We start from the raw sequence: 57,671 nt of genomic DNA on the forward strand, positions 1-57,671 counted from the left end.
AGAGTCTTATTCATATACAACAACCGAATTTATTTTACATAAAAATGGTTCTGTAAGTAATTTTAAAACTGAAACAATATTTCAAAACCCTGATAACAATAAGTATCGTGATTTATTCAATAAAAGAATAATCGATTTTGTAAAAAACACAAACTGGACTCCTGCAAAAAGTGCTGGTTTTGTGGTAAACAGTAAAATGTCTGTCTATATAAGTTATCAATAAAAATTAGATTTATAAAGAAATCTAAAAATGATATTTTTTTCATAAATCAAGATTCTGTTTTTGGTTTTATGAACTTAATAGAAATGATAGAGTTAAAAACGAATTATAAAATACACTAACATCATTTCTTATCAATTATTAAAGCTTGTTGTTTTATCCAATTAATCGAAATATCTATTGGTATTGTTTTATTTGTATTGTGTCCTAATGACGGAAACAAAACATACTCGAAAGGCTTTTTTTCTAATTTTAAAGCATTAAGATGTTCAATACACATTTTTACAGGAATTTGAATATCTTGTTCACCAAATAACCAAAGACCTGGGATTGAAAGATCTTTCAAAGCTTCTTTAGGGTCTGTAGCTTTAAATTGATATTTATCTGGATCATTCTTTACATGTTTACGAGCATCTTCCTCTGTATGATTTTTCCAAAAATCTGTTCTCCCATTAGTAAAAAACTGAAATCTTAGTTGCTCTAGAGTAGTTATTGTTGGTGAACTAAACAAAACCATAAAATCTACTAGTGAATTTTTATTTGCTACAATAGGAATTATCCAACCTGCTTGACTTGCACCAATAAGACCAAGAGGTAAATCATTTCTTTTTTTATGAAGTAAATTAATAGCAGTACTAGCATCTTTAGCTAATAAATTTAAATTTTCAACACTTATATTATTTGTACCAACTTCTGGACCTGCATAAACTCCACCAGACTCACCTACTCCACGTTTATCATAAGTCAATACCATAATATCGTTTTTTGCTAATAACATGGCAAGCTCGGTCATTCGAGGTACTCGGTCAGAGCCATGTACTATGACAACAGCAGAACGAGCTTGTTTGGGACTATAAATTGTACCTGCTAATTTAATTCCTTCACTGTCGAAAAATACATTTTCGCTATCAATAGAATTTACTAGTTCATTTTTTACTTGAATAGATAATCCATTCTCTTGTTTACTAGGTTTGTTACACCCAACTACAACTATAAATAAGAATAAAAATATATAGTGATTTATTAATTTAATTTTGATCACATTCATTATAATTTATTAGTAAAATGCCCCTTTAAAAAGTGTACTTGTACTAAAACTAATATTGCTAGAAAAACAAATGAATATATTGTAGTTGTTGATACCGATAAAGAAACATCACTTAAAAGACTTGGCATTTCTAAATTTGGCAGATAAGAATAACCTACTTTGTCTAAAATACTTTCACTTCTTTCAGATGATTTAAATGGAATAAACAATAATGCTACTAATGTTCCTAAAACAACAAACCATGCTTTTTTTGATATTAGTGGTGTCGCCTTGTATAATGCTGTATTTTCTGTTTTTAAAATACGTTGCATAATCGTATTTGTAAAATCTATTGAAGGAGTTTCTACTTCAACTTCTTTTATATACTTTTTTGCAAATGCATCTAACTCTTCAATATGTTTATTTTCTCCCATAATGATTAATTAATTCGGGTTCTACTTTTCGTTGCACTATAGTTAATAATCTTTTTCTAGCTCTGTGTAACTTTACTTTTACATTAGCTTCAGAAAAATCAGTGACATTAATAATTTCTTTTAAACTTAATTCATCAAAATAAAACATCCATAAAATAGTACGTTCGTCTTCTGGTAAATCTTGCATACATTGTTTTATTACTACTGCTCGTTCTTTCTTTTCAATCGATTCTAAAATTCCTTCAGTAGTTTTAATTTTATTAATCGTTACTTCATCTATAGTATCTGTATTATACTTATTTTTTCTCTTTTTTAAAGCATCTAAACAAGTTCGGTACGCTATTTTATACACCCAAGTAGAAAATTTAGATTCCCCTTTAAACTTGCTTAAATTTTTATACACTTTTATAAAAGTATCTTGACTTACTTCTTCTGCTTCCTCTTTATTCTGCACCATTTTAAAAGCCAAGGTATACACCATTACTTTATACTTATCTACCAAAGTAGCATAGGCATTTGTGTTTCCTTTTAATATCTTTTCTATGTAAAGTTGGTCGTTGATAATGGTTGATTTTACCTCTTAGACTTTACCGCATTAAAAAAGGTTACAACTTTTTACAAAAAAACTTTTTTTATTTTTTTTGTAACCTTTTTAAAAAGCATACTGTCTTACTTGCAAACACATAAAATTAATCAATAAAAAACAATTTATAATGGACGCAGAAATTTTAATACCAATTAGTCTCTTTGCAGCAATCTTCGGAATCGTATACTTATACTTCTCTACTAGAAACAAAGAGCGTTTAGCATTAATTGAAAAAGGTGCCGATGCATCAATCTTTATGATAGGTAAAAAAAGTAGTAGTTTCGGAAGGTTCTTTATTCTTAACCTATCGCTTTTATTAATGGGTATCGGATTAGGTGTTTTCTTAGCATTATTATTAGATACGTATACTGCAATGGATGAAGATGGAATTTACCCAGCTTGTATTTTCTTTATGGGTGGTTTAGGTTTATTTGCAGGATTTAACCTTACCAAAAAATTAGATACTGAATAAAAAGATTATTCAGCTGTATTATAAAAACCACTTCCATTCGAAGTGGTTTTCTTTTTATAAAGTATGTATATTTAAAGAAATTTTAAGCAATGGGAAACAATTTTAAAGACAGGAGTTTTAAACAGCTTTTAGATAAACTACAACAAGAAAGCTGGCAATTAGAATTAATTATTTCGGGTTTTGCAATTTTTGGTTTATTTACGGCTTTTCCCCAAATAAAAATTGCTTTAGAAATTGCTAAAAACGACAAACACATTTATGCTTTTGTTATATTACTTGTAGCTTTAATAGCTTGTTATATTTTAATTTTCAATCTACTTGTACATGTTATTTTACGAGGTTTATGGATTGGTGCTCTCGGACTTCGCTATGTTTCTGGTGATATTGAGTTTGATGAACTCAATTACCAAAACAAATTCACCAATTATTTAAAAAAGAAAATTGTTTCTTTTGACCGTTATGTAGCTACTTTAGAGAATTACTGTAGTGTATTATTTGCTGTTTCTTTTCTTTTAATTTTCTATGTCATATCCTTCACTATAATTATTATAATTTTAGTATTAATTGCCACATATATACTTTCTAACGATGATCTTTCAGAAAGTATTCGGTTCCCCATAGGTGTTACATTAGTATGTTTTATAGCTTTTGGTTCAATTTTTACTTTTATTGATTTTGCAACTCAAGGATATTTAAAAAAGAATAAATGGTTGGCAAAAATCTACTTCCCTTTTTATTGGGTTTTCAGCTTTTTAACCCTTTCCTTTTTATATAGACCATTAGTTTATAATTTCTTAGATAATAGATTCACAAAACGTCTCAGCTTCTTTTTAGTACCGATTTATATCGTAATTTCTGTATTTAACTCGGTTAAATATCAAAAATCAAATTACTTAGACAGTGCTAAATTAAATTCTAAATTATATTTAGACAATGCAGAATATGAAGATTCAAGAATCAAAGAAAATGACTTTGTAAGAACTGCAAGTATACAATCTAAAGCTATAACCGATTCTTATATTAAATTCTTTAAAGTTTTTAATGAAAATGTAGAAGATCGAATTTACAATTACAATCCAAGTCTAAAACCTAAAGAAGACAACAGAGGGTTTAAAACTGGGTTACAATTTAGCAGTGGAAATAAACGTATATCCCGTAAAAAAAGAGATAGTTTAGCCGTAAAATATATTGAAACTGTAAACAAAATGTACACTATAAAAATAGATACCATTAAATATAAACCTGAATTTTTAATCAGTCGTAATAAACAAAATCAAATAGGCTTTGAAACGTATATTCCTACGAACGATTTAAAAGAAGGAAAACACATGTTAAGATTATTTAGAAAACGAATTCGAAAAGGAGATACAGTTTCAGTTATAGATGTTACAATTCCGTTTTGGCATTTTAAAAAATAACTTGAAATGTTAATTAATTGATTACGTCTAAAAACACTAAACCTTACAACATGAAACTACTAACTACCAAACTACTTTTAATGCTATCTATTATTGGGATTCAAGCTCAGACCAATCCAAAAATCTATGAAATCATAAATCAAATTTCAGCAGATAGAATTAAGAAAGACATTACAACGTTAGCTAACTTCGGAACAAGACATACTTTAAGCGATACTATTTCTAATACTCGCGGAATTGGTGCTGCTCGAAGATGGATTAAATCTGAATTCGAAAACATCTCTAAAAACTGTAATAATTGCTTAGACGTTTTTTATCAAAAAGATTTGGTTAAAAAAGGAACAAACAAAAGAATTACAAAAGATATTTGGGTAGTTAATGTTGTCGCTATTCAAAAAGGAACTAAAAACCCGAATAACTATATTATTATGAGTGGTGATATAGATTCTCGAATCTCAGATCCTAATGATTTTACAAACGATGCACCAGGAGCTAACGACAACGCATCTGGAATGGCTGGAGCTATAGAAGCTGCTCGAATACTCAGTAAATATAAATTTGACAATAGTATCATTTACGTTGGTTTATCGGGTGAAGAACAAGGTCTTTTTGGAGGAAAAGGTTTAGCTGCTTATGCCAAAGAAAAAGATTGGAATATTTTAGGTGTTATGAATAACGACATGATTGGAAACATAAAAGGAGTAGATGGTGTTATCGACAATCGAACATTTAGAATTTTTAGTGAACCAACCCCACCAACCGAAACAGAGCATCAACGAAGAGCAAGACGTTTTTATGGTGGTGAAGTAGATGGCATTTCTCGTCAATTAGCGCGTTATATTTACAAAACTACCAAAACGTACATGCCAGAAATGAATCCGAAAATGGTATATCGTTTAGATCGATTTGGTCGTGGAGGTCATCATCGTCCTTTTAACGATGCTGGTTATCCAGGAATCCGAATTATGGAAGCTCACGAAAATTACACACAACAACATCAAGATATACGAAATGAAAATGGAATTGAATATGGAGATAAGCTAAAGTTTGTAAACTTTGATTATGCTAAAAAACTTACTGCTGTAAACGCTATTAATTTAGCTTCCATAGCAACAGCTCCTATTTCTCCAAAAAACGTTGCTATTGGTGGAATTGTAGAAGCTTCAGCAAAATTGAAATGGGATAGTGTTGAAGGTGCTAAAGGGTATAAAATCTATTGGAGAGATACAACCTCTCCTACTTGGGATCATAGCAGATATGTTGGCAATGTTAATGAATTTACTTTAGAAGGAATTGTAATTGACAATTATTTCTTTGGAGTTTCAGCAGTTGGAAAAGATGGTACAGAAAGTATTGTTTCTTTTCCTTCAAAAATTATTCGATAAATGAAAAACGAAATGCTACAACTCTATTTTAAAACTGATAAAGAGTGGTATAATTGGTTGTTAGAAAACCATGATAAAAGCAGTGGTGTTCAAATAATTCTATACAAAGTAGAAACCAGTATACCTAGCATGCGTTGGGAAGAAGCGGTAAAAGTTGCTTTATGCTTCGGTTGGATAGATTCTACGGTTAAAAGCTTGGGTGGTGGAAAACGTCAACAATATTTTTGTCCAAGGAAACCTAAAAGTGTTTGGAGCGCTGTAAACAAGAAATATATAGAAGGACTATCTTTTGATAAATTAATTCAACCTTCAGGATGGAAATCTATAGAAATTGCCAAAGAAAATGGTTCTTGGTTTGCTTTAGACAATGTTGAAAATTTGGTTGTTCCTGCCGATTTACAAACAGAGTTTGATAAAAACGAAAAAGCTTTTACAAATTATCAAAACTTCGCTCCTTCCTACAGAAAAGGATATTTATATTGGTTACATCAAGCAAAAAGAGACACTACTCGTAAAAAACGTATTTCAGAAATTATTAAATTGTGCTTTACTAATATAAAGAAGCGTGGTACATGGTAAAAGTATTAATTACAGGTGGTACAGGCTTAATTGGTAAAGAGCTTCAAAAAATCATTACCAATAAGGGTTATGAAGTAGTTATTCTTACTCGTTCTCCTAAACGTAATAATGAATTTCTTTGGAATATTTCTGAAAACCACATTGATGAGGAAGCTTTCAATGGAGTAACGCACATTATTCATTTAGCAGGTGCTGGAATTGCAGATAAACGTTGGACAACTGATAGAAAAAAAGAACTTATAAATAGTAGAGTGCAATCAGCAAATTTACTTTTTAAATATGTAAAAAATCTTCAAATTTCTTTAAAAGGTTTTATCTCTGCTTCTGGAATTGGTTATTACGGAGCAAAAACTTCTGATATAATTTTTACTGAAGATGATAAGCCAGAGAACGATTTTATTTCTAAGATTTGCCAACAGTGGGAAAAAGCAGCACTTCAATTTAAAAAATTAGATATTCCTGTTTCTATACTTCGTACAGGAGTTGTTTTAACAAAAACTGGAGGAGCTTTATCTAAAATGAATACACCTTTATTTTTATCTGCTTTAGGTAACGGGCAACAATTCATTCCTTGGATTCATATAAACGATTTATGCAACCTTTATGTAGAAGCTGTTGAAAACACAAACTTTGTAGGAATATTTAATGCTGTTGCACCTGAACATCAAACTAATGAGAGCTTTACAAAAATCTTAGGAAACACAATTTCTAAACCTGTTTTACCTTTAAATGCTCCATCTTTTATTTTAAAAACTGCATTAGGAGAAATGGCTTATATTTTATTAAACGGAAGTCGAGTTTCTGCCAATAAAACTTCAAAATTTTATACTTTTAATTTTCCTAATTTAACAGTAGCATTAAATCAAATTTACAATGAATAATAAACTTCAAAACCCTGTTTGGTTCTCTTTAGAAGAAACACATAAAAAGTTTGCTACTCAATATGATGAGGTACTATTTTATGATCCTAAAATTTGTCCATTTGGAGCGTTTACCAATTCCGAAAAAACAAAATATGCATTAAACGAATATGCTAAACTAACTGATTCTTTTTTTCTTGTTACAGAAAATGGAACTCCAACTTTTGATGAAAATTTTGTAATTCTAGATAAAAAAATTGAAGGAGTACAAATGGTCTTAAAAGACTTACAGGAAGTTGAAATTACCGAAAATATTATTCCTTTAACCGAAAAGCATATCGATGAAATTTATGATTTAATTTGGTTAGTAATGCCTGGGTATTATAAAAAAAGAACTTTCGATATGGGGAATTACTTCGGAATATTTAAAGACAATAAATTAGTGAGTATTACAGGACAACGTATGCAAACAGATGATTTTATTGAAGTAAGTGCTGTCGTAACGCATCCTGATTTTACAAAAAGAGGTTATGCTAAACAATTAACAACTTATGTAACCAAAGAAATTATTAAAGACGGAAAACATCCTATTTTACACACTACAAAAGGAAATCCTGCAATTAAATTATATGAAAAACTAGGTTATGAACTTACTAGAGATATGAATTGGTGGTATTTTCATAAAAAATAAAAGCTCAGTTTTAAATCTGAGCTTATATTTTAAATTACATTTTCCTAAAAATTCCTTCTACATTACTCTTAATCTTATTTCCCATCATATCCATCTCCATATTAATAACTGTTTTAGATGGTGCACCAGTAGCTCTATCTATCTCTAAACTACCAGTAATTTCAGCAGAAGGCATCATAGATAGCTTACCAGTTACATCTGCTATAATTTTATCTTTTGTTATTTTAATTACTTTATAGGTAGTTTCCATACTCATCCCTTGGTTTTCTTGAGTATTTTTCCATTCTGATCCTACACCAACTTTTTCTTTAGGGTAAACAACTGTTTTATTAGATTGGTTAACTAGTTTATCTATTCCTGGTGTATCTGGAGATATTTTTACAATTTTATTTTCACCTAATTTAGTAACTTCAGTAAAAATTAAAGTTTCTAACAATGGTTGCATTTGGGATTTAAACTTTTTAGCTTCAGCACTTAACTCTTCTTCTTTCATATTTGAGTTATAATTTACTTTTTCAGTAGCTCCTTGTAAAACAACCATAGATAAATAAGTGTACTTTGTTCTAGTTAAATATGTTTCATTGGCTTCTTCATCTACATCTATTTCCATATCCATTTTCATATCCATTAAAGCAGCTCCCATATCTTGCTTCATTTTCATAGACAATGCATATTTATCTCCTTTTTTATAATTTAGACGTAATAGTACTTTCTCCTGGGCATTTATTGAAGTTGCAATAACAACTAATAATACAGCTAATAATTTTTTCATCTTTTTAATATTAATTAGAAGTGCTAATATATAAACCTTTAATGTTAAAAATCAAATCGATAATTCATTTTAAAAGCTACACCCCAATTTTGACGAGAAATACGTTTATTGAAATTATCTGTAACCACTAAGTAAACATAACTTAATGGCTTATATTCCCATTGTAATCGGCTATTAATATTAAAATTATCTCGTTGTGTGTTATACTGTACATACGTTGTCCAATTTAAACGATTGCTAAAGAATACTTCTCCTGTAAAATTCAATAGATGAAAGGTTTCTTTTCCTAAGTTATTTAAGTCAATATAATTCTGTTTATATTCTATAGCTATATTAGCAAAAGGAAGCATTCTATAACCTGTCCAAACTTCGGCAGCATATCTTTTTCCTCCAAAATACTCTCCGTAAGTTCCTCTTAAACTATAATAGAAATTCGTATTTGAAGCAGAGTTATTATATCCAAAAAAAGTATAAAAATCGTTATAAATACCTGGTTGAATTGGATTGCCATTTCCTAAAATATCAAAACCATATTTTAAGTTGTTATAGCGGTTCGCTACATATAGATAAACGGCTGCTAAATTTTTCTTAAACCAAATAGTATTTCCTATAGATGTATTTGATTCTGTTAATGTACCATCACTACTAAAAAACATATCATTTTCTAAATATAAGTAACGGTAGTTATCAATAGTTTTGGAATTTTTAGGATAATGCCTTTTCTGAAAATTTATATACGAATCTAAATACGATTCTCTAATTGTTTGTTGATTAATCGCATCAAAATTGTATAATCGTGGAGTAAAACCAACATCGGCAATAAAGTTTTTATCTACAGATTTAAAAGCTCCTTTAAAATAGGTTTCTCTTGTATTATACTGTCCTTCAATATTGAAAAAATTGTTATCACTTTTCAAGCCATCACTATAACTTTTTCCGAAATTCGTTTGTCCAGACCATTTGTTATTTTTGGATTTATAATTAAAATTTAATCCTAAAACTCTATTGTAATCATTTTTAAAACTAAAACCATCAGTTTCTTGTCTATTTACCAAATAGGCTGTTGTTGTAAAAGCATCAGACAATTTTTGACGACCAACCAAAACAGCATAATTTTGAGCTGGATTGCTTTCTTCTTCTTCAGTTTGCGCATTTAAAACTCCTATACGAGTATTAGAACTTACATTTCCTGAAAGTTTTATACCAAATTGCATATTGGTAGTAGCTCCTATTCGACGTGAATAAAATGGATTAACGCCAAATGTTCCTAAAGTATTAAACAAATCACTGTTTTCTAAAAAGAAATTTCGTCTTTCTGGAAAATTAACAGCAAAACGAGTAATGTTAGTTACTTGTTGGTCTACATCTATTTGCGAAAAATCAGGATTTATACTTGCATCCAAACGTAAAGAAGAAGTTAGATTGTATTGTATATCTAAACTAGGTGTAAAAACAGATTGATGAGTATCATCTGTAACATTCTTCTGATAATTATAGGTTATTGATGGTGTAGCTGTAAAACGAGAAGCACTTTTTTGAGGAAGATTTTCGATCACAACATCTTTAGTAAAACGTAAATCATATTGAATATAGTTTCGTGCTAAATCGGTATATGTCATCCATAATGGAATTTTAAAATCCCTATAAAAAAATTGAATCCCCCATGTATTATTAGCAATATCGTAGTTTAAAGCCTTAAAAGGAATTGCCATTTCATATATCTTTTTGGTTCCTTCTACTTTTGTTTTCGATTCCCAAGTAGCATTCCAACTTTCGTTTTGAGAATAATCAGTTCCATCAAAATCAATAAGTGCTTCTAACTGTGCATTTCCTGCATTTATGGTAAAATAGTACCCGTTATTCTCTTTGTTAAAAGGATCTAATACTACTCCGAATGCATCACTATGAACTACCGAACCACCATGGTTATCACGTTTTAAAGTACTTATGTTATTTTTAGAAGTTGTATCAAAATAAATAGCGCTTATATATAACTTTTCTCCATCATGAAACATTTTTACAACTGTCTTATTTTTTGATTTTCCTTCATCATTAGGATAAAAATTATAAAATCCAGAAAACTCCTGTGCTTGATTCCATACAGCTTCATTTAAATTTCCATCGACTTTTATTTCTTCTTTAAAAAAAGGAATCGTAGGATTATTTTGCCCAAAACAAAAACAAGTTGTTACATAACAGTATAAAACAAATAACTTTCTCATAATCTATTATTTTTAGTCTATTAATTTGTAAGCCATTAACTTGTTTTGCAACATCGCTGGTACTAAAACCATTTTTTTAGACGGAATGTATGTAATATCAGCAGCATTAATTTTCTCTTTTCTTGTATCTAATAGCAATGTTTTTTTACCATCTTTGGTTACATAATGTATCATTCCTTCCCAGCTAGAAATTAAATAGTCCCCATTTCCTATTGGTACAATTCCATCAGGGTTAGAAATTCCATTTGTTAATAGTTTTTGGGTTTGATTTTTTAAATCGAAAAAACTAACCGTTTTATCTCCTAATCCAACTAATAATTTCCCGTTTTCAAAAAGAACTCCATTTGGCCAATTCAAATTATTGTTAAGAATTGTTGTTTTTCCGTTATTAATAGCAAAAAGTTTTCCTGTCTTTGTAGCAGTACCATAAATAGCTCCGTTATTTGATACTGTTAAATCGTTAATTCTTTCTGTACCTTTAATCAAACAGCTTTTTTCTATTTCTCCTGTAGAAATATTAATCTTTAATACTTTATCAAAATCAGCAACATACAATTTGTTATTATAAATAGCCGTACCTGTTGGTCCTTCAATATTATTAATCCACTTTAAATTGGTTATTTTGCCTTCTAAATTTACCTTACTAATAAATCCCTTACCGTTTTTCTTTAACCAGTGGCCATTAATATTGGTTGTATAAATGGTATTGCTTTTATCATCATAAATAGCAGATTCAATATCTGTTAAAAGAGAGTCTGTTTCCCATAAAAATTCCAATTTTGGGTTCTTAAAACTTATGTTACTAGCAACTTTTTTAGTAAACATTTTATGTATAATTGTCCATTTACCCTTGGTTTTTAATAACATGAAATAGTCTATGTAAGGTGATTTACTCTTTGGGTGAGAAATTTCTACTTTGGCTATTGCGGCATTGTTCTCAAAATCGATATTTAAAATTTTTCCCGATTCTCCTGTTGGTTTTCCTTCTTTGGTATCAAGAATATATAAAGCTCCTGACCAAGTTTTTAGCTCATCATTTTTAACATAATACAGTTTTAAATCTGGGTGAAAAGCTTTTTTTAATAATTGCGGCTTTCCATTTGTTGAACCTTCAATATAATTTTGAAGTGTTTGTGTTATCAATTCAATCTCTGTATTTTGAGCATTAACTGAAATACAACTAATAATAAAAATGAATGCAAGAATTACGTTTTTCATACTTTTTGGATTTTAATTTTGTTAAAAGTAGTATTGAATTAAACGCAACTTTTAAAAAGTAGACTAACCCAATGTTTTTGATATACTTTATACAAAATGGTTAATCGTAGACAAAAAATTGGGGTTTATAATTTAAAAAAGCATGTTTGGTAGACTAATCTTACCATAAAGAAGTATAAATAGTATTTTTACATCTTAAGATATGGATACAATTAAAAATTATTTAGAAAAACCTTTTGCAAAACATATACTGTTTTGGATTGTTGTTTTTTCCTCATTTGTTTTTTCTAGAACAATGAGCTACTATAAAGGATATTTTCATGTGTTTGAAGTATATTTTATTATTGTTAGTATACAAATTATAACAGCTTATACTTCTATTTATATACTTATACCTAAGTTTTTAAATAAGAAAAAGATATTTTTATTTGCATTCTATTTAATCGCTTTACTTATTGCTATGTTTTTACTCTATAATTTTTTTAGAGTATACTATATAGACCTTAAATACTTTGAGGTTTATGCTATACACATGAAAGAATATGCTAAAATTCCTTATTGGGAAAGGTTTTCTGATTTTCCTTTATTTTTAAGTAAATCTATTCTTTTTATAACTCCTGGTGGATTGTTATTAATGTTGGAGTTTTATAGAAATCAACAAGCTTTTTTAAAATTAAGTGAGCAAAAAAAAGTTGCTGAACTAACTGCTTTAAAAAATCAGTTAAATCCGCATTTTTTATTTAATACACTTAATAATATTTATACATTATCTTTAGAAAAATCAGATAAAACTCCCGAGGTTATTGAACGTTTGGCAGATATTTTAGATTATATGCTATACAGATGTGATGATACATTTGTTTCATTAAATAAAGAAATTACACTTATAGAAAATTATTTAGCTTTAGAAAAAATTAGATACGGAAAACGTGTAAACATTTCTTTTACAAAAGATGTAGAAAAGGATGTAAATATTGCTCCTTTAATTTTATTAACATTTATTGAAAACGCTTTTAAACATGGTGTAAGTCAAGAATTAAAAACTGCTGAAATTAATATTTCAATTACTTTACAAGGTGACAGTATTCTATTTTCTATTTACAACACAAAACCAAATAACTCATTAAAAACAACAGATCAAAAAAGTAAAATGTTAGGTTTAAAAAATGTAATAAAACAGTTAGATTTATTATACCTTAACAACTACGATTTAGAGATAAAAGATGAACAAAAAAGTTATACTACAACGCTAAAATTAATTCAAAAATGAAATATAAATGCTTAATTGTAGATGACGAAGAGTTAGCTAGAAGACTTATTAAAAATCACCTTTCTCAATTAGATGATTTTGAAATTGTAGCTTCTTGTGAAAGTGCTATAGAAGCTCACAAAATATTAAAAAAACAACATGTTGATTTGTTGTTTTTAGATATTGAAATGCCTGTATTAAAGGGTATAGATTTTTTTGAAAGTCTTGTACAAAAACCTAAGGTTGTTTTTACAACCGCTTACCGTGATTATGCTATTGAAGGTTTTGAATTAAACGCTGTAGATTATCTTTTAAAACCTATTACATTTAGTCGTTTTTTTAAAGCTATAGAGAAGTTTTTGGTCTTACAAAACACCATTTCTCAACCTATTACAAACACTGACAAAATTCCTAAAAAGAAAGCTATTTTTATCCGTAAAGACAGAAAAGAAATAAAAGTTTTTTTAGACGATATTCTCTACATAGAAAGTGTAAAAGACTACATTAAAATTCATTTAGAAAATACCAATCACCTTATAAAATACAGCTTAACTTCTTTTTTAAAAGAGTTGGATAATCGCTTTGTTAGGGTACATCGATCTTATGTAGTAAATAACAGTAAAATTACAGCCTATACTAAATACGATATCGAAATTAATGAAATTGAAATTCCTATTGGAGAAAGCTATAAAAAAGTAATTGGTGAAAAATTGAAATAAAAAACACCTAGAAGCTCAAAAGCTCTAGGTGTTTTTCTTTTTCTAAAATTTAACAGATTTAGTTATTCAATTCTTCCTATAGGGTAAAAATTTTCTATTACTTCTGATTTTGTTTTTTTTCCTTTTTCTTTAACAAGTAAATAAGAACCTCCCCAAATAATTGTTGGATAATTAAGTATGTGTTTTGTCATTTCTCCTACAGCAGTTACTATTTTTGCCTCTGGAAGTAACATTTTTTCAATAGCTTCATCTTTGGAAAACCATTGAACATCTAGTGCGCCTTTTGGGATTTTAATTTTCCCTCCTTTTAAATCACAGCTATAATGCTGTCGAAAAGAAGGTTTCTTATGATCACTATGAAAATACATAAAAACTCCTTGAAGTTGAGGGTTAGAAACCTTTAACCCAAAATTTGAAGCTAAATTAAATAACCCTTTTTTGGTTGACGTTTCTGTGTTATGTCTAAGCGCAGGCGTCATCCAACCATTAGCATGTTTTTGCAACAAAACTTCTCCTTTATTATTAAATATGATTAATCGCTGAATGGTATAAGAATCATTACCTGTTTCTTGTGCAAATAACTTTGCTACAAAAAATAATGCTATAAAAATTAATATTTTTTTCATTTTACTTTTTGTTTGATTCTATTAATTCAATAACTTTTAAAGAAACTGGTTTTGAAGATTGATAGTTTTGTCCCGTAACTAAGCGCCCGTCTATTTCTACAATAAATTTTCCTCTTTTTGTAAACTTAAAGTCTCCTCCTCTTTCTTGAATTGTTTTCTTAATTAAAAAAGGAAATGTTTTAAAATAAGGTTTTGTAGGGTTTTCATAATCGTCAGGGTAACCACTAACTCGTTTTCCATCTACCAAATATTTCCCATCACTAGTTTTTAAGTTTACAATACCTGCTGTACCATGACACACAGAAGAGATAATTCCGTTATGCTTTTCATAAACATCCATAACTATTTTTTGAATTTCTTTGTTCTCTGGTACACCAAACATTGCTGCACCACCACCAATATACTGGACCGCTTTATATTTTGAAGGATCAATTTCTGAAGGAGATTTAGTATTTTTAATTGCGTTCATAAAATGAATATTATATAAATATTTTTTACTCATTTCATCAGAAGTATTGATATATGCCAATGGAATTGCACCTCCTTTTGGGCTTACAAAATCTACTGTATAACCTGCATTTATAAAAGTATCATATGCATTTACAATTTCAGAGAAACTATTTCCTGTCTTGAGTTTGGTATTTCCGTAGAAATGTGCATTGGATACAATAAATAAAATTGATTTTTCATTAGTATCATTCACTTTTGTAGCAGTTTTACTAATGATTTTCCATTCATTTTGAATCTTTTTTAGTAAAAACAAATCCATATAAACCCAGCTTCGTTTCGGACCCGAAATTTCTACTTTAGCAGTTGCGATATCTTCATGAATTTCGATATCTAAGATTCTTCCATGCCTACCATTGAATTTTCCAATTTCACCATTTTTAAAAAAATTGGCATATTCTTTAGGAGTATATTGTTTAAAATTACCTTCTCTATTGGTAAGATATAAAGTAGCATCGTTAGCAAATGCATTTTTTATTTGCTCTATGTTGTTGTATGAGCTCCCATTGATATAATCTTGTAAGGTTTTTTCTATTGAAGAATATTCTTTTGGATTATGATTATTAGATTTTTTATTGCCCAATGGATGAAAACTTTCTATCATTTTAGAATCCAATTTTCCTTTGTCATTTCTAGTTACATAAAAAGCCCCTCCCCAAAGTTGATCAGGATAGTCTAATATTTGTTGAGTCATTTGTCCTAGAGAAGGAATCGTTTTTTTTAACTTTTCTATAGCTTCTTCTTTAGAAACCCAACGAAATTCTGTGTCATTAAAATGTGGTAATTTATTATCTGCCGATCTTACTAAATAAAACTGTCGAATACTTGAAGCGTTATTAAAACCAAATCTATAGGTAAAAACACCTTTAAGACTAGGTTTTTCTATGGAAGCATTATACTTCTTTGTAAGACTATCGATAGCTTCATTTATAGTCTGTCTTTTTCTAAAAAAAGCATCTATTGTAATCCAACCAATTGTCGAGTTTTTTATTAAAACTTCTCCTTTCTTATTTAAAACTATTAATCGGATAACAGTTGAATTTTCAGATTTCTTCTGACTAAAAACAGAGCAATAAACAAAAGTAAGCACAAAGGCTATTAAGATTTTTTTCATTCTATAAGACTTAAAATTTTATTCAAATCTCTAAAAATGGTATCTAAATAGAATAAGTAACTATAATTCAGTCCTCCAGAATTATAATACAGGACAGGTAATTAACTCTAAAACTGACTTTTATATTCTGAAGGTGTTTTACCTACAACTTTCTTAAATGTAGCGTAAAAATTAGATTTTGATGAGAATCCAGCTTCATAACCAATTGCTTCTAAAGTTAACTTATCTGATTCTTTCAATAGTTTTTTTGCTTCTTCAACTCGATAATCGTTAATGAAGACACTGAAACTTTTTCCTAAGTTATCGTTAAGCAATTGCGATAATTTATGACTTGTTAATTGAAGTTCTTTCGCTACTTTTTGAAGTTTAATATCTGAATTTTTATACAGCTCATCTTTTTCTATTAAGATTCTTAGCTTATCTATCAATTCAGTTGCTTCTGTATCTTCTATTTTTTTAGCAGCATATTTTTGTGGTATATCTCTAAAAATTGTTTCTCTATTATTTTTTGATAAAAAGAAAAATAACAATCCATAAAAAACAAGAGAAAATGTAATTGTACCTATAAAATACAAATAGTAATATCCTATTATATAAGCTATATAAATTAGAATATTTCCTATTAAAACTGCCAACAACCAGTACTCAGCAGTAGTACACTTTTCAACTTTTGAAAATAGTTTGTAAAAAATATCTTTAAGTATAAAAGCTGATGCTATTAAATAAAGTCCCCAAGTACTATAAATTACCCAAATAAAAGTTCCCCAAAATTCATAATTACTTTTATAAGGTTTTACAATTCCTACAGTAATTATGATTAGAAACAACATTAAAAAGTGAAGCTTCCAAGATTTAGGAATTTGTTGTTTGTTTTCTATTGACGATTTTAAGTAATAAAAAAGTGATATTCCAATTAAGAAACAAGCAGATAAGCCTATTTGCATAATTGTAATATCAATCATTTCTTTAGGCATAAAAATTCGATATACCGATTTTCCAATTCTTATACTTAAGAATAAAACCAATAAGCCAAATAGAAAGTTTGGTATTCGTTTTTGTTTGTTAAATAGTAGAAAATAAATAGCTACTAAAAAGCCATTAAACACACCTAATGAACAAATAAAAAACAATATCGGATTTTCAAAATTCACGTTTACTTTTACTTTTGAGATAAAAATAAAAAAAGCGAGGAACTTCATCCTCGCTTTTAACTAATTTTTATGTTATAGTCAACAAATTAAAAATCTTGATTTACATCCCAAGCTTCTAATGTTTCTTTTAAAGTCTTTATAAACTTACCTCCAGCAGCTCCGTTTACAACTCTATGATCGTAAGAATGAGATACCATCATAATATGACGGATTCCTATAAAGTCTCCTTCTGGAGTTTCAATTACTGCAGGTTTCTTAACAATAGCTCCTAAAGCTAAAATTGCAACTTGTGGTTGGTTTATAATTGGAGTTCCTGTAATACTTCCAAAGCTACCAACATTTGTTACTGTGTAAGTTCCTCCAGAAATTTCGTCTGGTTTTAAGTTATTTGCTCTAGCTCTTTTAGCTAAATCATTTACTTGCTTCGTCATTCCAACTAAATTCAATTGATCAGCATTTTTAATTACTGGAACAATTAAATTCTCATCTGGTAATGCTGCTGCCATACCTAAGTTAATATCTTTCTTCTTGATGATATAGTCACCATCAACAGAAATATTTAACATTGGATATTTCTTTAATGTAGCAGCAATAGTTTGCATAAATATTGGAGTAAATGTTAACTTCTCTCCTTCTCTCTTTAAGAAAGCATCTTTAACTTTATTTCTCCAGTTTACGATATTCGTTACATCAATTTCAATAAACGATTGAACGTGAGCCGATGTTTGTACAGAATCAACCATATGTTTGGCAATTAATTTACCCATACGGCTCATTTCTACTACTTCATCTGCTCCATTTGAAACTGGTGTTGCTTTAGTTACTGATTTGCTGTCAGCTGCTTTTGGTGCAGCAGGAGTAGTTACAGTTTTAGATGCAACTTTTCCTCTATTTTCTATATATGAAAGAATATCAGTTTTTGTTACTCTACCGTCTTTACCTGTACCAGCTACAGTTTCTAACTCCTCTAAAGAAATTCCTTCTGTTTGTGCAATACTTTTTACTAATGGAGAGTAAAAACGATCGCTATCTGAAGTATTCATTGGAGAAGCAACTGTTTCTTTAGCTACTTCAACAGTTTTTTCAATAGCAGCAACTTCTTTAGGTTGTTCTTGCTTAGCTACTGGAGTAGCTTCTTGAACAACATCACCTCCTTCAGTTTCAATAATCGCTATTGTTTGCCCTACTTGAACAACATCGTCTTTATCAAATAAAATCTCAACTAGAGTTCCTTCTACTTCACTTGGTACTTCGCTATCTACTTTATCGGTAGCAACTTCTACCACAGTATCATCCAATTCAATAGTATCTCCTACCTCCTTTAACCATGAAGTAATTGTTGCCTCTGCAACACTTTCACCCATTTTAGGTAATTTAAGTTCAAATCTAGCCATTGCGTGTTTTTTATTTGATTGCGAAAATACTAAAATTATAGCACTTTTTAGAATTTTTATTATTGAATTATTAAAATACCACTCATTTTATTTTGAATAATATGCAAAAAAAAGACTGAAAACCTGATTATTAATTTTTAATCATTGATTTTCAGCCTTAAAATTATATTTTCTGTAATTTAAGCTTATACCCAGTTTTTAGGTTTTTGAAGTATTGAAACTAATCTTGCTTCTTCACTTCCTTCTTCTGGATTATGATTATATTTCCATTGAACCACTGGTGGTAAACTCATTAAAATACTTTCTATGCGTCCGTTGGTTTTCAATCCAAATAAGGTACCTCTATCGTGAACTAAATTGAATTCTACATAACGTCCTCTTCGTACTTCTTGCCAATCTTTATTTACTTGAGTATACTCTGTATCTCTTCTTCTTTCAACAATTGGCACATAAGAATTCAAAAAGCTATTCCCTACTTCAGTTACAAAATCATAACGATCTTGCATTGTAAATTCATCTGTTTTCTTTAAATAATCAAAGAACAAACCTCCTACTCCACGAGCTTCATTTCTGTGAGCATTCCAAAAATAATTATCGCAAGTTTCTTTAAACTTCGGGTAAAATTCTGAATTGTGCTTATCGCAAGCCTCTTTACAAACTGTATGGAAGTGAATTGCATCTTCATCAAATAAATAATATGGGGTTAAATCTTGACCTCCACCAAACCATTGGGTTACAATATTTCCTTCTCCATCATACATTTCAAAATAACGCCAGTTGGCATGTACTGTTGGTACAAACGGATTTTTTGGATGAATAACCAAACTTAATCCACAAGCAAAAAAATCGCCGCTCTCAACTCCAAATTGTTTTCTTAAAACTTCTGGTAATTCACCATGAACCGCTGAAATATTTACTCCTCCTTTTTCAAAAATATTTCCGTTTTCAATTACACGAGTTCTACCGCCTCCACCTTCTTTACGTTTCCATAAATCTTCTTGAAATTTGGCTTTCCCATCAACCTCTTCTAACTTAGAAGTAATCGTATCTTGTAATTGTTGAATATATGCGTAAAATTGATCTTTCATTATCTTTATTCTTGAAGTGCAAAAATACTTATTCTGTTAATTTTTTATGTTGAATTCGTTGAATAGTTTCTGTAGTTGCTGCTGTAACCGATAATGGCAATACTAAAATAACTCCAATTACTGGAATTAATAAAAACAGCATGAATACGATTCCGTTTCCAATAGCTAAACCTTTATTCTGTTTTACAAACTGTATGCTTTCTTTATACTTATAATGACGTTCTAAAGTATAATCCATATTACCAAAACCAGCATAATAGGCTTGTGTTAGAAATAATAATATGGTTGAAAAAATTCCGATTACAGGAATAAATCCTAATAATACAATCGGAATCGTTAGCAATAATTCTCTAACTAAATTTCTAACGTTAATACGAATACCTCTAATTAATTGTTCTTGAAAAGTAGTTTCTCTATGATGATGATCTTCTCCTCTATAATAATCTTCTATTTTTTCAGAAACAGGACTCATAAACGGAGCAGACAATGCCATAACAATATGTTTATATAACACTAACCCTATTACTATGATTATTAAAGCACTTAAAAAAGTACTAATAACTTCAAAAGTTTCTTTACCCCATTCCCATTTCCAGAAGTTTGCTATATAATGTCCTATATTATCAGATAATCCGTAAGCAGAAACTCCAACTAAAACAGCTGTTAAAACACTAATCAACATTGGAATTGTAAAGTATTTCCAAAGTTTTAGTTTTGAAATTAATTGAAAAGCTCCGAAATAAGCTTGAATTCCTTTGAATATATTCTTAATCATAATTTTCTTTTACTAAACAAAAAACCTCTTTCTTTCGAAAGAGGTTCAAATATATACTTTGTAATTCTTAGTTTAAAATTGGAGCTAAAAAAGCTTCGAAACTTTTCTCATTAGTTTCATTAACCTTATCCCAACCCATTTCTTTGCTCGGGGTAGCTGCTCCTCTTTTTACATTAAGAAATTGCTTGTTTTTACTAATTAAATAAGCAGTAGGATAATCTAATTTGTGAACAAAACCACTAATATCTAAATATCCTTTTTGAACTTTGTCTCCTTCTCTTGCAGGAATTATAGCTACTCTAGCATCTAATTTATCTGCCATTCGTTTAGCTTTCTTTTCCTTGTCCCACATAATCATAACAAACTTTACTTTTCCGTCGTATTTCTCAACCATTTTATTAATAGTTGGAACATCTCCCCAACAAGGAGCCGACCAAGAAGCACCTGCAATTAATACAATAGGTTTCTTAATTTTACTTGTACTTAAAGCTTCACCTTTTAAGGTTGTGAAGTCATAATCTAACAAATAAGAACCTTTAATGCAGTTATTAATTAAGTTTTCTGTACTCTCATCTGCACAATTATTTACGGCAAAATTGTAGTACTTTTTGTCTTGAGCATACGTTAGAACTGTAAGAAACAGAGTTAAAGTCAATGCTATTTTCTTCATAATTAATTATTTAGGGGTAAAATTAATTAAACTTTATATTCCTTTACTGCATCGATAAATGCCTTAGCATTATCGAGCGGAATATTAGGTAAAATTCCGTGCCCCAAGTTAACAATATATTTGTCTTTACCAAACTCATTTATCATTTGGTGTACCATTTTCTTAATTTCAGCGGGTGGCGACAACAATCTTGATGGATCAAAATTACCTTGTAAAGTAATATTTCCTCCTGTTAAATAACGAGCATTTCTTGCTGAACATGTCCAATCTACACCTAGTGCTGATGCGTTTGACTTAGCCATTTCTCCTAAAGCAAACCAACATCCTTTACCAAATGCTATAACTGGAGCGTCATCTTTTAATGCTTCAATTATTTGATTAATGTACTGCCATGAAAACTCTTGATAATCTACTGGAGATAACATTCCTCCCCAAGAATCAAAAACTTGTACAGCATTTACACCTGCCTCAACCTTAGCTTTTAAATAAGCAATTGTGGTATCTGTAATCTTCTGAAGCAATTCGTGTGCCAAAATTGGTTGAGCAAAACAAAATTCTTTTGCCTTATCGAAATTTTTAGAGCCTTGTCCTTGCACCATATAACATAAAATAGTCCATGGAGATCCCGCAAAACCTATCAAAGGAATTTCATCATTCAATTTTTCTTTGGTTGCTTTAATAGCATCCATTACATATCCTAATTCTTCGTGAATATCTGGAATAATTACATTATCTAAGCTTTTTCTATCACGAATTGGGTTGGGTAAATAAGGACCAAAATTTGGTTTCATTTCTACTTCGACATTCATTGCTTGAGGTACAACTAAAATGTCAGAAAACAAAATTGCGGCATCCATTCCGTATCTACGAATAGGTTGTACTGTAATTTCTGATGCTAATTCTGGAGTACGACAACGTGTAAAGAAATCATACTTTTTTCTGATTTCCATAAATTCTGGTAAATAACGTCCTGCTTGACGCATCATCCACACAGGAGGCCTATCTACAGTTTCTCCTTTTAAGGCTCTTAAGAATAAATCGTTTTTTATCATATTTATCTTTCAACAAAGATAATCTCTTTGTTTGTTTTTTTAATTTTTACAATACTTATAGGTTGTGTTATAGCCATAGTGACCATATCAGTTGGTTTTGGTCCTGTATGCTGTACAACTACACTTAATTTCTCCTTTTCATCTTTTAATTCAGTAATTTTAATTCCAAAACCTCCAGAATTTCTTACTTTATCTACTGCTACTAAAACAATCGTATTATTGAAATCTATTACTGATTCGAACCTTGAAGAAACTTTATTTGTTCCATCTAATTTATTTAAAAAGTCTTTCCATTCTTTTTCTGAAGAAATAATAAAATTCTCTTTTTGAAAACCCTCTTCTCCAGCCCCAAATAGACTTCCTTCAAATAATGAAACTATTTTATTAGGTTCTTGACCGTTATTCATGTTTTTATTTGGACATGAAGTTAATAAAATACTAAACAGAAGAGTTATAATAATTTTCATAATGATTTTTTTTTATTATTACATTTTTGAAACAGCCTCCATCGACTTATCAATTGCTTTAGCTATCTTTTGAATATCTTTCTCAGATAAGGCTGATGATAAGAACCAAGCTTCAAATTGACTTGGCGGTAAAAACACACCATTATGCATCATTGCCCAAAAGAAGGTTGCAAACTTTTTAGTATCTGATGTTTGAGCGTCTTCAAAGTTGGTTACTGTCTTATTAGTAAAAAAAGGATTAATCATAGAACCAAATCTATTTACCGTAATCTCAACATCATATTTCTTAGCAGATTCTAATAAGAACACTTCTATAATCTGAGCAATCTCATTAAACTTCTCGTATGGATTTTGCTTCTTTAATTCCGTTAGCGTAGCAATACCTCCCGCCATTGCAATTGGGTTACCAGACAAAGTTCCTGCTTGGTACATTCCTCCTAACGGAGCGACCATTTCCATAATTTCGTTACGAGCTCCATAAGCTCCTACAGGAAAACCTCCTCCAATTACTTTTCCTAAACAAGTAATATCCGCTTCTACATCAAATAACTCTTGAGCTCCTCCAAATTTAGAACGGAAACCAGTCATTACTTCATCAACAATTAACAAAGCTCCTTTAGATTCTAAATATTTTTTTAATTCTTTTAAGAAATCATTTTGCGGAGTAACTACTCCCATATTACCAGCTACTGGCTCTAAAATAACTCCTGCAATATCATCATGTGCTTCGAAATGTGCCTTTACACTTTCTAAATCATTATAGTTTGCAATCAACGTATTTTTTACAGCTCCTTCAGGTACTCCTTTAGATCCAGGTAAACTTAAGGTTGCTAAGCCTGAACCAGCTGCTACCAATAATGCATCTTGATGTCCGTGGTAACAACCAGAGAATTTTATAATTTTATCTTTTCCAGTAAATGCACGCGCTAAACGAATTCCGCTTAATACAGCTTCGGTACCAGAATTTACAAAACGAACTTTATCCATTCCTGGAAAAGCATCACAAACAATCTTTGCTAATTTGATTTCATTTTTGGTAGAAGCTCCAAAAGAATATCCATTCTTTAAAGCTTTGGTAATTGCCTTTTGCACTTTTTTATGACGGTGTCCTAAAATCATTGGTCCGTATGACAGTACTAAGTCTACATAAGAATTACCATCAACATCGGTAATTTTACTTCCTTTAGCTTTTTTTATAAATAAAGGATTTCCTCCTACAGAAGCAAATGCACGTACTGGTGAATTTACTCCTCCTACTAAGTTTACCAATCCTTTGTTATATAATTCTTGTGATTTTTTAAATTCCATTCTTAGTTGTTTTGTAAAATTTTAGCTGCTTCTTTAGCAAAATAGGTAATAATGATATCTGCTCCTGCCCTTTTCATAGACAGTAAACTTTCCAGCATTACACGCTCTCCATCAATCCAACCTTTTTCTGCTGCTGCTTTTACCATCGCATATTCACCACTTACATTATAACATGCAATTGGTCTATCAAAGTTTTCTTTTAAATCTCTAATAATATCTAAATATGATAAGGCTGGCTTTACCATTAAAATATCTGCTCCTTCTTCATCATCAAAAGTAGCTTCACGCAAACCTTCATCTCTATTTGCTGGATCCATTTGATAGGTTCTTCTATCTCCAAAACTTGGTGTAGAATCTGCCGCATCTCTAAACGGACCATAAAATGCAGAAGCATATTTTACAGAGTATCCCATAATTGGTAAATTTGGATAGCCTGCTTGATCTAAGCTTTCACGAATCATGGCAATTGTTCCATCCATCATTCCTGAAGGAGCTACCATATCTACTCCTGCTTTTGCATGAGAAATTACTTGTTTTGCTAAGTTTACTAACGTAGCATCATTATCAACATCATTATCACACAACACTCCACAATGCCCATGAGAGGTATATTCACAAAAACATACATCTGTTATTACATACAAACTCGGATAGTTCTTTTTAATATAACGAACCGCTTGTTGCATAATTCCGTTATCATTCCATGTCTCCGTTCCTACTTCATCTTTTTCTGTTGGAATACCGAATAAAATAACTGCGGGTATGTTTAAAGCAACTACTTCATCTAATTCTTTAGAAATGGTGTCTAAAGACCAACGTTTGATTCCTGGCATAGAAACGATTTCTTTTTCTATACCTTCTCCTTCTTCAATAAATAACGGATATATAAAGTCGTTCACCGATAATTGGTTTTCTCTTACCAATCTTCGGATTCCTTCTGTTTTTCTAAGTCTACGTGTTCTGAACATATTCTTGAGTCGAAAGTTTTAAAGTTGAAAGTCAAAAGTTAGTACAAAAACTTTAGATTTTTCTCTTTGGGCTTTCTTTCTATATTATTTTTTTACGAAGTGTAAATTTACCATTTCTATCACACTTTCTACAGTAGGTACATTTGCTACCTGTACATTTTCAAAATGTTTACGCGCTTCTTTTGCTGTACTCTCTCCTATACAAAAAGCAACTTTATCTGCTGAGTTTTGCTGCATGTAACTTTCTACTGTTGAAGGACTGTAAAATAACACTCCATTTACTTTTGCATCAACATCAGCAGGACTGTACATCGTTTTATATGCTTCTACTTCATTGACAGTAATTCCATTTTCTGATAATACTTTTGGTAAAGTATCTAAACGTAAATCACTACAGAAATAAGTTACTTCTTGTCCTTTAATTTCTTTTGAGAGGTATTCTGCCAATTTCTGAGCGTTTCTCTCTGACTTTACTACCTTTCCTATCTTTTGTTCAATTAATTTCTTGGTTCTTCTTCCAACGCAATAAATATTCTTGAACTGTAATTCTTCCGCAGGATAATTATGTAATACTGCTTCTACTCCATTTTTACTGGTAATGATTACGTTTTCTATTTCTTCTTTTACCACTTTTGGTGCTATTCTATTAAATCGAATCTTAATAAAATCGCTATCCTCTACTTTCATAGACGTTGGTAATAGCTTTTTTTGAGCTTCTGATAATTTCTTTGTTGAATAAATAGAAAATTCTTTTTCAATTCCTTCATCTTCCATCATAATTAACTTTCCACCTCTTTCAATTACGAAATTAGCGGCATCTTTTGCGATATATTTATGTGGACCGATTTTAGATGTTTTTTGAACTTCTATTTTCTTACTTCCATCTCTGCTTAATAAAATCCCTTTAAAGTGGACTTTTTTCTCTACTTCATCAATTCTTGCAAACGCTCCGATTGGTGCTGTACACCCTCCTTCTAAACGGTTTAAAAATTCACGTTCTATATCTGTACAAAGTGCAGTATCTCTATCATTAATTTGCTCACACGCATCTATAGAATAAGAGTCTTCTTCTAAAGCCGTAATCATAATTGCTCCTTGGGCTGGAGCTGGAATCATCCAAGAAAGGTTAATAGCTCCTTTTGGTCTTTTACCAATACGCTCCAATCCAGCTGCAGCAAAAACAGCACCATTCCAATCGTTATTATCTAACTTCTCTAAACGCGTGTTTACATTTCCTCTTAAATCAACAACATTATGAGATGGATAACGGTTTAACCATTGTGCTTTTCTACGTAAACTACCAGTAGCAATTACTCCGTTAGGCTGCGCCATAAACTCTTCGTTATCCTTTAATACTAAGATATCATTATGGTTTGCTCGCTTTAAAACTGCAACTTGTACAATTCCTTTTGGTAATACAGTAGGAACATCTTTCATAGAATGTACTGCAATATCAATATCACCATTTAGCATAGCGATGTCTAAATTCTTCGTGAAAATCCCAGTAATTCCTAATTCGTATAATGGCTTGTCTAAAACAATATCTCCAGTAGATTTAATAGGCACTATTTGAGTTTCGTAACCTAATTCTTCTAATTGTTTTTTTACTTTATTGGCTTGCCATAAAGCTAACTCGCTGTCACGAGTTCCTATTCTAATAATCTTCTGCATTGATGGATTCTAATGTAGTTCCGAACACTTTAGACATTACTTCGATACTTTGATTTACTGAAGTTTTTTCGTCTTTTAAATGTTTTACAAACTGTGTAGTTATTTTTTGAATAATTCTTGATGTAATTGCTTCTGCTTGTGCTTCATCAAAATTATTTATTTTCTTCTTTTGAAAGTTAATTTCGTCTTGTTGAATGGTTTGTAACGATTGTTTTAATGCATTAATTGCTGGTACAAATCGTCTATGGTTTAACCATTCATTAAACTCTGCTTTATGTTCTTCAATAATTGCTTCTGCCACAGGAATTTCTTGTTCACGAACAGCTAAAGTTTCATCAGTTATTTTTGAAAGTTCATCAACATTTACCAACTGTACATTTTCTAATTCTTCTACTTCAGAAGAAACATTTGCTGGCATAGACAAATCTAAAATCAGTAATTTCTTACTAGTAAGTATATGCTCTTTTCTAATAGTAGGTAAACTAGCTCCAGTAGAAACTATTAAAACATCTGTATTTGCAATTTCTTTATTTAAGTTTTCGTACTTAGCTTTTCTTATAATTGGATTCTCATCAACAAATTCATTGACTTTATCTTCGGTTCTATTAATTAAAGAAACCGTTTTGTTTTGAGTGTATTCTGCTAAGTTTAAACAGGTATGTTTACCCATTTTACCTAAACCGAATACTAAAATATTCTTAGAATTGTATTCTGGTAAATTATCTATTAAATATTGAACTGCTGCATAAGACACCGAAGTTGTACCAGAACTTAGCTTAGTTTCGTTTTTAACTCGTTTACTTGCTTTCATTACACTATTAAGTAAACGTTCTAAATACCCGTTTGTAGTGCCTACTTCTTTTGCTAGTTTAAAAGCTTGCCTTAATTGCCCAACAATTTCATAGTCTCCTAAAATTTGGCTATCTAAACCAGTTCCCATTCTAAAAAGATGTTGAATGGCATCTTGGGTTTTATTTACGTAAGATACTTTTGCAAATTCTTCAACTGTTCCGTTAGAATGTTTACACAACAAACCTATTAACTGAAATGGATGTTCTGCAAAACCAGTAATTTCTGTTCTGTTACAAGTAGATAAAACAAATAACTCTCCTAAACCAATAGATTTGGCTTCTTCTAATAATGCTATTTGATTCTCTTTAGACAGTGAAAACTTACCTCTTGTTTGGGCATCGGCTTTCACGTAACTTACGCCTATGTTATAAAATTTTGTAGGTCTATTTTCTGTATACATTCAATCTTCTTCCTAAAAAACGGTCAAAAATATAAAGTTAGTTCCAAAAAAAGTATCGCTAAAAGTACTTTTAATATCGAAATATGTTTTTTAGACCTTACTTATATATAAAACTTACAAAAATGTGTAGATTTGCAGTAAAATAGCCTATTTGAAGCTGTTTTATTTAAAACAATTCTAAATAACAAGGATTTAAATACGATTTTGATTTATGTCAAAAAACAACGCTAAAAGTACTTTCGAAGAAGTTGACCTAGAAAACGGGTTTCAATTACTTCATTTTCAAAACGAAAGCGAAGAAATACAGCGATTTGAACGTGATATTGACAACACTTTTATTCAACTTCACTTTTGTTTGAAAGGTAAATCAAAGTTTATTTTTAACAATGGTAATTACGCTTTTGATGTATTAGATAAACATTCAATACTATTATATAATCCGCAACAAAAGCTGCCTATTAATTTAGAAATTCAACCTAAAACTACCTTAATATCGTTAGTTGTCTCTATTAAAAAATTTCATTCTTTATTTTCTAATGAGGCACAATACATTCCTTTTTTAAGCGATGATAATAAAAATAGAAAATATTATGATGATAGCGTTATAAAACCTACAGTACAAATCGTGCTACATCAAATTATAAACGCAAACATCAACAGCTCTATTAAGAATCTGTACTTAAAAGGAAAGATTTACGAACTTTTAAGTTTGCACTTTCAAGTAGATGAAGTTTCTGATGGTGAATACTGCCCATTTTTAGTTGACGATAGAGAAGTTCTAAAAATTAGAAAAGCTAAAGATATAATCATTTCTCGAATGGCAGAACCTCCTTCGCTAAATGAATTAGCCAATGAAGTTGGTTTAAACTTAAAAAAACTAAAAGAAGGATTTAAACAAATTTATGGAGACACCGTTTATAGCTTTTTATTTGATTATAAAATGGAACACGCTCGTAAACTTTTAGAGGGACAACAACTAAATGTAAACGAAGTTGGTATTCAAGTAGGTTATAGTACTGCTAGCCATTTCATTTCTGCATTTAAAAAGAAATTCGGAACTACTCCAAAACAGTACGTTTTATCTTTAAATGGTAATTCATAATTATGAAACAACTAACACATTACGAAATAGATAATTCGCAAAAAAAATTCCCCATAACTATTGTTTGCGATACTATTCGAACCCCAGAAAATATCGGTATGGCTTTTAGAGTTGCCGAGAGCTTTGGAGTTTCAAAAATTTACTTACACGAAAGTTCTCCTTCCACAGAAAATAGAACTGTAAAAAGGACAGCTAGAAATACTATTAATCAAATTGAGTTTGAAAATTATTCTGATTTCAACAGTCTTATTTCTGAATTAAAAAAAGAAGGAAATACAATTATTGGAATTGAAGTTACCGATAAAAGTACCCATATTCAAAACTATGATTTTTCTAAAAACGAAAAACTAGTTTTATTACTCGGCAGTGAAAGAAACGGAATAGAACATATCAATTTGGTAGACGATACAGTTGAAATTCCAATGTACGGAAGAAACTCAAGCATGAATGTTATCCACAGCTTGTCTATTACATTGTACGAAGTAACAAATCAATTAAACATTAAAAACACGATTGCAAACGAAGTTAAATAACTTTATTTACAACCACATATATAAAATATGAAAGGAGTTTTATTAGTAAACTTAGGATCACCAGACAGTACTGACCCAAAAGATGTAAAAAAATATTTAGATCAGTTTTTAATGGACGAACGTGTCATTGACGTTCCATACTGGTTAAGAGCATTTATTGTACGTGGTATTATTTTAAATACTCGACCTAAAAAATCGGCAGAGGCTTATCAAAAAATTTGGTGGAAAGAAGGATCTCCACTAATTGTTCTTTCTGAAAGATTACAAGAAAAAGTACAAGCAAAAACTGAATTACCTGTTGCTTTGGCAATGCGTTATGGAAATCCATCTTTAAAATCTGGCTTACAAGAATTACACGATAAAGGTATTACAGAAGTAATGTTAGTTCCGTTATACCCACAGTTTGCAATGGCAACCACAGAAACTATTGTGGTGTTGTCTGAAGAGCTTAGAAAAGAGTTTTTTCCTAACATGAAAATTACCGATGTTCCTGCATTTTATAACAAACCAGAATATATTAAAGCCTTATCTAATTCTATTAAAGATTATTTAGCCGATAAAGATTACGATCATATTTTATTTTCTTATCATGGAGTTCCTGAGCGTCATATAAGAAAATCTGATGTTACAAAATCTCATTGTAATCCTGAAGCAGGAAATTTAGCTTGCTGCAACACACCATCGAAAGCACATGAGTTTTGTTATCGCCACCAATGTTATCAAACTACCAAAAATGTAATTAAAGAATTAGGTTTAGATGAAAATAAAGTATCAACCTCTTTTCAATCACGTTTAGGTGTTGATCCTTGGCTACAACCTTACACAGACAGAACTATAGTTAACAAAGCCGAAAAAGATGGAATTAAAAAGCTAGCATTAGTAACTCCAGCTTTTGTTTCTGACTGTTTAGAAACTTTAGAAGAAATTGCCATGGAAGGAAAGCATGAGTTTTTAGAAGCTGGCGGTAAAGAATTCTACACAGTTCCTTGTATTAATGACAATGATGAATGGGTAGATGTTTTAGCAAAATGGATTAATGAATTTAACGCTAATTAATATGGATTTTTATTACGTAAAAGCTTTACATATAATCTTTGTTGTTACTTGGTTTGCAGGTTTATTTTACATTGGCAGATTATTTATTTACCATGTAGAAGCTGAGAAAAAAGAAGAACCTGCGAAAACTATATTACAAACTCAATACAAACTCATGTCTAAACGTTTGTGGTATATTATCACTTGGCCTTCATTATTTTTAGCAAGTTTTTTTGCTTTTTGGATGCTTTGGAAAAATCCTATTTATTTAGAAATGCCTTGGATGCATGTAAAACTAGCTTTTGTTTTAGCTTTATATTTTTATCACGGATTTTGTCATAAAATCTACAAAGAACTACAACGTGACGTAATAAAATATTCAGCTACTAAACTGAGAATTTTTAACGAAGCACCAACTGTAATTTTATTCGCAGTAGTATTTTTAGTAGTCTTAAAAAACAGTATAAATTGGATTTGGGGAGTTGTTGGAATTATCCTTTTTGGAGTTTTATTAATGATTGGAATTCGATTTTACAAAAAGACAAGAGCTAAAAAATCTTGGGATAAATATGAAAACGAACTTATAGAAGATGATAAAAAAATGAGAGATTAAAAAACTGTTCTCTTTTTTTGAAAAAAATTATACTTTCGTCTGCAATTATAAACTTATTAAAATATTATTTTTTACTATGAAAAAACTATTAGTTTTATTGATTGCTATGCTTAGCTTATTTTCTTGTTCATCTGATGATGAAAATTTAGATCCTTTTGTTGGTACTTGGAAGTTATTTTCAAATCGACAAGGGGAAGTTAATGAATGTGAGAAAAAAACGACAATCATAATTAATGAATCCGGAACATATTCCTCTTCTTATTATTATGAAGAAAACAACGCTTGTACCAATGGTAATGCAACCGGCGTGTGGGAAAATGCAGGAAATGGAATCTACGAAATAAAAGAAAGTGGAAGTAACCAGGTAGAGTTAGCGAATATTACATTTAAAGACAATAACAAGACTTTTGTAATTACAGAAACGGACAATGATAACGGTGTTACAAAAACTTATACTATAGTATACAAGAGAAAATAATTCTCTCTCAAAAAAAGCGAAGTTTAAAACTTCGCTTTTTTTATTCATATCCTTCCATTTCTTTATCGTAAAAAGAACCTGCTTCTTCAACCAAACGTTCCATTTCGTTTGCTAATTCTTGCTCATTCTCTCCCGATAAATCTTCGAACCATTCAATTTCATCATCTTTTAAATTGATAATAAATCTTGGATATTCTGTATGCAACACAAAAATATCTTCTGGTTGCTGACTATTATCTGCCAATAAAAACTTTGGTAATTTCATATCTCTTATTAAATCTTAATATCTTTTATTCTCCATTTGTTGCAATCAACTTCTTGGTCATATAATTAAATCGGATAAACAATAACACAGAAGCTGACGTTAATCCTGCTAAAAGTCCCAACCAAATTCCGAAACTTCCATACATTTCTTCTTTTCCGAAGTAAAAACTTACAGGAAAACCAATTAACCAATACGACACAAAGGTAATTATTGTTGGAATTTTCACGTCTTGCAATCCTCTTAAAGCCCCTAAAACCATTACCTGAATACTATCACTTATTTGAAAAAATGCTGCTGCAATTAACAAACTCGACGCAATCTTAAGCACTTCAATATTATCTGCATAATTCGTGGCATCACTTAAATCTACATACAAATTAGGTAATTGTTTATGAAATATAAAAAAGATAATTGCGAAACCAACCGCCAATATAATTCCTAAAAAGAAAATTGAAAATGCTATCCTTCTTAACTCTAAATAATTCTGTAATCCTTTTTGATTTCCTACTCTTATCATAGCCGCTACACTAAGCCCCATAGCCACCATAAAAGTCATCGATGATAAATTTAGTGCTACTTGATTTGCTGCTTGCGGGTTCTTTCCCAACAATCCACTCAACCAAATTGCTGCAGTAAATATCGCTACCTCAAAAAACATTTGCATAGCACTCGGCATTCCTAAATTTACTATTTTTTTTAGCATTAACTTATCAAGAACAAACAATGTAATGTTTGTCACCAATCGTTTAGAACGTTCTTTTTTAGTAAGCAACCACCATAAATATAATACCATGATAAATCGTGATATCAAGGTACCATAAGCTGCACCTACAATTCCCATTTCAGGAAATCCGAACTTTCCGAAAATCAATAAATAATTCAATAAAACATTTACAACATTTGCTATTATCGTAGCATACATTGGGTATTTAGTCATAGACATTCCGTCACTAAACTGCTTAAATGCTTGAAAAACGATTAACGGAATTAAAGAAAAGGCTACCAAATCTAAATAAGGAATCGCCAACTCAACCACTTCTATCGGTTGTTTCATAAAGTACAATAATGGCTTTGAAAAGAAAACCATTAAAAACATTAAAATTCCTAATGTGGTACACAAAAACAACCCATGTTTAAATGTAGATTTTGCTGCATCAAAGTTATTAGAAGAATCGGCTTCGGCAATTAAAGGGGTAATCGCTGTAGAAAAACCAATTCCTAAAGACATAGCAATGAACATAAAACTGTTACCCAATGAAACAGCAGCCAATTCTGCTGTTCCTAACTGCCCTACCATAATGTTATCTATAAAACTAACAAAGGTATGCCCTAACATACCTAACATTACTGGTGAAGCAAGTTTCCAATTATACTTAAACTCAGATGTATACCTAGCTAAATTCACAGTTTAAACAATACTTTTTTTTGAGTATGCGAAGATACATCATTTTAAACTCGCTTTTATTTTATTTATCTGATTTTAAAAATTATTTATTTACCTTTGAAGACTCTATATAAAACAACTAAAAATGGCTTCAATTACATTACAAGGAAACAACATAAATACTATAGGAAATTTACCAAAAGCTGGAGAAAAAGCTCCTCAATTCACATTAGTAGCAACCGATTTATCTCGTAAAACTAATGAAGATTTTAAAGGTAAGAAACTTGTTTTAAACATTTTTCCGAGTGTAGATACGGGTACTTGTGCAACTTCTGTAAGAACTTTTAATAAAGAAGCTAGTAATTTAGATAATACTGTAGTTTTATGTATTTCTAAAGATTTACCTTTTGCTCAAAATCGTTTTTGTGGTGCTGAAGGAATTGAAAACGTTGTAATGTTATCTGATTATGTTAACGGAAGTTTTGGAAAAGATTACCAGTTAGAAATTGCTGAAGGACCAATAGCAGGATTACACTCACGTTGCATAGTTGTTATTAACGAAGAAGGAAACGTAGTATATACTGAGCAAGTTTCTGAAACTACTGAAGAACCAAATTACGAAGCAGCTTTAAAAGCATTATAATTTTATGAAAAACCCAAATGATGGTTTTATAAAAGGTAGATTACGTAGTATAAAATTTGCCTTAAAAGGAATGTGGCTTTTATTAACTACAGAAGACAGTATTAAAGTTCAGTTTTCTACAGCCATTTTAGTTACATTACTTGGATTTTATTTTGAAATTTCATCAGTAGAATGGATGATACAATTTTTAGCTATCGGACTTGTCTTAGTTGCCGAGGCTTTAAATACTGCCGTAGAAAAAGTGGCAGATTTCATTCATCCAGATTATCACGAAAAAATAGGTTTTATAAAAGATATAGCTGCTGGCGCACCTGCATTTGCTGCGCTTATTTCTTTAATAATTTGTGGTATTATTTACCTTCCTAAAATTATAGTTATATTGTAACGTTGTAATTTTTATCAACAATTAATTTATGGCAAAAAAAAAGACTACTGCAAAAAAAAAGCAACCTAAAAGTAATACTCAAAATAAAATTACTTCTTTTCTTAATAACAGACAGAACCAAAGTGTAATTGGTGTGTTTTTAATGCTTTTTTCAGTTGCATTAGCAGTTGCTTTTATTTCATTTTTCTTTAGTTGGCAAGAAGATCAAAGCGTCTTAAATCAATTTCCAAATAAAGCTTTAAAAACTAAAAATTTACTAGGTCAAATTGGTGCTTCTTTAAGTAACTTTTTCATTTATAAAGGTTTTGGTATTGGTGCTTTTATGTTAGTATTTTTAACATTTATTACTGGAGCACGTATATTTTTTCAGAGTAATTTAAAACGTATTATCACTTCTTGGAACTGGGGATTATTAGGTATGCTTTGGCTTGCTATTTCTCTTGGTTTTGTAAACAAAAAACTAATCGTTTTATCGGGTACAATAGGTTCTGAACTTAATGAATACCTACAAGCTTTTTTAGGAAAAACTGGGCTCATCATACTTCTATTATTCTTCTTTGTTGCTTATTTAATTTTACGATTTAAACTAACCGCTGATGATTTGAATAAAAAATCAGATAGGGAAGATATTCAAAAAGAACCTCAAGAATCAACAAATGTTAAATCTTCAGAAGATATAATTACTGATACAACTTCAAAAGTAGAGGATACAACAGAGAAATCTACTTTTGAAAGTTCTTTAGAAAACTTACAACCAACTATTAGTAATCATTCAGATGTTAACACTTCTAAGACTGTTTCTGATACAGATAACGAAAGTATTTCTTTAGATATAGAAACCACAACGGTTAAAGAACCTACAATTTCAGAAGAAACTAAAAAAGAGGTCGAAGTTGCTATTGAAAAAATAGCCGAAGAAAAAAGTGTTACTGAAAACTTATCAGATCGATTAGTAAAAGATTTTGGGGAGTTTGATCCTACTTTAGAATTAGCAAACTATAAATTTCCAACGTTTAACCTTTTAAAAGAGTATAGCGATACAATCTCTATAGATCCACATGAATTAGAAGCAAACAAAAACCAAATTGTAGAAACACTTAAAAACTACAAAATTGGTATTGCTCAAATTAAAGCTACAGTTGGTCCAACAATTACTTTATATGAAATTGTACCAGAAGCGGGAGTTAGGATTTCAAAAATTAAAAACTTAGAAGACGATATTGCTCTATCACTTTCAGCATTAGGTATTCGTATTATTGCACCAATTCCAGGTAAAGGAACTATTGGTATCGAAGTACCTAATAAAAAAGCAACTATTGTTTCTATGCACTCAGTAATTTCATCTAAGAAATTCCAAGAATCTCCAATGGAATTACCACTAGCATTAGGTAAAACTATTTCTAACGAAACTTTTGTTGTTGATTTAGCGAAAATGCCTCACTTACTAATGGCAGGTGCTACTGGTCAAGGTAAATCGGTTGGATTAAATGCCATATTAACATCATTATTATACAGAAAACATCCTGCTGAAGTTAAATTTGTATTAGTAGATCCTAAAAAAGTAGAACTTACTTTATTCAATAAAATTGAACGCCATTATTTAGCAAAACTTCCTGATGAAGAAGAAGCTATTATTACAGATACCACCAAAGTAGTGAATACGTTAAATTCACTTTGTATTGAAATGGATGCTCGTTACGACCTACTTAAAAATGCTATGGTTCGTAATATTAAAGAGTACAATGCTAAGTTTAAAGCACGAAAGTTAAATCCTGAAAACGGACATAAATTCTTACCATATATTGTTTTAGTAATTGATGAATTTGCTGATTTAATTATGACCGCTGGTAAAGAAGTAGAAACTCCTATTGCTCGTTTAGCGCAGTTAGCCCGTGCTATTGGAATCCATTTAATTGTAGCTACTCAGCGTCCGTCGGTAAATGTAATTACTGGTATTATTAAAGCAAATTTCCCTGCTCGAATAGCTTTTAGAGTAACTTCTAAAATTGATAGTAGAACTATTTTAGATGCTCCAGGAGCTGATCAATTAATTGGTCGTGGAGATATGCTATATTCTGGAGGGAACGATTTAACTCGTATTCAATGTGCTTTTGTTGACACTCCTGAAGTAGAAAAAATAACCGATTTTATTGGATCTCAAAGAGCTTACCCTGAAGCACATTTACTTCCTGAATATATTGGCGAAGAAGGTGGCACAAATCTTGATATTGATATAAAAGACAGAGATAAATTGTTTAAAGAAGCTGCTGAAGTTATTGTGACAGCACAACAAGGTTCGGCATCGTTATTGCAACGTAAATTAAAGTTAGGATATAACAGAGCTGGTAGATTGATTGACCAATTAGAAGCAGCAGGAATTGTAGGTCCTTTCGAAGGTAGTAAAGCAAGACAAGTTTTGGTACCCGATTTAATTGCTCTTGAACAATTATTAGAAAACGAAAAGAATACGTAAAACAAGAATAGAAATTGAATTATAGAACGATGAAAAGATTAGGATTATTTATAGCAAGCATTTTTTTAAGTGTTACTTTATTTGCGCAAGGAAATTCATCTGCACAAGCTAAAAAACTATTAGACGAAGTATCTGATAAAATGGGAGCATACAAAAATATGTCTATTGGTTTTAACTCTACTTTAGTAAATAAAGAAGCTGGTATCACTAACGATCCACCAATTTTAGGAAAAATAACGTTATCTGGTGATAAGTATAATTTAGAGTATTTAGGAAACATCTTCCTTTTTGACGGAAAACAATTAGTTGTCATCAATCAAGAAGAAAAAGAGATTTCTATTTCTTCGGGAGATATGGAAGAAGAAGATGGTTTTATTTATCCTTCTAAATTATTAACCTTCTATAAAGAAGGATACAACTATGCTATGGGTAATTTAAAAAATTACAAAGGACGTAAGGTTCAGTATGTAGACTTAAGTCCTATTGATAGCAATTCTGATATTGTAAAAGTTCAACTAGGAATTGATGCTAAAACAAAACACATTTTTAAATTAGTACAAATTGGTAGTAACGGTGCAGAAACTACGTTTACCATTACTAAATTTAAAAGTAATCAATCATTATCTCCAAGTTTGTTCAGCTTCAATAAAAATAAGTACATCAAACAAGGATATATCATAGATTAATCTTCAAAAGTTTTGTTAGTGATTAAACAATCATTAACAAAACTTTTTAGAAATATATCATTCTAACCAACTACCTTTGCGTCTGTGAAAATTTTAGACAGATACATACTAAAAAGCTTTTTAGTCCCTTTCTTTGCTACCTTTTTAATCATACTTTTTGTATTGGTTATGCAAATGTTATGGTTAGCTTTCGACAATTTTGCTGGTAAAGGGTTAAGCTTAACCATTATTTTAAAATTTTTGTGGTATTCTACCTTAATGGCAGCTCCACAAGCCTTACCTATTGGAGTCTTATTATCTTCAATAATGTCATTAGGAGCCTTATCTGAAAATTATGAATTTGCTGCTGCAAAATCTGCTGGAGTTTCACTACAAAGAATTGTACGTCCATTAGTTTTCTTAGCCTTTTTAATGAGTGCCATAAACTTTGTTTTTCTTAACAACGTTTATCCTTATGCTGTTTTACGACAACTAAACATGAAGGTTAACATTAAGAAAAAACAACCTGCCTTAGCTTTAGTTCCTGGAAGTTTTAATACTGAAATTCCAAACTATCAAATTAAATTTGAGGAAAAGTATGGAGAGAAAGAAAACTTGTTAAAAAAAGTTCTTATTTACGATTTATCCTCACGAAAAGGGAATAATAAAATTATTACTGCTGAAAAAGGTGAAATCATTTCTGAAGAAGGAAGCAGATATATGACATTAGTTTTAAAAAACGGACACTTCTTTCAAAATCACAATGCTTATGGCACATCTTATCAAAAGCAAAAAAAGATGCCAGCATCTCATGCAAAATTTGATGAATATACTATAAATATTGATGTATCTTCTTTCTCTGACGACAATGTTGAAGATTTAAATTACACTCAAAACTACAATATGCTAAGTTTAGGGCAGTTAAAAGATACTCTTCCTACTTTAAAAATTAAATACGATGAGTTTTTAAAAAGTAGAGCAGAAAACTTGTTTGCTAGTATTGAGATTGATAAGCTATACAAACACCCAGATTCTTTGATAGACAAAGAAGTATCGTTAGACATTTTAAGTAACTTTAAAGAGAAAGATAAAAATAGTATTTTAAACACAGCTTTATCAAAAGTAAATAGGACATTAAGTAATAACGATTCTTATAAAACAAGTTTTAAGAACAAACGTAAATATCTTAATTTATACGACATTGAATACTATAATAGAATAGCCTTTTCATTATCCTGTTTACTACTGTTTTTCATAGGAGCGCCTTTAGGTTCTATCATAAGAAAAGGAGGAATGGGACTCCCTATGATTTTAGCAATAGCCATTTATGTTACTTATTTCTTTACAAATACTTTTGGTAGAAATTTAGCTGAAGAAAGCTCTTTAACTGCTATTACAGGTTCTTGGCTTGCAATGTTAATAATGACTCCTGTAGCTATATTTTTAACTGTTAGGGCTACTCAAGATAAAGGTTTATTTAACTTTAGTAGTATATTTACACCTATTACAACGCTATTTAAAAAACTTTTCTCAAAAAAAGAGAAAACACAATAACACAACATGACAACACAAACTAAAATTCAATTAAATACAATTGAAGAAGCGATTGAAGATATTAAAAACGGTAAAGTAATTATCGTTGTTGATGATGAAGATCGTGAAAACGAAGGTGATTTTGTAGCAGCAGCTGAAAAAGCTACTCCCGATATGATCAACTTTATGGCCACTCATGGTAGAGGATTAATTTGTACACCACTTACTGAAAATCGCTGTAAAGAGCTTGAACTAAATATGATGGTTAATAACAACACCGATCCTATGGAAACTGCTTTTACAGTTTCAGTAGATTTAAGAGGAAAAGGTGTTACTACAGGAATTTCAGCATCAGACAGAGCAAAAACTATTCAAGCTTTAATTGATGAAGATACGAAACCATTCGATTTAGCAAGACCTGGGCATATTTTTCCTTTAAAAGCTAAAAATGGTGGAGTCTTAAGAAGAACTGGTCATACAGAAGCTGCGATTGACTTTGCTCGTTTAGCAGGCTTACAACCAGCAGGGGTAATCGTTGAGATTATGAATGAAAATGGTACTATGGCTCGCTTACCACAATTGGTAGATGTCGCTAAAAAATTCGATTTAAAAATTGTTTCTATAGAAGACTTAGTTGCTTATAGAATGGAACACGATTCTTTAATTGAAAAGAAAGAAGATTTTAACATTGAAACTCGTTTTGGAGAATTCCGTTTACGCGCTTATAAACAAACTACCAATAATCAAATTCACATTGCTTTAACTAAAGGTAGCTGGACTAAAGAAGAACCTATTTTAACAAGAGTAAATTCAACTTTAGTAAATAATGATATCTTAGGAACACTTACCAATAATGCTGATAAGAAGTTAGATCAAATGTTTAAAGTGATTAACGATGAAGGTAAGGGTGCCATTATCTTTATTAATCAACAATCACAAGCTTTAAATTTATTGAGTAGATTACGTTTGTTAAAAGAAAATCAAGCTAATGGAATAATGAAAGCTCCAAACATAACTATGGACAACAAAGATTTTGGTATTGGAGCTCAAATTTTACACGACTTACATATACATAAACTTAGATTAGTTTCTAATACCAAACAAACCAAACGTGTTGGTATGATTGGTTACGGATTAGAAATTGTAGATTATGTAAACTATTAATATCGAATAAAAAAGGAGCTTTTAGATAAAGCTCCTTTTTTATTTATAAAGATGATTTAACTAAATCATATTCTTTTATAATATCTTCTAGTACTTCTTTAGCAGATTTAATTTCGTGAATAATTCCTGCTACTTGACCAATTTCTAATTCTCCTTCTTCTAAATCTCCTTCAAACATACCACGTTTAGCACGAGCTCTCCCTAGTAGTTTTCTAATATCTTCCAATGAAGGGTTATTCAAATATAATTCTTGAACATCATTAAAAAACTTATTCTTTACCAAACGAACTGGTGCTAATTCTTTTAACGTTAAATGTGTATCTCCGTCTTTTACTTTGACAATTACATCTTTAAATTTATCATGAGCAGAAGACTCTATAGTAGCGGCAAAACGACTTCCTATTTGTACGCCATCAGCTCCTAAAACTGTAGCTGCTAACATCCCTCTACCCGATCCTATACCACCTGCTGCAATTACAGGAATTTTCACCTGTTCCTTAACCATAGGGATCAACGTAAATGTTGTTGTTTCTTCTCTTCCATTATGACCTCCAGCTTCAAAACCTTCACAAACCACCGCATCTACTCCGGCAGCTTCTGCTTTTAATGCAAACTTTACCGAACTTACTACATGCACCACAGTAATTCCTTTTTCTTTTAAAAAATTGGTCCATGTTTTTGGATTTCCAGCAGAAGTAAAAACAATTTTCACTCCTTCTTCAACAATAATATCCATAATCTTTTCGATATCTGGATACAACATTGGCACATTAACTCCGAAAGGTTTGTCAGTTGCTTTTTTACATTTTTGAATATGTTCTCTAAGCACATCAGGGTACATTGATCCTGCCCCAATAAGTCCTAATCCACCTGCATTTGAAACTGCAGAAGCCAATTTCCATCCAGAAACCCAAATCATTCCTCCTTGAATAATTGGATATTGTATATTAAAAAGTTGTGTAATTTTATTTTGCATAGGGTAAATGTACAATCATTAAATAGTAAGCACAAAAAAACCTCGAATAAATCGAGGTTAATTTTATATGCATATTTATTTTAAGAAATTACTCCAGAACCTAATAGTTCTTCATTTTTGTACCAAGCAACAAACTGTCCTTCTTGAATCGCAGATTGAGCGTTTTCAAACTCAACAAACAATCCGTTTTCTACACTGTGTAACGTAGCTTTTTCTAACTTTTGACGATAACGGATTCTTGCCTCAACTTCCATAGTTTTTCCGTCTTTTAATCTTAAATCTTCACGAACCCAGTGCAATTCTTCATTTGATACAAATAATACGTTTCTGTATAACCCAGAATGATTTTTACCTTCACCTGTGTAAATAATATTTGTATCTACATCAGTTTCAATCACAAATAATGGTTCTTTAGTACCTCCAACTGCTAATCCTTTACGTTGACCTTTCGTAAAATAATGAGCTCCTTGATGCTTACCAACTACTTTTCCGTCTTCTTTATCATAAACAAACTTTGTAGATCGGTACTTTAATTCATCTTCTTTAGTTGAGAACTTAGGTGTTGATTTTGTATACTCAGAAAAATCAGATGGAATTTGAACTATCTCCCCCTCTTTAGGTTGTAGTTTTTGCTGTAAGAAATCTGGTAATCGAACTTTACCAATAAAACATAATCCTTGAGAGTCTTTTTTATCAGCAGTAATTAAGTCAGCTTCTTTTGCAATTTCTCTTACTTCTGGCTTCGTTAACTCTCCAATTGGGAATAATGCTTTTGACAATTGTTCTTGTGATAACTGACATAAAAAGTACGACTGATCTTTATTAACGTCTTTACCAGCTAAAAGTTTATAAACCGGTTTTCCATCAATAATTCCTTCTGCTTTTCTACAATAATGTCCTGTAGCTACATAATCAGCTCCTAAGCTTAATGCAATGTCCATAAACACATCAAACTTAATTTCTCGATTACATAAAACATCAGGGTTTGGAGTTCTTCCTTTTTCATATTCATCAAACATATAATCTACAATACGCTCTTTGTACTGCTCACTTAAATCTACAGTTTGAAAAGGAATTCCTAATTTATCGGCTACAATCATAGCATCATTACTATCTTCTAACCAAGGACATTCATCAGAAATAGTTACAGAATCATCGTGCCAGTTTTTCATAAACAAACCGATAACTTCATAACCTTGTTCTTTAAGTAAATGCGCAGTTACACTACTATCTACTCCTCCTGAAAGTCCTACAACTACTCGTTTCATTTTTTAAATTTTGAGGATGCAAATTTACGAAATTATCTAAGATTGTTTTCTTAACAAGATGTGAAACCTATTTTTAGTTTCTTTTTATTGAATATGTTTTTTGTTTGGGTCTTTCTGAAGTTGGTTCACCATCTACATAAAACTCCCATTCTCCATGACGTTCTCCATCTTTATAAGCTCCCGATTCTTTAATTTGTCCTTTTAAATCGTAGTATTTTGCAGGACCATTTAAAACATTGTCTTTAAAAGTAAGTTCTTCTAACAACGTACCATCATCAGTATATACTTTTGATAATCCGTTCTTTTTTCCATTTTCATAATGAGTTTCTTCGGTTACCTTTCCATTTGGATAGTAATTCTTTAAAAGACCTTGTAACTTTCCTTCTGCATAATTTTCAATTGAAAATATTTTTCCATTAGAAAAGTAATATTTCCATTCTCCTACTCTATTCTTACCTAACATATATCCTTCGCTTTTTACTTTTCCTTTAGGTGTATAAAATTTCACAAAAGCACTATCTGAAGCCTTAGAAAAATCTTTAGTTATCGAAGGAAAATAAGGAGAACCAACAGCATAGAACTTAAATACTCCAACTTCTTTCCCGTTTTTAAACTGTCCCTGATAACGCAGTTTATTATTTTTATAAAACTTTTTCCACACTCCAGTTCTTTTACCGTTAGCATCGAACTGATTTATTTTTTGAGCTTGACTATGTATAACAAAAAAAAGTACTGTTAAAACAGTTATTGAATATTTCCTTTTTATATTTAGCATGCGAATTATTTTTACGTGTTTAATTTCAAAAATACACAAACCATACCAATATGACTGCCGATTTTTTGATTTCTGTTTTAAATGATGTAGACAACGCTGCTAGAGTAAACCGAGAAAAAGCTTCGAATATTGTGTTGGAAAACCCAAAACTGGTAAAAAACTTAGTCGATCTTACTTTTGATGTTGACAATAAACTATCGATAAAAGCTGCTTGGGTTTTAGAATGGATTTGTACTCATCATGACATCAACCATATTTTACCATATATACATACTTTTATCGAAAACATTTCAAAAGTACATTTTGATAGCGCTATAAGACCTTGCGCAAAAATTTGCGAGCATTTAGCTAAAGCTTACACCAATAAAAAAGAAAACAACACTAAACTAGCCTTAAAAGAGCAACATATAGATTTGATTATTGAAACTGGTTTTGATTGGTTAATCACTGATCAAAAAATCGCAGTTAGAGCATATACAATGACCACATTGTATTTGTTTGGATTGAAAAAAGATTGGGTTCATCCAGAACTTCAACACTTAATTACTACCAAGATCATACATGAAAGTAAAGGTTGTAAAGCTCGTGGAAAACATATTTTAGAAATGATTGAAAAAACAAAAAAACAATAGCTATGAAATTATATATTAAATTATTAGTATTCTTTATTTTCTCTTCTTCTTTTTTAAATGCTCAGTTTGAAAAACAAGCTACTAAACTTACTGAAACCTTTATGAAAGAACAAAACATCCCTGGTCTTTCTATTACAGTATCTAAAAAAGGAAAAGTTATTTGGTCTGAAGGTTTTGGATATGCCGATCTTGAGAAGAAGGAAAAAGTATCTCCTAAAAATACTCAATTTAGAATTGCAAGTATTTCTAAAACACTTACTGCACTTGCATTAGCAAAACTTGTCGACGATAATAAACTAAATTTTAACGAAAGTATTTATAAGTATGTTCCTGATTTCCCTAAAAAGAAATATGATTTTACAATCCGACAAGTAGCTGGTCATACAGCAGGTATAAGACATTATAAAGGAAGAGAATTTTTAATTAATGAAAAAATGTCTATCGTACAAGGACTTGATATATTTAAAGATTCGGACTTACTTTTTAAACCAGGAGCTAAATTTAAATACAGTACCTATGGTTGGAACTTATTAAGTGTTGTTATTCAAAATGCTGCGAACAAAGATTTCTTTGAATTTATGGATAGTGAAGTTTTTCTTCCTTTAAAAATGAGTCAAACCACAGTTGATGACTCTAGTAAAGATTTTCCTAATAGAACACAGTTTTATGTAAAAAGAAAAGGAAAAATAGTTATTGGCCCTAAAGTAAGTAATGAGTATAAAGCTGCAGGTGGTGGATTCTTATCAACTTCTGAAGATTTAGTTTTATTTGGAAATGAATTTATTAAACCTAAAGTCACTACTACTAATTCTATAAAAGAACTTACTACTTCTAACATTCTTACTTTTGGTAATGAAACAGATTACGGAATAGGGATTGGCATTTCTACAACAAAAAACAACTCTCCTAAATTTAGTCATTCAGGAGGAGGTGTTGGAGTTTCTTCTATGTTGTTAATTTATCCAGAAGAAGAAATTGTTATTTCTATTCTAACGAATTTATCTGGAGTAAAAATGTATGATTATATAAGAGAATTAGAAAATATTTTCCTTTATCAAAAAAATTAACTCAACTCTTCTAAATTAGTTGGTTTTCGATACCCTTGAAAAGGTTGTTTTAATAACTCCTTTAAACTCGAGTTCTTTTCTTCATCTGGAAAAGTATCTACTCCATATACAATCTTCTCTCTATCCAACTCCATATACGTACCTAATAAGCGATCCCAAATAGAAAAGATATTTCCGTAATTAGAATCGGTATATGGTAATAGATTATGATGATGCACTTTGTGCATATCAGGAGAGCAGATGATATAACTTAATGCTTTATCTAGTTTTCTTGGCAGCTTGATATTAGCATGATTAAATTGGGTTAATACAACCGACATCGATTGATACAACATTATTATGGCAATTGGAGCACCTACTAAAAAAACGCCTAATAATGTAAATACAAATCGAATAATGCTCTCCAAAGGGTGATGTCTATTTGCTGTGGTTGTATCTACTTTGTGATCTGAATGATGCACTAAATGTACCATCCATAATGGTTTTACTTTATGCTCAGTGTAATGCGCTAAATATGCTCCAAAAAAATCTAAGAATAAAACTCCTAATAATACATATAACCATAATGGCATTTCAGGCAACCAATTAATGATTCCGAAATTATTAGCAACAACCCAATCAGATGTTTTTAATAATAAAAATGCCAATAAAAAATTAATGAGTATGGTTGTTCCTGTAAAAAATAAATTAGGCAATGCATGCTTCCACTTATTATATTTAAAGTTAAACAAAGGCAATGCTCCTTCTATTAACCAAAAAAAAGTAATTCCTCCTGCTAAAATTAATGCTCTATGTGAAGAAGGAATTGTTTCGAAATAATTTACTAGGGTTTCCAATATGATATATTTTTTCTAAAAATAGGAAAAGTTCTTGAGATAACTTTAACTAAAAAATACTAGTAATCATTCATTTGAAATTCTTTAGTAAACAAATACTTCTTTGAGCTAGTTATTGAATGTAGTTCTAAAACTTTATTTTTCTCTCCTTTAAACAAAGAATCTCCCTTATTAACATCTTCTCCTTTTCTTATATTAAAAAAAGTAAGATCATATTCTTTAGATTTAATTCTTACTATAATTTGGCTTTGTTTTCCATAGTAAATAGAATCAATCTTTCCTTTGATTTCTTGCTTGTAATAAGTTTCATAATTCTCCTTATAACTCTTACGAAGATTATAGAAGATATATATTCCTCCAATAATCAGCATTACAGTCCAAACACTTTTAACCTTTTTCAAACTTTTATTCATTTGAACATTACCTTTTCTTACTTCCAGACATTGGTAACCTCTTTTTTAACTCTTCTACAATTCTATAAGTTGCAGGACACACTTCTGTATTCTTTATAGTTAAATTAGCTAGTTGAATAAATTTCCTTCTATTGGTATGTGGATATTCGGCACATGCTTTAGGACGTACATCATAGATAAAACAAGAATTATCATTTAAATCTAAAAACGGACATGGAGCAGTTTTTAACACATGAAAATCATCTGAATCAATTTCTAAATATTGGTCTTTGAAATCGGCCACTTTCATTTTCAAGTGCTTTGCTATACGTTCGATATCTTTATAGGTAAACATCGGACTTGTAGTTTTACAGCAGTTTCCACAGTCTAAACAGTCGGTACGTTCAAATTCTTCTTCATGAATTTCTTGAACTATTAAATCCAATCGTTTAGGTGTTCTTTTTTTTAAACGTTGAAAGTATTTTTTATTCTCTTGTTCTGCCTCTTTAGCTAGTTTTTGTAGATTCTCTAGGTCTTTATCCATAGCACAAAAATACCTATATAAATTGTTAGAATGAGTTTAAATATCATCCAAATAAATTATGTAATTTTGCACTTCAATTTTAATTAACTAATGAGTATTCAAACATTACTAGAAACTAAAGTAAAAGAAGGATTTTTAGCCTTGTATGATGTAGAAATTCCAAGTGTAGAATTTCAAGCAACCCGTAAAGATTTTGATGGAGATATCACTGTAGTGGTTTTCCCTTTATTACGGTACAAAAAAGGAAATCCAGTTCAAATCGGTGAAGATTTAGGATCGTACTTAGTTGAAAATGTTGAAGATATTACTAGTTACAACGTAGTAAAAGGTTTTTTAAACTTAGTTGTTGCGGATAGTTTTTATACGAACTTTTTTAATCAAATTTCTACAGATGAACGCTATGGATTTGCTAAAGCAGATTCAGTAGATAGTCGTATGGTAGAATATTCTTCTCCTAATACTAACAAGCCGTTACACTTAGGGCATGTTCGTAATGTGTTATTAGGGTATTCTGTTGCAGAAATTTTAAAAGCAGCTGGACATAAGGTTTATAAAACTCAAATTATCAACGACCGTGGTATTCACATTTGTAAGTCGATGTTGGCTTGGAAGCGTTTTGGAAACGGTGAAACTCCTGAGTCTACTGGATTAAAAGGAGATAAATTAGTTGGTAATTACTATGTAAAATTCGATAAAGAATATAAAAAAGAAATCAACGATTTAGTTGCTTCTGGTGTTTCTGAAGAGGATGCTAAGAAACAAGCTCCTTTATTCTTAGAAGCACAAGAAATGTTGCGTAAATGGGAATCTGGAGATACTGAAACTGTTTCTTTATGGGAAATGATGAACGGTTGGGTATATGACGGATTTGATGTTACCTACAAAAACATTGGAGTTGATTTTGATAAATTATACTATGAAAGTAACACCTACCTTTTAGGAAAAGATATTATTGAAGAAGGTTTAAAAAATGGTGTTTTCTTTAAAAAGGAAGACGGTTCTGTTTGGTGTGACCTAACTGAAGATGGTTTAGACGAAAAGTTAGTTTTACGTTCTGATGGTACTGCCGTATATATGACACAAGATATTGGTACTGCCATTCAACGTGCGAAAGACTTTACCGATTTAAATGGTATGGTATATACCGTAGGAAACGAACAAGATTACCACTTTAAAGTATTATTCTTAATCTTAAAGAAATTAGGATATTCTTGGGCAGACCAGTTATACCATTTAAGTTATGGTATGGTTGATTTACCTTCTGGTAAAATGAAGTCTCGTGAAGGTACAGTTGTTGATGCGGATGATTTAATGGATGAAATGACGGGGACTGCTCGTGAAATTTCTCAAGAATTAGGAAAATTAGAAGGATACTCTGATGAAGAGAAAGAGGCATTATATAAAATAATTGGTTTAGGTGCTTTAAAATATTTCATTTTAAAAGTAGATCCTAAAAAGAGAATTTTGTTTGACCCACAAGCTTCTGTTGATTTCCAAGGAAACACTGGTCCTTTTGTGCAATACACCTATGCAAGAATTCAATCTATTTTACGTAAGGCTGAATTCGATTATTCAGCAAAAGTGAGTGTTGAGCTACACGAAAAAGAAAAGGAGTTAATCAAACAATTAGAATTATATCCTGAAGTAATTCAGCAAGCGGCTAAGAATTATTCGCCAGCTGTGATTGCTAATTATACATATGATTTAGTAAAAGAGTTCAATTCTTTTTACCAAAACGTATCGATTTTAGGAGAAGAGAATCAAGATAAAAAAGTATTTAGAGTTCAGTTATCTAAAAAGGTAGCAGATACTATAAAATCTGCATTCGCATTATTAGGAATTAAGGTTCCTGAGAGAATGTAATTTTTGTAATTACGAATTATAAATTACAAATCGTGAATTATAATTTGTAATTAAATTAAGAGTACAGCGTTAGGGATTGAATGGTTTGTTTGAGCTCGTTGAAGAATGCAACAGCGAGTAATGAAAGCCCGCTCGAACGCCCAAAACAATATTAAAACAAACAACAAGAAAATTAAACATCATGAAATACGACGTATTAGTAATTGGAAGTGGTCCTGGAGGTTATGTAACCGCTATTAGAGCATCACAATTAGGATTTAAAACTGCCGTAGTTGAAAAAGAAAACTTAGGTGGTATTTGCTTAAACTGGGGATGTATTCCTACCAAAGCATTATTAAAATCTGCTCAAGTATATGATTATTTAAAACATGTTGATGAGTACGGATTAAAAGCAGAAGCAATTGATAAAGATTTTGAAGCTGTTATTAAGCGTAGTCGTGGTGTTGCTGAAGGAATGAGCAAAGGTGTTCAGTTCTTAATGAAGAAAAACAAAATTGATATCATTGACGGATTTGGAAAGGTAAAGCCTGGAAAGAAAGTTGATGTTACCGGTACAGATGGAAAAGTAACTGAATACAGCGCTGACCACATTATTATTGCTACTGGTGCTCGTTCTCGTGAGCTACCTAACTTACCACAAGATGGTAAAAAAGTAATTGGATACCGTGAGGCAATGAGTTTACCAACGCAACCAAAATCTATGATTGTTGTAGGTTCTGGTGCAATTGGAGTTGAGTTTGCTCATTTCTATAACTCAATGGGAACTGAAGTTACTATTGTTGAGTTTATGCCAAATATTGTTCCTGTAGAGGATAAAGATGTTTCTAAACAAATGGAACGTTCTTTCAAAAAAGCTGGAATTAAAGTAATGACTAGCTCTTCTGTAGAGTCTGTTGATACTTCTGGTGACGGAGTGAAAGCTACTGTTAAAACAAAGAAAGGTGAACAAATTTTAGAAGCAGATATTGTTTTATCGGCAGTTGGAATTAAAACAAATATTGAAAACATCGGATTAGAAGATGTTGGAATTATTACTGATAGAGATAAAATCTTAGTAAACGATTGGTACCAAACAAATATTCCTGGTTATTATGCTATTGGTGATGTTACTCCTGGACCAGCATTAGCACACGTTGCTTCCGCGGAAGGAATTACTTGTGTTGAAAAGATTGCTGGTGTTCATACGGAAGTTATCGATTACGGAAACATTCCTGGATGTACTTATGCTACTCCAGAAATTGCATCTGTTGGTTTAACTGAAGAAAAAGCTAAAGAAGCTGGATATGAGTTAAAAGTTGGTAAATTCCCATTCTCTGCTTCTGGTAAAGCAAAAGCTGCTGGAACTCCTGATGGATTTGTAAAAGTAATTTTTGATGCTAAGTATGGTGAATGGTTAGGGTGCCATATGATCGGTGCTGGTGTTACCGATATGATTGCTGAAGCTGTTGTTGCTCGTAAATTAGAAACTACCGGACATGAAGTATTAAAAGCGATCCACCCTCACCCAACTATGAGTGAAGCGGTAATGGAAGCAGTTGCTGATGCTTATGATGAAGTAATTCACTTATAATAGAGAATTAAGATTTTTAGATACAAGAATCAAAAGAATAAAAACAAAAAACCTCGCTAATTGCGAGGTTTTTTATTATAGAGTATCATCGCTTTTTACTTTAGATAATCAAAAGTATTCACCATTTTATATTTTGGACTTCGACTAATAAAGTCTCTAAAAAATGCCGTATGACTTGCTCCCATTAAAATAAATACACGATCATTTTCATTAAGCTTTATTCTGTTTAAATTTGAATACATTCTTAAATTTCTTTGGTAATATTTCGCAGCTTCATCGGCTCCTTCAAATCCTTTATCGCTCCCTACATGAGTTAATATATCAGCATTAACCGTAATTAAAAAATCTAAAAACTCATCATGATTAGTCATTTTTAATCTATTTAATAAACTTTTTTCACCTCTATCATTTCTAATTTCTCTATAAAAAGCAAATGGATTGGCGTAATAGTTATCATGCATAACAGCATCAATTTTATTATCGATTTCACTACCAATTTTATAGTTATAACTCATTTTATGATCTATTCCATATATTCTTTTAGTTTCAGACAAACGCCCTAATTCATAAGCTAACAATTCTACCTCATTAGGATTTTTAAATTTCATTTCAGGGTTTTGTACATATTTTTTATATAACGATTGTAATTTATCATTATAAGATGGTCGTGTTTCTACGAGAATTACTGTAGGTTTAAATTCTGACAGCATCTTCGCTATTTTATGAACTTCTTCTTGATTCTTTTTATTATGTTCATCGAATTCTACTTTATTTTCATCGTTAGTAAATCCCATATGAAAAGTTCCAAAATTTAAAATTGGTATTTTCTTCAAACCCGACTTCATCTCTTTTGCTTCCTTTTCTTTCTCCTTTGTTGATTCTTCCGTTCTTTGCTTCACACAAGAAGTAATTAGTAAAGCTATTGTTATTAGTGTTAGGTATTTTCTTTTCATTTTTATTTATTTTTTATTGTTTAATAATTTCTTCAAAGCTTTTTAAGTTATAATCTACTGACGATTTTGCTAAAAAGTTTAAGATTGGTAAATGCCCTGCTCCCATTAACACAAATACTCTATCTTCCCCAGCTTTATTCATATTTAAAATATTTTGAAAGATTCGTAGATTTCTACTATACCACCAAATAGCATTATCAGCTCCGAAATAATCTCCTTTTTCAGCTTCCCCCATTTTAAATTCTCCTATTAAATAATGCCCATGACTATTACTAACTACATCTGGATTATTCATAATCTTAAAATAGTCTAGTAAAGACATTTCCATTTTTAACTTATCTCCTTTTTTATATAAGTCAAAGAAAGTATCATTAATATTCATTTCTCTTTTGAATATTTCAGAGCCTGCTTTTTGTATGTAATAATTCTTCTTTACTTTGTATTCTTTCTCTGTTAAATCGTTTTTAAAACTTCTTGATGGTCCGTTAACTGCATATAGTTTTTTATGCCCTAATTCTTTTCCTAGTTTAAAAGCTATTTGAAAAATTTCATTAGAACCTAATGTATACTTGCCATCTAAATAAGCATTGTACAAAGAGTCTAATTTTTGTTGTCTGCTTGCAGTCCACTCAACTCCTATTTTCGTTGGAGCATATTTTTTTATAACATTTAATAATTCTCTAAGCTCTTTTTGACGCTTTTCTGAAAAAATATTAATTGTGTGTTTTGGCTTATAGCTATCTAATTTTGGATTTGCAAAATGAAAAGAACCTAAAATTAATAAATCTGATGATTTGATATTCTTAAAATGCTCATCTATCTGTGCTTTTTGAGCAAACAATGAAGTAGTAATAAATAAAATAATCAATAATATTCTTGATTTCATGATTCTATGATTTTTGAGTTTGATACCTCAAATGTATCCTCTATTTCAAATAAAGAACTTCAAACTAAATCAACTTCATATTGCACCTTATCAACTCTTTAAAATATTATATTATTTATTTTGTTGTATGGTTTTAACTGTTCATCCTAAAAAACCGAAATTATATCTTAACAAGGAAAAGAAAGTTACCTTTATACCTACTTTTGAACTATGAAATTAAAAAACACCTTTAAATACCACTTTATATTAGGTTTCATTATTATTGCTATGGATTTTTTTAGAGCTTATGTAACAGGTGGACATGATCGCTTCTTCTCAAACATTCAACTTGGTTTATTATATAAAACCACTTTCTATATTTCCTTTTTTAGCGTGTATGCTATTAATGTTGGTATTATATGCCCTAGAACCCTGATAAGGAAAAATCTTACCTATTTTATTTTAGGCCAAATTTCTTTATTCTTCATTTTTGCAGGAATTAGATATTTTTTAGAAGAAATTGTTATTTATAATATTGCTGGTTTTCATAATTATCATGACAGTACAAGAACCTTTTGGTATTATATTTTTGATAATTCATATTACTCCTTAAAAGCTATCTTATTCAGTACGTTTATTTATTTATTATTTCGTTTCATTGAAAACAATAATAAAATTCATGAATTACAATTGGAACATAAAAAAGCAGAATTGGATGCCTTAAAAACACAATTAGAGCCCCATTTTTTATTCAACACTTTAAATGTTTTCTATTCGGAATTAGCAGAAACTCAACCTGAAACTGCTAAGGGAATTCATAAACTATCAGAACTATTAAGATATCTTACTTATGAAGCTCAAAAAGACTATATGCCTTTAAAAAAGGAATTAAAATTTATTAAAGATTATATATATTTTTATGAAAAAAGATTTGAGGATAATTTGTTTTTAAATCTCTCTATAAACGGTGAAATAAGAGACCAAGAAATCCCTTCATTAATTTTAGTCCACTTTATTGAAAATATTTGTAAACATGGAGTGATTAATGACAAGGAGAATCCTGCTAAAATTTCAATTAATATTTCAGAAGACTCTTTAGAATTGAAAACTTACAACAAAGTTTCCAATGTAAAAAACTATAGTAGTACTGGTATTGGTAGAGAAAATTTAAAAAAACGATTAGAATTACTGTTTAATAATGATTTTTCCTTTGAACACAAAGAAATAAACAATACATATACTGCATATTTAAAACTCCCTATTAAAAACAACTAACTATGAAAATTTTAAGATGTTTAATTGTTGATGATGAAGCTCCTGCTATACGATTATTAGAGTCGTATGTAAAAAAAGTGTCTTTTTTAGAGTTAGTAGGTTCTACAACAAATCCTATTGAAGCGATAAGTATTATTGAAAAAGAAGATTTAGACTTGGTATTTTTAGATATCCAAATGCCAACCATTACAGGTATTCAACTCTCTAAAATTGTAAAAGATAAAATTAGTATAATTTTCACAACTGCCTATCCGCAGTTCGCATTAGAAAGCTACGAACTTAACGCTGCTGATTACCTCTTAAAACCTTTTGAATTTGAACGTTTTTATAACGCCATTTTAAAAATTAAACCTACTAAAAAAACTAATCCTTTAGTAAATAACGATGATTTTATCTTTATAAAAACTGACGGGAAAAACAATTTTGAAAAAGTATATACCAATGAAATTTTATATATAGAAAGTCTAAAAAACTATGTTTCAATTCATTTAAAAGACAATCAAATAATAACTTATAGCACTTTAAAACATTTTGAATCTGAGCTTTCTTCAAAGAGTTTTGTTAAAATTCATAAATCTTTTATTGTTGCTATTCAACACATTTCTAAAACCGACTCTCTTTCCGTTTATCTTTCAAACGGTAAAAGCCTACCAATTGGTGATACTTACAAGAAACAATTCTTTGAAAAAATTAATAAACTTATGCTTTAACAACCTAACCTTTTACTCTTAATAGTTTCTTAATTATTAAATATTTAACAACTCATTCTTAAAATATTTTTCACCTTCGCAAGAAATTTGTTAAATATTTACAGTTTTCGGCACGATAATTGTTTTAACAAAGTCTTAACATTAACACCTAAACTATGAGAAACTACTTACTACGTAATTTAAAATTAGTGGGATAATTGTTATGAAAAAAGAAGAAAAGAAAAACCGAAGTTAGCTACTTCGGTTTTTTTCATTTAGAAAAACTCTTGAACTCATTAAAAATCAATAAACTCAAATAAATTGTTAATTTCTTTGATAAAACTTTGAAATAAATTATTTTCGGCTTTTTTAAACCCTAATTATAATTTAAATTCCTAAAAATGAAAAAACTAATACTATTAGCACTCATAGGAGTTGTTGCGATTTCATGTAAGAAAGAAGCTCCTGTTAAAGATTATTTAGTATTAACAGGTAATGTTGAGAATTTTAAAAAGAGAGATGTAACCCTACAAGGATTTAGATTCAAGAAAAAAATTAAGTTCGATAGAAAAACTAAATCATTTAGAGACACAGTTAAAATACCGTATAGTGGTTATTATACTCTTGTTTTAGACAAAAACAAAAGACGTGTTTTAAATCTTTTCTTAAATAAAACAGATGATACTGGTTTAATTCTTGATTTCAAAAAACCTGAATTAATTAACTACGAAGGTAAAACTGCAGCAATCAACAGTTATTTTATTAAAAAGACTAAAAAGTTTGGAGAAATTATAGGTAATGCTAATAATTTATTCTCTAAAGAAGAAGGAGATTTCTTAGATACAATGGATGAGTATAAAGATGCTTTATCTGATTTATCTGTAGAAAGTAACTTGCCTGCAGACTTTATGAAAAGAGAAGTTAAAAATATTGATTATGAATATTTAAGAAACTTAAACAACTATCAAAACTATCACAGAATTTTAACTGGTAATGATGAATTTGTTGTTTCTGAAAACTTCCCTAATGTAGTTGAGCAAATAGACTTTAACAGTGCACAAGATTATGTTGATTCTTATTCATACAGAACTTTATTAGGAGAAATAATCGATCAAAAAGCCAGAAAAGAAAATGATGAAGGTGATAATTTTTACTTAACCGTATTGGAAACTATTCATAAAGAGGTTAACGATACTTTAGTTAAAAACGATATGTTATATCTAAACCCATATAAAAATGGTATTACATATGTCGACAATTTAAAAGAGTATTACAAAAAATTTATGGCATATTCTACTAACGAAAGTCATAAAAAAGAAATCACTAAGACATATAACTCTATGAAGTTAACTGCTAAAGGGCAGCCTTCTCCTAAATTTAAGAATTATGAAAACTATAATGGAGGAACAACTTCTTTAGACGACTTATTAGGTAAAGGAAAATATTTATATGTTGATGTTTGGGCAACTTGGTGTGCTTTCTGTAAAAAAGAAATTCCTTTATTAAAGAGGTTAGAAGATCAATACCACGGAAAAAACATCGAATTCGTTAGTATTTCTGTTGATAAAAAAAATGTTTACGATAAATGGAAAGAAACTATCGTAGAAAGAGAAATGTCTGGAATTCAGTTACTAGCTGATAAAGACTTTAAATCTGATTTTGTTAGTGCATACAATATTTCTGGTTTACCAAGATTTATTTTAATTGATCCTGATGGTAATATTGTAAGCCCAAATGCTCCTTCTCCATCTCAAGGAGAAAGACTAGTAAAAATGTTTGACGATTTAGGTATTCAATAATTGTCTCAATTATAACAATAAAAAAGGCTTGATTTAAAAATCAAGCCTTTTTTATTATTTAGAATATTTTTTTAAAAACGATTATCTCCATCTAATAAATCTCCTAAGCCACCTAAAACACTTCCTTCTCCTCTATCTCCTCTTCCTGTTTGAGGTGCCATAGCAATAACTCTTCCTGCTAAACGACTAAATGGCAATGATTGAATATATACTGTTCCTGGACCTCTTAATGTTGCGAAGAATAATCCTTCACCTCCAAAAACCGTGTTTTTAATTCCTCCTACAAATTCAATATCATAATCTACATCTTGGGTAAAACCAACTATACAACCAGTATCAACTTTTATAACTTCTCCAGGTTGTAGTACTTTTTTAGCAAGTGTTCCTCCAGCATGAATAAAGCCCATTCCATCACCTTCCATTTTCTGCATAATAAAACCTTCTCCTCCAAATAAACCTCTTCCTAATTTTTTTGAAAACTCAATTCCGATAGAAACTCCTTTGGCTGCACATAAAAAAGCGTCTTTTTGACAAATAAATTTACCTCCGTAATTTGTTAAATCAATAGGAACAATTTTACCTGGATATGGAGATGCAAAAGAAACTTGTTTTTTACCTTGACCAACATTGGTAAAAACTGTCATAAACAAACTTTCTCCAGTTAAAATTCTTTTCCCTGCAGAGAAAATTTTCCCTAATAACCCTTTTTCTTGATTAGATCCATCACCTAAAATTGTGGTCATTTTAATATCAGAATCCATCATCATAAAACTACCAGATTCTGCCACTACTCCTTCTTGAGGATCTAATTCAACTTCAACATATTGCATTTCTTCACCAAAAATGCGATAATCTATTTCGTGTGCACTCATACCTTTTAATTTAGTTATTTATTAATAAGAAGAAGCTTTATATAAAATGTTACAGTTTCCTTATGATTTTACCTTAACACTCCATTCATATTCAAACTTAGAAACAGAAACACCTTCTTTATTGAATCCTTCAGAAGTCATTGTAATTGTTTGCCCTTCTCCAGTTTCTATACTTTTATGAATAGCATCTCTAATTAAATGTCCGTCATTACAAACAAAATTAATTCTTCCTTTAGCTGTTTTTGTAAACGTTGCATTCATATTTGTAACATACATCGATATTTTTTTTCCAGATCTATCTATTTCTCTCATTACTAAAATTCCTGTTGTTAATTCAGATGCCATACCTTGAACAGCCCAAAACATACTTTTAAACGGGTTTTGATTAATCCATCTATGCTTTACCGTTACAGTAGCTTTGGTTTCTTCCATAGATTGTACACGAACACCTGTAAAAAATGCTGAAGGCAGCTTAAACAATAGAAATGCGTTTATTTTTCTTGGGGTAAATTTTTTACTCATATTTAATATTTATGGCAATTTATAAAAAATACCTCATAGAATAAAAATGTTAAATTTTGTTAAATTTTAGTACTATGTATTGCATAATACCTTTTTAAATATATATATTTGCATAAGCAAGTATTATATAAATAATATAATTATGAAACACAACGACCAAAACACCAATGCTTTTTTAATACATATATCAGCTTTTGCAGGGTATTTATTTCCTTTCGGAAGTATTATTACTCCATTAATATTATGGCAAACCTTAAAAGAGCGAAGTCAATTTTTAGATGATCAAGGTAAAGAAGCAGTAAACTTTAATATTAGTTATGCTTTATATATTTTCATTTTAGGCTTATCGTTTATACCAGTATTTACTACTTCTGTTTTTAGAAACTTTAATGATGTAGATTTTGGTTTTGACATTAGTTTTTATGAAGGGCCATTCTTCGGGCTTCTAGGAATTGGTGCACTAGCATCAATAGTAGGTCTCGTAAAAGTAGCTTTAATTATTATAGCTGCCCTAAAAAGTAAAGAAGGAGAAAATTACAAGTATCCACTAACCATAAAATTTATAAAATAAACCACATTCAATGAAGATAGAAAACACAAAAGCA

The 57,671-nt window shown here is 30.2% G+C and carries 60 protein-coding genes (2 of these 60 cut by a window edge); 29 read left to right on the plus strand and 31 right to left on the minus strand.

Going from position 1 to position 57,671, the window contains the following annotated elements:
• On the plus strand, positions 1 to 223 hold the 3' portion of the coding sequence (locus WH52_RS05420) for a hypothetical protein (RefSeq protein WP_143592075.1). It extends 584 nt beyond the left edge of the window; only the last 223 of its 807 coding nucleotides appear in the window; the start codon falls outside the window, past its left edge; its stop codon occupies positions 221 to 223.
• A 121-nt stretch (positions 224 to 344) separates the two neighbouring features.
• Here WH52_RS05420 and WH52_RS05425 read toward each other — a convergent pair whose 3' ends face one another.
• From WH52_RS05425 to WH52_RS05435, 3 genes are read right to left on the minus strand one after another with little or no spacing between them, the layout of a single operon-like run.
• Complete coding sequence (locus WH52_RS05425; RefSeq protein WP_086029935.1) at positions 345 to 1,268, minus strand: alpha/beta hydrolase family protein; 924 nt, start codon at positions 1,266 to 1,268, stop codon at positions 345 to 347.
• Complete coding sequence (locus WH52_RS05430) at positions 1,268 to 1,681, minus strand: hypothetical protein (protein WP_086029936.1); 414 nt, start codon at positions 1,679 to 1,681, stop codon at positions 1,268 to 1,270. Before WH52_RS05430 ends, WH52_RS05425 begins: the two co-directional genes overlap by 1 nt.
• On the minus strand, positions 1,668 to 2,246 hold the full coding sequence (locus WH52_RS05435) for an RNA polymerase sigma factor (protein ID WP_262509541.1): 579 nt from the start codon (positions 2,244 to 2,246) through the stop codon (positions 1,668 to 1,670). The genes WH52_RS05430 and WH52_RS05435 overlap by 14 nt, the downstream gene beginning before the upstream one ends.
• A gap of 148 nt (positions 2,247 to 2,394) precedes the next feature.
• Here WH52_RS05435 and WH52_RS05440 point away from each other — a divergent pair, with 148 nt between their 5' ends.
• From WH52_RS05440 to WH52_RS05465, 6 genes are all read left to right on the plus strand, one after another.
• Complete coding sequence (locus WH52_RS05440; RefSeq protein WP_086029938.1) at positions 2,395 to 2,739, plus strand: DUF6249 domain-containing protein; 345 nt, start codon at positions 2,395 to 2,397, stop codon at positions 2,737 to 2,739.
• Between the two features lie 89 nt (positions 2,740 to 2,828).
• Complete coding sequence (locus tag WH52_RS05445; RefSeq protein ID WP_086029939.1) at positions 2,829 to 4,157, plus strand: hypothetical protein; 1,329 nt, start codon at positions 2,829 to 2,831, stop codon at positions 4,155 to 4,157.
• A gap of 50 nt (positions 4,158 to 4,207) precedes the next feature.
• Positions 4,208 to 5,542: a M28 family peptidase gene (locus WH52_RS05450; RefSeq protein WP_086030308.1), complete on the plus strand. Its 1,335-nt coding sequence runs from the start codon at positions 4,208 to 4,210 to the stop codon at positions 5,540 to 5,542.
• Complete coding sequence (locus WH52_RS05455) at positions 5,543 to 6,121, plus strand: YdeI/OmpD-associated family protein (RefSeq protein ID WP_086029940.1); 579 nt, start codon at positions 5,543 to 5,545, stop codon at positions 6,119 to 6,121.
• Entirely contained in the window at positions 6,115 to 7,002 is an 888-nt protein-coding gene (locus WH52_RS05460; protein WP_086029941.1) for a TIGR01777 family oxidoreductase, read from the plus strand. Before WH52_RS05455 ends, WH52_RS05460 begins: the two co-directional genes overlap by 7 nt.
• Positions 6,995 to 7,672 carry a GNAT family N-acetyltransferase gene (locus tag WH52_RS05465; protein ID WP_086029942.1) on the plus strand — a complete coding sequence of 226 codons (678 nt, stop codon included), beginning with the start codon at positions 6,995 to 6,997 and terminating at the stop codon, positions 7,670 to 7,672. Before WH52_RS05460 ends, WH52_RS05465 begins: the two co-directional genes overlap by 8 nt.
• 34 nt (positions 7,673 to 7,706) lie before the next feature.
• Here WH52_RS05465 and WH52_RS05470 read toward each other — a convergent pair whose 3' ends face one another.
• The 3 genes from WH52_RS05470 to WH52_RS05480 are packed head-to-tail and all read right to left on the minus strand — an operon-like array spanning position 7,707 to position 11,884.
• A complete protein-coding gene (locus WH52_RS05470; RefSeq protein ID WP_086029943.1) occupies positions 7,707 to 8,444 on the minus strand; it encodes a DUF6263 family protein in 738 nt (245 codons plus the stop codon).
• A 44-nt stretch (positions 8,445 to 8,488) separates the two neighbouring features.
• Positions 8,489 to 10,666, minus strand: a complete 2,178-nt coding sequence (locus WH52_RS05475; RefSeq protein ID WP_086029944.1) for a DUF5916 domain-containing protein — start codon at positions 10,664 to 10,666, stop codon at positions 8,489 to 8,491.
• Positions 10,667 to 10,678: 12 nt separating this feature from the next.
• Positions 10,679 to 11,884, minus strand: a complete 1,206-nt coding sequence (locus WH52_RS05480; protein WP_086029945.1) for a nuclear transport factor 2 family protein — start codon at positions 11,882 to 11,884, stop codon at positions 10,679 to 10,681.
• Between the two features lie 202 nt (positions 11,885 to 12,086).
• On the opposite strand from WH52_RS05480, the gene WH52_RS05485 reads away from it, so the two are divergent.
• Together WH52_RS05485 and WH52_RS05490 are read left to right on the plus strand one after the other, a co-directional pair.
• Positions 12,087 to 13,154, plus strand: coding sequence for a sensor histidine kinase (locus tag WH52_RS05485; RefSeq protein WP_086029946.1), 1,068 nt, complete (start codon positions 12,087 to 12,089; stop codon positions 13,152 to 13,154).
• Positions 13,151 to 13,852 (plus strand): LytR/AlgR family response regulator transcription factor, encoded by a 702-nt coding sequence (locus WH52_RS05490; protein ID WP_086029947.1) that lies wholly within the window; start codon positions 13,151 to 13,153, stop codon positions 13,850 to 13,852. Before WH52_RS05485 ends, WH52_RS05490 begins: the two co-directional genes overlap by 4 nt.
• Positions 13,853 to 13,914: 62 nt before the next feature.
• On the opposite strand, the gene WH52_RS05495 is transcribed toward WH52_RS05490, so the two are convergent.
• The 13 genes from WH52_RS05495 to hemA all read right to left on the minus strand — a co-directional run bounded on the left by WH52_RS05495 (position 13,915) and on the right by hemA (position 27,895).
• Positions 13,915 to 14,478, minus strand: coding sequence for a hypothetical protein (locus WH52_RS05495; RefSeq protein WP_086029948.1), 564 nt, complete (start codon positions 14,476 to 14,478; stop codon positions 13,915 to 13,917).
• A 1-nt stretch (position 14,479) separates the two neighbouring features.
• Complete coding sequence (locus tag WH52_RS05500) at positions 14,480 to 16,099, minus strand: nuclear transport factor 2 family protein (RefSeq protein WP_233131520.1); 1,620 nt, start codon at positions 16,097 to 16,099, stop codon at positions 14,480 to 14,482.
• Between the two features lie 107 nt (positions 16,100 to 16,206).
• Positions 16,207 to 17,250, minus strand: coding sequence for a helix-turn-helix domain-containing protein (locus tag WH52_RS05505; RefSeq protein ID WP_233131521.1), 1,044 nt, complete (start codon positions 17,248 to 17,250; stop codon positions 16,207 to 16,209).
• An 86-nt stretch (positions 17,251 to 17,336) separates the two neighbouring features.
• The gene (locus WH52_RS05510; RefSeq protein WP_086029950.1) at positions 17,337 to 18,644 is read right to left on the minus strand and encodes a dihydrolipoamide acetyltransferase family protein; all 1,308 of its coding nucleotides are present in this window, start codon (positions 18,642 to 18,644) and stop codon (positions 17,337 to 17,339) included.
• Positions 18,645 to 18,829: 185 nt separating this feature from the next.
• The gene (hemF, locus tag WH52_RS05515; RefSeq protein ID WP_086029951.1) at positions 18,830 to 19,732 is read right to left on the minus strand and encodes an oxygen-dependent coproporphyrinogen oxidase; all 903 of its coding nucleotides are present in this window, start codon (positions 19,730 to 19,732) and stop codon (positions 18,830 to 18,832) included.
• A 28-nt stretch (positions 19,733 to 19,760) separates the two neighbouring features.
• Positions 19,761 to 20,507 (minus strand): EI24 domain-containing protein, encoded by a 747-nt coding sequence (locus WH52_RS05520; protein ID WP_086029952.1) that lies wholly within the window; start codon positions 20,505 to 20,507, stop codon positions 19,761 to 19,763.
• 67 nt (positions 20,508 to 20,574) lie between these two features.
• On the minus strand, positions 20,575 to 21,177 hold the full coding sequence (locus tag WH52_RS05525; RefSeq protein WP_086029953.1) for a TlpA family protein disulfide reductase: 603 nt from the start codon (positions 21,175 to 21,177) through the stop codon (positions 20,575 to 20,577).
• A 26-nt stretch (positions 21,178 to 21,203) separates the two neighbouring features.
• Positions 21,204 to 22,229, minus strand: a complete 1,026-nt coding sequence (gene hemE / locus WH52_RS05530; protein WP_086029954.1) for a uroporphyrinogen decarboxylase — start codon at positions 22,227 to 22,229, stop codon at positions 21,204 to 21,206.
• A gap of 2 nt (positions 22,230 to 22,231) precedes the next feature.
• A complete protein-coding gene (locus tag WH52_RS05535) occupies positions 22,232 to 22,696 on the minus strand; it encodes a protease complex subunit PrcB family protein (RefSeq protein ID WP_086029955.1) in 465 nt (154 codons plus the stop codon).
• 18 nt (positions 22,697 to 22,714) lie between these two features.
• Positions 22,715 to 24,004, minus strand: coding sequence for a glutamate-1-semialdehyde 2,1-aminomutase (hemL, locus tag WH52_RS05540; protein ID WP_086029956.1), 1,290 nt, complete (start codon positions 24,002 to 24,004; stop codon positions 22,715 to 22,717).
• A 2-nt stretch (positions 24,005 to 24,006) separates the two neighbouring features.
• Positions 24,007 to 24,972, minus strand: a complete 966-nt coding sequence (hemB, locus tag WH52_RS05545) for a porphobilinogen synthase (protein WP_086029957.1) — start codon at positions 24,970 to 24,972, stop codon at positions 24,007 to 24,009.
• An 84-nt stretch (positions 24,973 to 25,056) separates the two neighbouring features.
• A complete protein-coding gene (hemC, locus tag WH52_RS05550; protein WP_086029958.1) occupies positions 25,057 to 26,643 on the minus strand; it encodes a hydroxymethylbilane synthase in 1,587 nt (528 codons plus the stop codon).
• A complete protein-coding gene (gene hemA / locus WH52_RS05555) occupies positions 26,627 to 27,895 on the minus strand; it encodes a glutamyl-tRNA reductase (RefSeq protein WP_086029959.1) in 1,269 nt (422 codons plus the stop codon). The genes hemC and hemA overlap by 17 nt, the downstream gene beginning before the upstream one ends.
• 211 nt (positions 27,896 to 28,106) lie before the next feature.
• Between hemA and WH52_RS05560 the strand changes: the two genes are divergently transcribed.
• From WH52_RS05560 to WH52_RS05580, 5 genes are all read left to right on the plus strand, one after another.
• Positions 28,107 to 28,997, plus strand: a complete 891-nt coding sequence (locus WH52_RS05560) for an AraC family transcriptional regulator (protein WP_086029960.1) — start codon at positions 28,107 to 28,109, stop codon at positions 28,995 to 28,997.
• 2 nt (positions 28,998 to 28,999) lie between these two features.
• A complete protein-coding gene (locus WH52_RS05565) occupies positions 29,000 to 29,530 on the plus strand; it encodes a TrmH family RNA methyltransferase (protein WP_086029961.1) in 531 nt (176 codons plus the stop codon).
• Between the two features lie 27 nt (positions 29,531 to 29,557).
• Positions 29,558 to 30,586, plus strand: a complete 1,029-nt coding sequence (hemH, locus tag WH52_RS05570; RefSeq protein ID WP_086029962.1) for a ferrochelatase — start codon at positions 29,558 to 29,560, stop codon at positions 30,584 to 30,586.
• Position 30,587: 1 nt separating this feature from the next.
• A complete protein-coding gene (locus WH52_RS05575) occupies positions 30,588 to 31,178 on the plus strand; it encodes a CopD family protein (protein ID WP_086030310.1) in 591 nt (196 codons plus the stop codon).
• 76 nt (positions 31,179 to 31,254) lie between these two features.
• Positions 31,255 to 31,656, plus strand: coding sequence for a lipocalin family protein (locus WH52_RS05580; protein WP_086029963.1), 402 nt, complete (start codon positions 31,255 to 31,257; stop codon positions 31,654 to 31,656).
• Positions 31,657 to 31,696: 40 nt separating this feature from the next.
• Here the strand turns inward: WH52_RS05580 and WH52_RS05585 are convergent, their stop codons facing one another.
• Together WH52_RS05585 and WH52_RS05590 are read right to left on the minus strand one after the other, a co-directional pair.
• Positions 31,697 to 31,921 (minus strand): hypothetical protein, encoded by a 225-nt coding sequence (locus tag WH52_RS05585; RefSeq protein ID WP_086029964.1) that lies wholly within the window; start codon positions 31,919 to 31,921, stop codon positions 31,697 to 31,699.
• Positions 31,922 to 31,946: 25 nt separating this feature from the next.
• Positions 31,947 to 33,326, minus strand: coding sequence for an MATE family efflux transporter (locus WH52_RS05590; RefSeq protein WP_086029965.1), 1,380 nt, complete (start codon positions 33,324 to 33,326; stop codon positions 31,947 to 31,949).
• A 124-nt stretch (positions 33,327 to 33,450) separates the two neighbouring features.
• Between WH52_RS05590 and tpx the strand changes: the two genes are divergently transcribed.
• The 6 genes from tpx to ribB all read left to right on the plus strand — a co-directional run bounded on the left by tpx (position 33,451) and on the right by ribB (position 40,168).
• Positions 33,451 to 33,948 (plus strand): thiol peroxidase, encoded by a 498-nt coding sequence (gene tpx / locus WH52_RS05595; protein WP_086029966.1) that lies wholly within the window; start codon positions 33,451 to 33,453, stop codon positions 33,946 to 33,948.
• A 4-nt stretch (positions 33,949 to 33,952) separates the two neighbouring features.
• Entirely contained in the window at positions 33,953 to 34,333 is a 381-nt protein-coding gene (locus tag WH52_RS05600; RefSeq protein ID WP_086029967.1) for a diacylglycerol kinase, read from the plus strand.
• Positions 34,334 to 34,361: 28 nt separating this feature from the next.
• Positions 34,362 to 36,806, plus strand: coding sequence for a DNA translocase FtsK (locus WH52_RS05605; protein ID WP_086029968.1), 2,445 nt, complete (start codon positions 34,362 to 34,364; stop codon positions 36,804 to 36,806).
• 29 nt (positions 36,807 to 36,835) lie between these two features.
• Positions 36,836 to 37,492, plus strand: a complete 657-nt coding sequence (locus WH52_RS05610) for a LolA family protein (RefSeq protein ID WP_086029969.1) — start codon at positions 36,836 to 36,838, stop codon at positions 37,490 to 37,492.
• A gap of 84 nt (positions 37,493 to 37,576) precedes the next feature.
• Positions 37,577 to 39,025 (plus strand): LptF/LptG family permease, encoded by a 1,449-nt coding sequence (locus WH52_RS05615; protein WP_086029970.1) that lies wholly within the window; start codon positions 37,577 to 37,579, stop codon positions 39,023 to 39,025.
• A 6-nt stretch (positions 39,026 to 39,031) separates the two neighbouring features.
• Complete coding sequence (gene ribB, locus WH52_RS05620; RefSeq protein ID WP_086029971.1) at positions 39,032 to 40,168, plus strand: 3,4-dihydroxy-2-butanone-4-phosphate synthase; 1,137 nt, start codon at positions 39,032 to 39,034, stop codon at positions 40,166 to 40,168.
• 43 nt (positions 40,169 to 40,211) lie between these two features.
• Here the strand turns inward: ribB and WH52_RS05625 are convergent, their stop codons facing one another.
• From WH52_RS05625 to WH52_RS05635, 3 genes are all read right to left on the minus strand, one after another.
• Positions 40,212 to 41,144 (minus strand): NAD(P)H-dependent flavin oxidoreductase, encoded by a 933-nt coding sequence (locus tag WH52_RS05625; RefSeq protein ID WP_086029972.1) that lies wholly within the window; start codon positions 41,142 to 41,144, stop codon positions 40,212 to 40,214.
• Between the two features lie 80 nt (positions 41,145 to 41,224).
• Entirely contained in the window at positions 41,225 to 42,412 is a 1,188-nt protein-coding gene (gene mnmA, locus WH52_RS05630; RefSeq protein ID WP_086029973.1) for a tRNA 2-thiouridine(34) synthase MnmA, read from the minus strand.
• A gap of 73 nt (positions 42,413 to 42,485) precedes the next feature.
• Positions 42,486 to 43,187 carry a toxin-antitoxin system YwqK family antitoxin gene (locus WH52_RS05635; RefSeq protein ID WP_086029974.1) on the minus strand — a complete coding sequence of 234 codons (702 nt, stop codon included), beginning with the start codon at positions 43,185 to 43,187 and terminating at the stop codon, positions 42,486 to 42,488.
• A 50-nt stretch (positions 43,188 to 43,237) separates the two neighbouring features.
• Here WH52_RS05635 and WH52_RS05640 point away from each other — a divergent pair, with 50 nt between their 5' ends.
• Both WH52_RS05640 and WH52_RS05645 read left to right on the plus strand, forming a co-directional pair.
• Complete coding sequence (locus tag WH52_RS05640) at positions 43,238 to 43,819, plus strand: hypothetical protein (RefSeq protein WP_086029975.1); 582 nt, start codon at positions 43,238 to 43,240, stop codon at positions 43,817 to 43,819.
• Between the two features lie 2 nt (positions 43,820 to 43,821).
• Positions 43,822 to 44,886: a serine hydrolase domain-containing protein gene (locus WH52_RS05645; RefSeq protein WP_086029976.1), complete on the plus strand. Its 1,065-nt coding sequence runs from the start codon at positions 43,822 to 43,824 to the stop codon at positions 44,884 to 44,886.
• Here WH52_RS05645 and WH52_RS05650 read toward each other — a convergent pair.
• The 3 genes from WH52_RS05650 to WH52_RS05660 are packed head-to-tail and all read right to left on the minus strand — an operon-like array spanning position 44,883 to position 46,658.
• Complete coding sequence (locus tag WH52_RS05650; protein WP_086029977.1) at positions 44,883 to 45,722, minus strand: sterol desaturase family protein; 840 nt, start codon at positions 45,720 to 45,722, stop codon at positions 44,883 to 44,885. The two genes, WH52_RS05645 and WH52_RS05650, sit on opposite strands and share 4 nt — an antisense overlap.
• Before the next feature lie 59 nt (positions 45,723 to 45,781).
• Positions 45,782 to 46,123 carry a hypothetical protein gene (locus tag WH52_RS05655; RefSeq protein ID WP_143592077.1) on the minus strand — a complete coding sequence of 114 codons (342 nt, stop codon included), beginning with the start codon at positions 46,121 to 46,123 and terminating at the stop codon, positions 45,782 to 45,784.
• 19 nt (positions 46,124 to 46,142) lie between these two features.
• Complete coding sequence (locus WH52_RS05660) at positions 46,143 to 46,658, minus strand: YkgJ family cysteine cluster protein (RefSeq protein ID WP_086029979.1); 516 nt, start codon at positions 46,656 to 46,658, stop codon at positions 46,143 to 46,145.
• Between the two features lie 90 nt (positions 46,659 to 46,748).
• On the opposite strand from WH52_RS05660, the gene argS reads away from it, so the two are divergent.
• Together argS and lpdA are read left to right on the plus strand one after the other, a co-directional pair.
• Positions 46,749 to 48,521, plus strand: a complete 1,773-nt coding sequence (argS, locus tag WH52_RS05665) for an arginine--tRNA ligase (protein WP_086029980.1) — start codon at positions 46,749 to 46,751, stop codon at positions 48,519 to 48,521.
• A 181-nt stretch (positions 48,522 to 48,702) separates the two neighbouring features.
• A complete protein-coding gene (lpdA, locus tag WH52_RS05670) occupies positions 48,703 to 50,091 on the plus strand; it encodes a dihydrolipoyl dehydrogenase (RefSeq protein ID WP_086029981.1) in 1,389 nt (462 codons plus the stop codon).
• 95 nt (positions 50,092 to 50,186) lie between these two features.
• Here the strand turns inward: lpdA and WH52_RS05675 are convergent, their stop codons facing one another.
• Positions 50,187 to 51,044 (minus strand): DUF5694 domain-containing protein, encoded by an 858-nt coding sequence (locus WH52_RS05675; protein WP_233131522.1) that lies wholly within the window; start codon positions 51,042 to 51,044, stop codon positions 50,187 to 50,189.
• Positions 51,045 to 51,057: 13 nt separating this feature from the next.
• Complete coding sequence (locus WH52_RS05680) at positions 51,058 to 51,930, minus strand: DUF5694 domain-containing protein (RefSeq protein WP_086029982.1); 873 nt, start codon at positions 51,928 to 51,930, stop codon at positions 51,058 to 51,060.
• Positions 51,931 to 52,140: 210 nt separating this feature from the next.
• On the opposite strand from WH52_RS05680, the gene WH52_RS05690 reads away from it, so the two are divergent.
• From WH52_RS05690 to WH52_RS05700, 3 genes are all read left to right on the plus strand, one after another.
• Positions 52,141 to 53,184 (plus strand): sensor histidine kinase, encoded by a 1,044-nt coding sequence (locus WH52_RS05690; RefSeq protein ID WP_086029984.1) that lies wholly within the window; start codon positions 52,141 to 52,143, stop codon positions 53,182 to 53,184.
• Between the two features lie 2 nt (positions 53,185 to 53,186).
• Positions 53,187 to 53,894: a LytR/AlgR family response regulator transcription factor gene (locus WH52_RS05695; protein WP_086029985.1), complete on the plus strand. Its 708-nt coding sequence runs from the start codon at positions 53,187 to 53,189 to the stop codon at positions 53,892 to 53,894.
• Between the two features lie 380 nt (positions 53,895 to 54,274).
• Positions 54,275 to 55,672 carry a TlpA family protein disulfide reductase gene (locus WH52_RS05700; RefSeq protein ID WP_086029986.1) on the plus strand — a complete coding sequence of 466 codons (1,398 nt, stop codon included), beginning with the start codon at positions 54,275 to 54,277 and terminating at the stop codon, positions 55,670 to 55,672.
• Positions 55,673 to 55,743: 71 nt separating this feature from the next.
• Here the strand turns inward: WH52_RS05700 and WH52_RS05705 are convergent, their stop codons facing one another.
• Both WH52_RS05705 and WH52_RS05710 read right to left on the minus strand, forming a co-directional pair.
• Entirely contained in the window at positions 55,744 to 56,544 is an 801-nt protein-coding gene (locus tag WH52_RS05705; protein ID WP_086029987.1) for a TIGR00266 family protein, read from the minus strand.
• A gap of 60 nt (positions 56,545 to 56,604) precedes the next feature.
• Positions 56,605 to 57,066, minus strand: coding sequence for a DUF4442 domain-containing protein (locus WH52_RS05710; RefSeq protein WP_086029988.1), 462 nt, complete (start codon positions 57,064 to 57,066; stop codon positions 56,605 to 56,607).
• A 142-nt stretch (positions 57,067 to 57,208) separates the two neighbouring features.
• On the opposite strand from WH52_RS05710, the gene WH52_RS05715 reads away from it, so the two are divergent.
• On the plus strand, positions 57,209 to 57,637 hold the full coding sequence (locus WH52_RS05715; RefSeq protein WP_086029989.1) for a DUF4870 domain-containing protein: 429 nt from the start codon (positions 57,209 to 57,211) through the stop codon (positions 57,635 to 57,637).
• A 10-nt stretch (positions 57,638 to 57,647) separates the two neighbouring features.
• On the plus strand, positions 57,648 to 57,671 hold the 5' portion of the coding sequence (locus WH52_RS05720) for a PadR family transcriptional regulator (RefSeq protein WP_086029990.1). It continues 321 nt past the right edge of the window; only the first 24 of its 345 coding nucleotides appear in the window; it begins with the start codon at positions 57,648 to 57,650; its stop codon lies beyond the right edge, outside the window.

Source organism: Tenacibaculum holothuriorum (assembly GCF_002120225.1).
In the GTDB taxonomy this organism is placed as follows: domain Bacteria; phylum Bacteroidota; class Bacteroidia; order Flavobacteriales; family Flavobacteriaceae; genus Polaribacter; species Polaribacter holothuriorum.

Coding starts and splice junctions, on each gene's coding strand:
- WH52_RS05700 (WP_086029986.1), top strand. CDS start 54,275: ATGAAAAAACTAATACTATTAGCACTCATAGGAGTTGTTGCGATTTCA.
- WH52_RS05600 (WP_086029967.1), top strand. CDS start 33,953: ATGAAAAACCCAAATGATGGTTTTATAAAAGGTAGATTACGTAGTATA.
- hemE (WP_086029954.1), bottom strand. CDS start 22,229: ATGATAAAAAACGATTTATTCTTAAGAGCCTTAAAAGGAGAAACTGTA.
- WH52_RS05585 (WP_086029964.1), bottom strand. CDS start 31,921: ATGAAATTACCAAAGTTTTTATTGGCAGATAATAGTCAGCAACCAGAA.
- WH52_RS05475 (WP_086029944.1), bottom strand. CDS start 10,666: ATGAGAAAGTTATTTGTTTTATACTGTTATGTAACAACTTGTTTTTGT.
- WH52_RS05580 (WP_086029963.1), top strand. CDS start 31,255: ATGAAAAAACTATTAGTTTTATTGATTGCTATGCTTAGCTTATTTTCT.
- hemC (WP_086029958.1), bottom strand. CDS start 26,643: ATGCAGAAGATTATTAGAATAGGAACTCGTGACAGCGAGTTAGCTTTA.
- WH52_RS05455 (WP_086029940.1), top strand. CDS start 5,543: ATGAAAAACGAAATGCTACAACTCTATTTTAAAACTGATAAAGAGTGG.
- WH52_RS05625 (WP_086029972.1), bottom strand. CDS start 41,144: ATGCAAAATAAAATTACACAACTTTTTAATATACAATATCCAATTATT.
- WH52_RS05640 (WP_086029975.1), top strand. CDS start 43,238: ATGACTGCCGATTTTTTGATTTCTGTTTTAAATGATGTAGACAACGCT.
- WH52_RS05440 (WP_086029938.1), top strand. CDS start 2,395: ATGGACGCAGAAATTTTAATACCAATTAGTCTCTTTGCAGCAATCTTC.
- WH52_RS05480 (WP_086029945.1), bottom strand. CDS start 11,884: ATGAAAAACGTAATTCTTGCATTCATTTTTATTATTAGTTGTATTTCA.
- WH52_RS05430 (WP_086029936.1), bottom strand. CDS start 1,681: ATGGGAGAAAATAAACATATTGAAGAGTTAGATGCATTTGCAAAAAAG.
- WH52_RS05520 (WP_086029952.1), bottom strand. CDS start 20,507: ATGATTAAGAATATATTCAAAGGAATTCAAGCTTATTTCGGAGCTTTT.
- WH52_RS05425 (WP_086029935.1), bottom strand. CDS start 1,268: ATGAATGTGATCAAAATTAAATTAATAAATCACTATATATTTTTATTC.
- WH52_RS05705 (WP_086029987.1), bottom strand. CDS start 56,544: ATGAGTGCACACGAAATAGATTATCGCATTTTTGGTGAAGAAATGCAA.
- WH52_RS05645 (WP_086029976.1), top strand. CDS start 43,822: ATGAAATTATATATTAAATTATTAGTATTCTTTATTTTCTCTTCTTCT.
- WH52_RS05575 (WP_086030310.1), top strand. CDS start 30,588: ATGGATTTTTATTACGTAAAAGCTTTACATATAATCTTTGTTGTTACT.
- WH52_RS05565 (WP_086029961.1), top strand. CDS start 29,000: ATGAAACAACTAACACATTACGAAATAGATAATTCGCAAAAAAAATTC.
- WH52_RS05495 (WP_086029948.1), bottom strand. CDS start 14,478: ATGAAAAAAATATTAATTTTTATAGCATTATTTTTTGTAGCAAAGTTA.
- WH52_RS05690 (WP_086029984.1), top strand. CDS start 52,141: ATGAAATTAAAAAACACCTTTAAATACCACTTTATATTAGGTTTCATT.
- WH52_RS05680 (WP_086029982.1), bottom strand. CDS start 51,930: ATGAAATCAAGAATATTATTGATTATTTTATTTATTACTACTTCATTG.
- WH52_RS05605 (WP_086029968.1), top strand. CDS start 34,362: ATGGCAAAAAAAAAGACTACTGCAAAAAAAAAGCAACCTAAAAGTAAT.
- WH52_RS05450 (WP_086030308.1), top strand. CDS start 4,208: ATGAAACTACTAACTACCAAACTACTTTTAATGCTATCTATTATTGGG.
- WH52_RS05445 (WP_086029939.1), top strand. CDS start 2,829: ATGGGAAACAATTTTAAAGACAGGAGTTTTAAACAGCTTTTAGATAAA.
- WH52_RS05695 (WP_086029985.1), top strand. CDS start 53,187: ATGAAAATTTTAAGATGTTTAATTGTTGATGATGAAGCTCCTGCTATA.
- hemL (WP_086029956.1), bottom strand. CDS start 24,004: ATGGAATTTAAAAAATCACAAGAATTATATAACAAAGGATTGGTAAAC.
- WH52_RS05525 (WP_086029953.1), bottom strand. CDS start 21,177: ATGAAGAAAATAGCATTGACTTTAACTCTGTTTCTTACAGTTCTAACG.
- argS (WP_086029980.1), top strand. CDS start 46,749: ATGAGTATTCAAACATTACTAGAAACTAAAGTAAAAGAAGGATTTTTA.
- WH52_RS05635 (WP_086029974.1), bottom strand. CDS start 43,187: ATGCTAAATATAAAAAGGAAATATTCAATAACTGTTTTAACAGTACTT.
- WH52_RS05560 (WP_086029960.1), top strand. CDS start 28,107: ATGTCAAAAAACAACGCTAAAAGTACTTTCGAAGAAGTTGACCTAGAA.
- WH52_RS05660 (WP_086029979.1), bottom strand. CDS start 46,658: ATGGATAAAGACCTAGAGAATCTACAAAAACTAGCTAAAGAGGCAGAA.
- hemA (WP_086029959.1), bottom strand. CDS start 27,895: ATGTATACAGAAAATAGACCTACAAAATTTTATAACATAGGCGTAAGT.
- WH52_RS05460 (WP_086029941.1), top strand. CDS start 6,115: ATGGTAAAAGTATTAATTACAGGTGGTACAGGCTTAATTGGTAAAGAG.
- hemB (WP_086029957.1), bottom strand. CDS start 24,972: ATGTTCAGAACACGTAGACTTAGAAAAACAGAAGGAATCCGAAGATTG.
- tpx (WP_086029966.1), top strand. CDS start 33,451: ATGGCTTCAATTACATTACAAGGAAACAACATAAATACTATAGGAAAT.
- WH52_RS05485 (WP_086029946.1), top strand. CDS start 12,087: ATGGATACAATTAAAAATTATTTAGAAAAACCTTTTGCAAAACATATA.
- WH52_RS05470 (WP_086029943.1), bottom strand. CDS start 8,444: ATGAAAAAATTATTAGCTGTATTATTAGTTGTTATTGCAACTTCAATA.
- WH52_RS05710 (WP_086029988.1), bottom strand. CDS start 57,066: ATGAGTAAAAAATTTACCCCAAGAAAAATAAACGCATTTCTATTGTTT.
- ribB (WP_086029971.1), top strand. CDS start 39,032: ATGACAACACAAACTAAAATTCAATTAAATACAATTGAAGAAGCGATT.
- WH52_RS05490 (WP_086029947.1), top strand. CDS start 13,151: ATGAAATATAAATGCTTAATTGTAGATGACGAAGAGTTAGCTAGAAGA.
- WH52_RS05500 (WP_233131520.1), bottom strand. CDS start 16,099: ATGAAAAAAATCTTAATAGCCTTTGTGCTTACTTTTGTTTATTGCTCT.
- lpdA (WP_086029981.1), top strand. CDS start 48,703: ATGAAATACGACGTATTAGTAATTGGAAGTGGTCCTGGAGGTTATGTA.
- WH52_RS05675 (WP_233131522.1), bottom strand. CDS start 51,044: ATGAAAAGAAAATACCTAACACTAATAACAATAGCTTTACTAATTACT.
- WH52_RS05610 (WP_086029969.1), top strand. CDS start 36,836: ATGAAAAGATTAGGATTATTTATAGCAAGCATTTTTTTAAGTGTTACT.
- hemF (WP_086029951.1), bottom strand. CDS start 19,732: ATGAAAGATCAATTTTACGCATATATTCAACAATTACAAGATACGATT.
- WH52_RS05510 (WP_086029950.1), bottom strand. CDS start 18,644: ATGGCTAGATTTGAACTTAAATTACCTAAAATGGGTGAAAGTGTTGCA.
- hemH (WP_086029962.1), top strand. CDS start 29,558: ATGAAAGGAGTTTTATTAGTAAACTTAGGATCACCAGACAGTACTGAC.
- WH52_RS05535 (WP_086029955.1), bottom strand. CDS start 22,696: ATGAAAATTATTATAACTCTTCTGTTTAGTATTTTATTAACTTCATGT.
- WH52_RS05465 (WP_086029942.1), top strand. CDS start 6,995: ATGAATAATAAACTTCAAAACCCTGTTTGGTTCTCTTTAGAAGAAACA.
- mnmA (WP_086029973.1), bottom strand. CDS start 42,412: ATGAAACGAGTAGTTGTAGGACTTTCAGGAGGAGTAGATAGTAGTGTA.
- WH52_RS05715 (WP_086029989.1), top strand. CDS start 57,209: ATGAAACACAACGACCAAAACACCAATGCTTTTTTAATACATATATCA.